The sequence below is a fragment of the Microbacterium sp. M1A1_1b genome, assembly GCF_053345565.1.
This window is the reverse complement of sequence record NZ_JBKFAJ010000002.1, coordinates 339,530-396,919: the sequence shown is the minus strand read 5'-3', so window position 1 is coordinate 396,919 and position 57,390 is coordinate 339,530. Positions and strand designations below refer to the sequence as shown.

At 70.7% G+C, this 57,390-nt stretch carries 50 protein-coding genes (2 of these 50 only partly in view); 29 read left to right on the top strand and 21 right to left on the bottom strand.

The features are described 5' to 3' along the window. A protein-coding gene (locus tag ACLBWP_RS06450) for an ROK family transcriptional regulator (protein ID WP_243563111.1) crosses the window boundary here: on the top strand, window positions 1–274 show its final stretch. The gene continues 896 nt to the left of window position 1, outside the view; 274 of the gene's 1,170 nt are visible here — the last part of the coding sequence; its start codon lies beyond the left edge, outside the window; the stop codon is at window positions 272–274. A gap of 80 nt (window positions 275–354) precedes the next feature. On the opposite strand, the gene ACLBWP_RS06445 is transcribed toward ACLBWP_RS06450, so the two are convergent. The 5 genes from ACLBWP_RS06445 to ACLBWP_RS06425 all read right to left on the bottom strand — a co-directional run bounded on the left by ACLBWP_RS06445 (window position 355) and on the right by ACLBWP_RS06425 (window position 7,203). Continuing rightward, a complete protein-coding gene (locus ACLBWP_RS06445; RefSeq protein WP_447654540.1) occupies window positions 355–1,728 on the bottom strand; it encodes an ABC transporter substrate-binding protein in 1,374 nt (457 codons plus the stop codon). Between the two features lie 14 nt (window positions 1,729–1,742). Continuing rightward, window positions 1,743–2,696, bottom strand: coding sequence for a carbohydrate ABC transporter permease (locus tag ACLBWP_RS06440; RefSeq protein ID WP_447654539.1), 954 nt, complete (start codon window positions 2,694–2,696; stop codon window positions 1,743–1,745). 25 nt (window positions 2,697–2,721) lie between these two features. Continuing rightward, window positions 2,722–3,690 carry a carbohydrate ABC transporter permease gene (locus ACLBWP_RS06435; protein ID WP_447654538.1) on the bottom strand — a complete coding sequence of 323 codons (969 nt, stop codon included), beginning with the start codon at window positions 3,688–3,690 and terminating at the stop codon, window positions 2,722–2,724. A 182-nt stretch (window positions 3,691–3,872) separates the two neighbouring features. Beyond that, window positions 3,873–6,104, bottom strand: a complete 2,232-nt coding sequence (locus ACLBWP_RS06430) for an alpha-galactosidase (protein WP_447654537.1) — start codon at window positions 6,102–6,104, stop codon at window positions 3,873–3,875. A 115-nt stretch (window positions 6,105–6,219) separates the two neighbouring features. Further along, complete coding sequence (locus ACLBWP_RS06425; RefSeq protein ID WP_243563106.1) at window positions 6,220–7,203, bottom strand: magnesium and cobalt transport protein CorA; 984 nt, start codon at window positions 7,201–7,203, stop codon at window positions 6,220–6,222. A gap of 118 nt (window positions 7,204–7,321) precedes the next feature. Here ACLBWP_RS06425 and ACLBWP_RS06420 point away from each other — a divergent pair, with 118 nt between their 5' ends. Continuing rightward, window positions 7,322–8,119 carry a tryptophan-rich sensory protein gene (locus ACLBWP_RS06420; protein ID WP_447654536.1) on the top strand — a complete coding sequence of 266 codons (798 nt, stop codon included), beginning with the start codon at window positions 7,322–7,324 and terminating at the stop codon, window positions 8,117–8,119. 199 nt (window positions 8,120–8,318) lie between these two features. Here the strand turns inward: ACLBWP_RS06420 and ald are convergent, their stop codons facing one another. The 3 genes from ald to ACLBWP_RS06405 all read right to left on the bottom strand — a co-directional run bounded on the left by ald (window position 8,319) and on the right by ACLBWP_RS06405 (window position 11,587). Continuing rightward, window positions 8,319–9,419 carry an alanine dehydrogenase gene (ald, locus tag ACLBWP_RS06415; RefSeq protein ID WP_447654535.1) on the bottom strand — a complete coding sequence of 367 codons (1,101 nt, stop codon included), beginning with the start codon at window positions 9,417–9,419 and terminating at the stop codon, window positions 8,319–8,321. Between the two features lie 135 nt (window positions 9,420–9,554). Next, entirely contained in the window at window positions 9,555–10,601 is a 1,047-nt protein-coding gene (locus ACLBWP_RS06410; RefSeq protein WP_243563103.1) for an AraC family transcriptional regulator, read from the bottom strand. Between the two features lie 44 nt (window positions 10,602–10,645). Further along, window positions 10,646–11,587, bottom strand: coding sequence for a sugar-binding transcriptional regulator (locus ACLBWP_RS06405; RefSeq protein WP_243563102.1), 942 nt, complete (start codon window positions 11,585–11,587; stop codon window positions 10,646–10,648). A gap of 237 nt (window positions 11,588–11,824) precedes the next feature. On the opposite strand from ACLBWP_RS06405, the gene ACLBWP_RS06400 reads away from it, so the two are divergent. Further along, the gene (locus ACLBWP_RS06400; RefSeq protein ID WP_447654534.1) at window positions 11,825–13,570 is read left to right on the top strand and encodes an FAD-dependent oxidoreductase; all 1,746 of its coding nucleotides are present in this window, start codon (window positions 11,825–11,827) and stop codon (window positions 13,568–13,570) included. Window positions 13,571–13,725: 155 nt separating this feature from the next. On the opposite strand, the gene ACLBWP_RS06395 is transcribed toward ACLBWP_RS06400, so the two are convergent. Both ACLBWP_RS06395 and ykgO read right to left on the bottom strand, forming a co-directional pair. Further along, window positions 13,726–14,382: a histidine phosphatase family protein gene (locus ACLBWP_RS06395; RefSeq protein ID WP_447654533.1), complete on the bottom strand. Its 657-nt coding sequence runs from the start codon at window positions 14,380–14,382 to the stop codon at window positions 13,726–13,728. Between the two features lie 24 nt (window positions 14,383–14,406). Continuing rightward, on the bottom strand, window positions 14,407–14,529 hold the full coding sequence (ykgO, locus tag ACLBWP_RS06390; protein WP_242088603.1) for a type B 50S ribosomal protein L36: 123 nt from the start codon (window positions 14,527–14,529) through the stop codon (window positions 14,407–14,409). 44 nt (window positions 14,530–14,573) lie between these two features. On the opposite strand from ykgO, the gene ACLBWP_RS06385 reads away from it, so the two are divergent. Then, window positions 14,574–15,608, top strand: a complete 1,035-nt coding sequence (locus ACLBWP_RS06385; protein WP_447654532.1) for a GTP-binding protein — start codon at window positions 14,574–14,576, stop codon at window positions 15,606–15,608. A 71-nt stretch (window positions 15,609–15,679) separates the two neighbouring features. Here the strand turns inward: ACLBWP_RS06385 and ACLBWP_RS06380 are convergent, their stop codons facing one another. Further along, window positions 15,680–17,209, bottom strand: coding sequence for an MFS transporter (locus tag ACLBWP_RS06380; protein ID WP_447654531.1), 1,530 nt, complete (start codon window positions 17,207–17,209; stop codon window positions 15,680–15,682). A 190-nt stretch (window positions 17,210–17,399) separates the two neighbouring features. Between ACLBWP_RS06380 and ACLBWP_RS06375 the strand changes: the two genes are divergently transcribed. Further along, window positions 17,400–17,936, top strand: a complete 537-nt coding sequence (locus ACLBWP_RS06375) for a DinB family protein (protein WP_243563097.1) — start codon at window positions 17,400–17,402, stop codon at window positions 17,934–17,936. Between the two features lie 73 nt (window positions 17,937–18,009). Here the strand turns inward: ACLBWP_RS06375 and ACLBWP_RS06370 are convergent, their stop codons facing one another. Together ACLBWP_RS06370 and ACLBWP_RS06365 are read right to left on the bottom strand one after the other, a co-directional pair. Continuing rightward, window positions 18,010–18,972 (bottom strand): sugar-binding transcriptional regulator, encoded by a 963-nt coding sequence (locus tag ACLBWP_RS06370; protein ID WP_243563096.1) that lies wholly within the window; start codon window positions 18,970–18,972, stop codon window positions 18,010–18,012. Window positions 18,973–18,997: 25 nt separating this feature from the next. Next, the gene (locus ACLBWP_RS06365) at window positions 18,998–19,855 is read right to left on the bottom strand and encodes a GolD/DthD family dehydrogenase (protein WP_447654530.1); all 858 of its coding nucleotides are present in this window, start codon (window positions 19,853–19,855) and stop codon (window positions 18,998–19,000) included. Window positions 19,856–19,943: 88 nt separating this feature from the next. Here ACLBWP_RS06365 and ACLBWP_RS06360 point away from each other — a divergent pair, with 88 nt between their 5' ends. From ACLBWP_RS06360 to ACLBWP_RS06340, 5 genes are all read left to right on the top strand, one after another. Continuing rightward, complete coding sequence (locus ACLBWP_RS06360) at window positions 19,944–21,068, top strand: zinc-binding dehydrogenase (RefSeq protein ID WP_308221892.1); 1,125 nt, start codon at window positions 19,944–19,946, stop codon at window positions 21,066–21,068. A 57-nt stretch (window positions 21,069–21,125) separates the two neighbouring features. Then, window positions 21,126–22,436, top strand: coding sequence for an MFS transporter (locus ACLBWP_RS06355; RefSeq protein WP_243563094.1), 1,311 nt, complete (start codon window positions 21,126–21,128; stop codon window positions 22,434–22,436). A gap of 69 nt (window positions 22,437–22,505) precedes the next feature. Further along, complete coding sequence (locus ACLBWP_RS06350) at window positions 22,506–24,248, top strand: dihydroxyacetone kinase family protein (RefSeq protein WP_447654529.1); 1,743 nt, start codon at window positions 22,506–22,508, stop codon at window positions 24,246–24,248. Further along, entirely contained in the window at window positions 24,245–24,724 is a 480-nt protein-coding gene (locus ACLBWP_RS06345) for a ribose-5-phosphate isomerase (RefSeq protein ID WP_447654528.1), read from the top strand. Before ACLBWP_RS06350 ends, ACLBWP_RS06345 begins: the two co-directional genes overlap by 4 nt. A 137-nt stretch (window positions 24,725–24,861) precedes the next feature. After that, entirely contained in the window at window positions 24,862–25,761 is a 900-nt protein-coding gene (locus ACLBWP_RS06340) for a hypothetical protein (RefSeq protein WP_447654527.1), read from the top strand. Window positions 25,762–25,766: 5 nt separating this feature from the next. Here ACLBWP_RS06340 and ACLBWP_RS06335 read toward each other — a convergent pair whose 3' ends face one another. After that, on the bottom strand, window positions 25,767–27,236 hold the full coding sequence (locus ACLBWP_RS06335) for an FGGY-family carbohydrate kinase (protein WP_447654526.1): 1,470 nt from the start codon (window positions 27,234–27,236) through the stop codon (window positions 25,767–25,769). 147 nt (window positions 27,237–27,383) lie between these two features. On the opposite strand from ACLBWP_RS06335, the gene ACLBWP_RS06330 reads away from it, so the two are divergent. From ACLBWP_RS06330 to ACLBWP_RS06320, 3 genes are read left to right on the top strand one after another with little or no spacing between them, the layout of a single operon-like run. Next, complete coding sequence (locus tag ACLBWP_RS06330) at window positions 27,384–28,463, top strand: LolA family protein (protein WP_447654525.1); 1,080 nt, start codon at window positions 27,384–27,386, stop codon at window positions 28,461–28,463. Between the two features lie 38 nt (window positions 28,464–28,501). Continuing rightward, window positions 28,502–29,446, top strand: a complete 945-nt coding sequence (locus tag ACLBWP_RS06325; RefSeq protein ID WP_243563089.1) for an ABC transporter ATP-binding protein — start codon at window positions 28,502–28,504, stop codon at window positions 29,444–29,446. After that, a complete protein-coding gene (locus tag ACLBWP_RS06320; protein ID WP_447654524.1) occupies window positions 29,433–30,383 on the top strand; it encodes an ABC transporter permease in 951 nt (316 codons plus the stop codon). The genes ACLBWP_RS06325 and ACLBWP_RS06320 overlap by 14 nt, the downstream gene beginning before the upstream one ends. Before the next feature lie 58 nt (window positions 30,384–30,441). On the opposite strand, the gene ACLBWP_RS06315 is transcribed toward ACLBWP_RS06320, so the two are convergent. The 4 genes from ACLBWP_RS06315 to ACLBWP_RS06300 form a co-directional block, all read right to left on the bottom strand. After that, complete coding sequence (locus ACLBWP_RS06315; protein WP_447654842.1) at window positions 30,442–31,458, bottom strand: NADP-dependent oxidoreductase; 1,017 nt, start codon at window positions 31,456–31,458, stop codon at window positions 30,442–30,444. A 170-nt stretch (window positions 31,459–31,628) separates the two neighbouring features. Continuing rightward, window positions 31,629–32,564: a metallophosphoesterase gene (locus ACLBWP_RS06310; protein WP_447654523.1), complete on the bottom strand. Its 936-nt coding sequence runs from the start codon at window positions 32,562–32,564 to the stop codon at window positions 31,629–31,631. An 86-nt stretch (window positions 32,565–32,650) separates the two neighbouring features. Then, window positions 32,651–33,013 carry an L-rhamnose mutarotase gene (locus tag ACLBWP_RS06305; RefSeq protein ID WP_447654522.1) on the bottom strand — a complete coding sequence of 121 codons (363 nt, stop codon included), beginning with the start codon at window positions 33,011–33,013 and terminating at the stop codon, window positions 32,651–32,653. After that, window positions 33,010–34,332: an MFS transporter gene (locus tag ACLBWP_RS06300; protein ID WP_447654521.1), complete on the bottom strand. Its 1,323-nt coding sequence runs from the start codon at window positions 34,330–34,332 to the stop codon at window positions 33,010–33,012. The genes ACLBWP_RS06305 and ACLBWP_RS06300 overlap by 4 nt, the downstream gene beginning before the upstream one ends. 357 nt (window positions 34,333–34,689) lie before the next feature. Here ACLBWP_RS06300 and ACLBWP_RS06295 point away from each other — a divergent pair, with 357 nt between their 5' ends. The 10 genes from ACLBWP_RS06295 (at window position 34,690) to ACLBWP_RS06250 (ending at window position 49,081) form a co-directional block, all read left to right on the top strand. Continuing rightward, window positions 34,690–35,700 (top strand): LacI family DNA-binding transcriptional regulator, encoded by a 1,011-nt coding sequence (locus ACLBWP_RS06295; protein WP_243563084.1) that lies wholly within the window; start codon window positions 34,690–34,692, stop codon window positions 35,698–35,700. A gap of 45 nt (window positions 35,701–35,745) precedes the next feature. After that, the gene (locus ACLBWP_RS06290; protein WP_243563083.1) at window positions 35,746–36,846 is read left to right on the top strand and encodes a LacI family DNA-binding transcriptional regulator; all 1,101 of its coding nucleotides are present in this window, start codon (window positions 35,746–35,748) and stop codon (window positions 36,844–36,846) included. Between the two features lie 480 nt (window positions 36,847–37,326). Then, on the top strand, window positions 37,327–38,652 hold the full coding sequence (locus ACLBWP_RS06285; RefSeq protein ID WP_447654520.1) for an ABC transporter substrate-binding protein: 1,326 nt from the start codon (window positions 37,327–37,329) through the stop codon (window positions 38,650–38,652). A gap of 80 nt (window positions 38,653–38,732) precedes the next feature. Continuing rightward, window positions 38,733–39,587 carry a carbohydrate ABC transporter permease gene (locus tag ACLBWP_RS06280; protein ID WP_243563191.1) on the top strand — a complete coding sequence of 285 codons (855 nt, stop codon included), beginning with the start codon at window positions 38,733–38,735 and terminating at the stop codon, window positions 39,585–39,587. A gap of 71 nt (window positions 39,588–39,658) precedes the next feature. Beyond that, the gene (locus ACLBWP_RS06275) at window positions 39,659–40,462 is read left to right on the top strand and encodes a carbohydrate ABC transporter permease (RefSeq protein WP_447654841.1); all 804 of its coding nucleotides are present in this window, start codon (window positions 39,659–39,661) and stop codon (window positions 40,460–40,462) included. A 13-nt stretch (window positions 40,463–40,475) separates the two neighbouring features. Continuing rightward, window positions 40,476–42,788: a family 78 glycoside hydrolase catalytic domain gene (locus tag ACLBWP_RS06270; RefSeq protein ID WP_447654519.1), complete on the top strand. Its 2,313-nt coding sequence runs from the start codon at window positions 40,476–40,478 to the stop codon at window positions 42,786–42,788. 203 nt (window positions 42,789–42,991) lie between these two features. Next, entirely contained in the window at window positions 42,992–44,164 is a 1,173-nt protein-coding gene (rhaI, locus tag ACLBWP_RS06265; protein ID WP_447654518.1) for an L-rhamnose isomerase, read from the top strand. A gap of 35 nt (window positions 44,165–44,199) precedes the next feature. After that, on the top strand, window positions 44,200–46,287 hold the full coding sequence (locus tag ACLBWP_RS06260) for a bifunctional aldolase/short-chain dehydrogenase (protein WP_447654517.1): 2,088 nt from the start codon (window positions 44,200–44,202) through the stop codon (window positions 46,285–46,287). A 5-nt stretch (window positions 46,288–46,292) separates the two neighbouring features. Then, entirely contained in the window at window positions 46,293–47,759 is a 1,467-nt protein-coding gene (locus ACLBWP_RS06255) for a rhamnulokinase (RefSeq protein WP_447654516.1), read from the top strand. 86 nt (window positions 47,760–47,845) lie between these two features. Continuing rightward, entirely contained in the window at window positions 47,846–49,081 is a 1,236-nt protein-coding gene (locus tag ACLBWP_RS06250) for an alpha-hydroxy acid oxidase (protein WP_447654840.1), read from the top strand. A 135-nt stretch (window positions 49,082–49,216) separates the two neighbouring features. Here the strand turns inward: ACLBWP_RS06250 and ACLBWP_RS06245 are convergent, their stop codons facing one another. Further along, window positions 49,217–49,870, bottom strand: a complete 654-nt coding sequence (locus ACLBWP_RS06245) for a hypothetical protein (protein ID WP_447654515.1) — start codon at window positions 49,868–49,870, stop codon at window positions 49,217–49,219. 106 nt (window positions 49,871–49,976) lie between these two features. On the opposite strand from ACLBWP_RS06245, the gene ACLBWP_RS06240 reads away from it, so the two are divergent. Beyond that, window positions 49,977–50,924 (top strand): ABC transporter ATP-binding protein, encoded by a 948-nt coding sequence (locus ACLBWP_RS06240; protein WP_243563076.1) that lies wholly within the window; start codon window positions 49,977–49,979, stop codon window positions 50,922–50,924. Beyond that, entirely contained in the window at window positions 50,921–52,138 is a 1,218-nt protein-coding gene (locus tag ACLBWP_RS06235) for an ABC transporter permease (protein ID WP_447654514.1), read from the top strand. The genes ACLBWP_RS06240 and ACLBWP_RS06235 overlap by 4 nt, the downstream gene beginning before the upstream one ends. Here ACLBWP_RS06235 and ACLBWP_RS06230 read toward each other — a convergent pair. Both ACLBWP_RS06230 and ACLBWP_RS06225 read right to left on the bottom strand, forming a co-directional pair. Continuing rightward, window positions 52,135–52,908, bottom strand: a complete 774-nt coding sequence (locus ACLBWP_RS06230; protein WP_447654513.1) for an ROK family protein — start codon at window positions 52,906–52,908, stop codon at window positions 52,135–52,137. The two genes, ACLBWP_RS06235 and ACLBWP_RS06230, sit on opposite strands and share 4 nt — an antisense overlap. Before the next feature lie 87 nt (window positions 52,909–52,995). Further along, window positions 52,996–53,397, bottom strand: coding sequence for a hypothetical protein (locus tag ACLBWP_RS06225; protein ID WP_447654512.1), 402 nt, complete (start codon window positions 53,395–53,397; stop codon window positions 52,996–52,998). A gap of 133 nt (window positions 53,398–53,530) precedes the next feature. On the opposite strand from ACLBWP_RS06225, the gene ACLBWP_RS06220 reads away from it, so the two are divergent. The 4 genes in view from ACLBWP_RS06220 to ACLBWP_RS06205 are tightly spaced (at most 44 nt apart) and all read left to right on the top strand, a layout consistent with a single transcriptional unit that may run on beyond the window. Continuing rightward, window positions 53,531–54,826, top strand: coding sequence for an ABC transporter substrate-binding protein (locus tag ACLBWP_RS06220; RefSeq protein ID WP_243563073.1), 1,296 nt, complete (start codon window positions 53,531–53,533; stop codon window positions 54,824–54,826). 30 nt (window positions 54,827–54,856) lie between these two features. Further along, window positions 54,857–55,843 carry a carbohydrate ABC transporter permease gene (locus ACLBWP_RS06215; RefSeq protein ID WP_243563072.1) on the top strand — a complete coding sequence of 329 codons (987 nt, stop codon included), beginning with the start codon at window positions 54,857–54,859 and terminating at the stop codon, window positions 55,841–55,843. A gap of 44 nt (window positions 55,844–55,887) precedes the next feature. Next, window positions 55,888–56,751, top strand: a complete 864-nt coding sequence (locus ACLBWP_RS06210) for a carbohydrate ABC transporter permease (RefSeq protein ID WP_243563188.1) — start codon at window positions 55,888–55,890, stop codon at window positions 56,749–56,751. Window positions 56,752–56,777: 26 nt separating this feature from the next. Continuing rightward, window positions 56,778–57,390, top strand: the start of a protein-coding gene (locus tag ACLBWP_RS06205) for a glycoside hydrolase family 13 protein (RefSeq protein WP_447654511.1). 1,043 nt of this gene lie beyond the right edge of the window; only the first 613 of its 1,656 coding nucleotides appear in the window; the start codon lies at window positions 56,778–56,780; the stop codon falls past the right edge of the window.

Genomic DNA, 57,390 nt, shown 5'->3' with positions numbered 1-57,390 from the left:
CCCCCGGGCCCGCACCGTCGTCGACACCGCCGCCGAGGCGCTCGGCCTGCTCGTCGCCGACGTCGTCAACGTCGTGGATCCCGAGGTCGTGCTGCTGTCCGGCGAGCTGGTCGGGATCGCCGAGGTCGGCCGCGATGCCCTCGACCGCTCCGTCGAGGCGGCTCGACACTGGTCCACCCCGGCCCCCACGCTGATCGCACAGCCGTTCCGGTTCAACGAGTGGGCCCGCGGCGCGGCCGCGGTCGCGATCCAGATGCACGCGCTGGGCGCCTGACACCGCACCCCACACCGGACGGGAGGCCCGGTGCCAGCTGGCACCGGGCCTCCCGTCCGGTCGTGGTCCGGACCACCCGCCTAGGTGAGCGCGAGCAGCGTGTTCACCTGCTCGTTCACCGCGGTGAGCGACGAGATCGGCTTGCCGTTGGCGTAGATGTCGTCGAACGCCGGCTGCACCAGCGCCTGCACGTCGGCCGGGTTGCGGGTGACCGGGAACAGGAACGTCGTCTTGTCGTCGACCTGCTCGGTGAACGCCGCGACGTCGAGCCCGCGCTTGGCGAACGCGGCCACCGCGGCGTCCGTGCCGGCCCGGCGTGCCGGGAACACGATGCCGGCACGACCGACGATCCGCTGCGCGGCGTCGCTGCCCAGGTACGCGACCCACTTCGCCGCGGCCTCGGGGTGCTTCGCCTGCTTGGTGATCGAGTCGCCCAGGCCGTTGAACATCGACGCACGATGCCCGACCGGACCCGACGGCGTCGGTGCGATGCCGACCGTGATGCCGGGCAGGTTGGCGTACGTGCCGATCATCCACGAGCCGTTGAACGACAGCGCGACCTTCTTCGACCCGAGCTGCACGTCCGGGCCGGTCGTGGTCGAGAAGACGCCGTACTTGGGCATGTAGCCCTTCTCGGCCAGCCCGAAGTACCACGAGATCGTCTTCTGGAACCCGGCGTCGTCGTAGCGGAACTTGTTCCCCCACGGGTTGCTGTTCGTGTAGTACCAGTCCGTCGACCCGGTGAACGGCGACCACTGCGTCTGCCCGAAGCCGTCACCGCCGCTGCCGTTCGCACTCATCCCGTAGACGGCGACGTCGTTCCTGTCGAAGCCGGGCTCGTCCCCGCGGCGGCCCTTGCCGTCGATGGTCAGGTGGGCGACGGCCTGCTCGAACGTGCCGCCGTCGTCGGGGTTCCACTGCAGGGCGGCCAGGTCCGCGGCGGAGTAGCCCGCCTTGGCGATGACCTTCTGGTCGTAGAACATCGCGATGGTGTCCCAGTCCTTGGGCGAGCCGTAGCGGTGGCCGTCCTTGCCCTTCCAGAGCTGTGCGAGCCCGGACTGGTAGTCGTCGTCGCGGATGGACGACGTCGCCTCGAGCTCGTCCAGCTTGTACAGCACGTCGAGGTCGGCGAACTGCGGGAACTTCGACAGGTGGTCGGTGAACACGTCGGGGGCGGTGCCGGCGATGAAGCCCGCGGTGAGCTTCGTCCAGTAGTCGGCCCAGCCGAGTTGGGTGATCTTGATCGTGATGTCCGGGTTCTCCTGCTCGAAGGCCTTCGCGACGGCCTGGTACGCGGGGAGCTGGTTCGCGTCCCACAGCCAGTACGACACGGTGCCGGTCGCGCCGCTCTTCGGGTTGACGGCACCGGGCGACGAGCACGCGGCGAGCGCACCGAGGGCCAGCGCCGAGGCGCCGCCGGCGAACAGCGAGCGACGGGTGATGGAGTTCGTCATGGTCGTGGGGTTCCCTACTTGATGCCGGAGAAGCCGATGGAGTTGACGATGCGCTTGGCGAAGACGCCGAACAGCACGATCATCGGGAGCGCGGCCACCAGGGTCGCCGCCATCAGGCCCGCCCAGTCGGTGCCGGACTGCGGGGACTGCGACTTGAAGACGCCCAGCGCCACCGTAAGCACGCGGGAGCTGTCCGTGTACGACACCATCAGCGGCCAGAAGTAGTCGTTCCAGGCGGTGATGTACGTCAGCACCGCCAGCGTCGCGATCGGGGCGGACGCCATCGGCAGGATGAGGCGGAAGAACACCCGGATCTTGCCCGCACCGTCGATGAGTGCGGCTTCTTCGACCTCGCGCGAGATCCCGAGGAAGAACTGCCGCAGGAAGAACACCGCGAACGGGGTCATGAGCATCGACGGCAACGAGATCCCGAGCAGCGTGTCGACCAGCCCGAGCGACTTGATCAGGGTGAAGTTCGGCAGGAGCGTGAAGATCGTCGGGACCATCAGCCCGGCCAGGAACACGCCGAACACCTGGTCGCGTCCGGGCCAGCGCAGGCGGGCGAAGGCGTAGGCCGCCGCGGCCGAGAAGAACACCTGGCCGACGGTGATCATCGTCGCGGTGATGACCGAGTTCAGCAGGTACTGCCAGAAGTTGATCGCCGCGCCGGAGCCGCCCTGTGCGAGCGCCTCCTTCGTGGACTGCAGGCCGAACACCCGCTCGAAGCCACCCAGGCTGAACCCGGTCGGCAACAGCGAGGTGGGGTCGGCGGAGATCGCGCCGTTCGAGGACAGCGCGGTGCGCAGGATCCAGTAGAACGGGAACAGGGTCACGGCGATCACGGCGATCATCGCGATCCAGGCGACCACGCGGCCGACGCTCGGCTTCGGACGCGGGGCCTTGGCGCCACGGGTGGTGACGGCGCGGGTGGTCGTGGGTTCGACCACCGGGGGCAGGGTGCTGGTCATCGTCGACTCGCTTCCGTGGTCCGGGTCAGTCCAGGTCGCTCTCGCTGGAGCGCGAGAGTCGGTACTGGACGACGGTGATGATGCTCAGGACGACCAGCAGTGCCACCGAGACCGCAGACGCGTACCCGAACTGGAACCGGCCGAACGCCAGGTTGTAGATGTAGTTCTGCACGACGTTCGTGGCGTTCGCCGGTCCGCCCTGCGTGGTGATGGCGACGGTGTCGAACACCTGGAACGACCCGATGACCGTGATGATGAGCACGAGCGACAGGATCGGGCGCAGCAGCGGCACCGTGATCCCCCAGAACATCTTCCACTCGCTGGCACCGTCGATGCGGCCGGCCTCGTAGACCTGCTCGGGCAGTGCCTGCAGGCCGGCGAAGATGAGCAGCGCGGTGTAGCCGACGTTCCGCCAGACGTTGATGAACGCGATGGTCGGGATGCCCCACACGTCGCTCTGCAGGAACGGGATCCGCCCGACGCCGATCGCGTTGAGGACCTCGTTGCCGATGCCGAGCTGCGTGTCGAGGATCCACAGCCAGATGAGCGCCGCGACCACGTTCGACACCAGGTACGGCGCCAGGACGATGCCGCGGACGAACGTCGACTTGGTCAGCCGGTGCATCATCACCGCGATGAACAGCGCCAGCACGGTCTGGAACCCGATGTTCAGCAGGACGTACTCGACCGTCACCGCCATCGAGTGCCAGAAGATCGAGTCCTGCAGCAGGCGCTCGTAGTTCTGCAGGCCGGTGAACACCGGCGGCGTGAGCAGGTTGTAGCTCGTGAAGCTCAGGTAGATGCCGCGCAGGGTCGGCCAGAGCAGGAACAGGGCGAACCCGACCGAGGCCGGGGCGATGAAGACCAACGCCAGCCACAGGTCGTTCCGACGGCGGCGCTTGGGGTTCGACACCCCCGCGCCGTTCTGCGTGACCGGTCGGCTTCGCCGGGCACTCGTCGTCAGGGTTGACGACAACGGTGTTTCGGTGGCCATCGTGACTCCTTCGTCAACGCGGTTTCCTCGGGGGCGTCGGCCTCCGGATGCCCTTAGTGTTGCCGCGCAATAAAGGCTTGTCAAGACATTTCCGGCACCGAGACGGACAGGAGGCCCGTGGTGACGTCACCACGGGCCTCCCGTCCTGCAGGTGGGTCCCTGCTCCCGCCGGTGGGCGGCCGTCAGACCGCCGTCACCCGGAACGGCACGACGCGCTCGGCGGACAGCGCCGGGGCCTCGAGGCCGACCTCGGTCAGCACGCGGCCGGAGAAGACGCGGTCGCCGGACCACCAGACCGGCGCCCGGACGCCGTCCGCACCCGTGCCGATCAGCAGCGGGTCCACGCGGTAGCGCGTGTCCGGGTCGAGGTCGCGGAAGGTGATGCGGCCGCGCAGGCTCACCTCGGAGCTGCCCAGGGAGGCCAGGAAGAACAGTGCATCGCGGCGGTCCGGGGCGACCACGCCGTAGACGTTCTGCGTCGCGTCGACCTGGTCGACACGCACCAGGTCGCCCCCGTGCAGCAGTGGACGGACCTGCTTGTACAGGGCGATCCACTCGGCCAGGTCACGTTCCTCGGCCTCGGTCGCCGTCGACAGGTCCCACTCGATGCCGAGGTGCCCGAAGATCGCGGTGCCGGCACGGAAGGACAGGTCGTGCCAACGCCCGGTCGTGTGGTTCACCCCACTGGCGATGTGCGACCCGAGCAGCTCCGCCGGCAACAGCTGCATCGTCCAGCGGTTCATCTGCTGCCGCTCGAGCGGGTCGATGCAGTCGGACACCCACACCCGGTCGGTGTGTTCGATCACGCCGAGGTCGACGCGGGCACCACCGGACGAGCACGACTCGATCTCGAAGCCCGGGAACCGGTCCTTGAGCGCTGCCATCAGCCGGTAGGCCGCCAGGGTCTGCTCGTGCACCGCGGCACCACCGCCCGGGCGTCCGGCCTCGACCAGGTCGCGGTTGTGGTCCCACTTGACGTAGTCGATGCGGTACTCGTCGATGATCGACGTCATCCGGTCGAGCACGTACTCGTACGCCTCGGGGATCGCCAGGTTCAACACCTGCTGGTGGCGCGAGCGGATCGGCAGGCGGCCGTCGGCCTGCATGATCCACTCCGGGTGCGCGCGTGCCAGGTCGCTGTCCTCGTTGACCATCTCCGGCTCGAACCACAGGCCGAACTGCATCCCCGCCGCGCGGACGTGCTCGACGAGCGGGGTCAGCCCGTCCGGCCACACCCCCTCGTCGACGAACCAGTCGCCCAGGCCGGCGAAGTCGTTGCGGCGGTGCCGGAACCAGCCGTCGTCCAACACGAACCGCTCGACGCCGAGCCGGGCGGACCGGTCGGCCAGGTCGCGCAGGCGGGCCAGGTCGTGGTCGAAGTAGACCGCCTCCCACACGTTGATCGTCATCGGACGGTCGGAGCGCGGGTGCTGCGGGCGGCTGCGCAGGTGGGTGTGGAAGCGCCGTGCCTGGGCGTCGAGCCCGTCGGCGTAGGCACCGTAGACCCACGGTCCTGCGTACGTCTTCCCCGTGCCGAGGCGGACCTCGCCGGGCAGCAGCAGCTCACCGCCGCCGACGACCTGCTTGCCGTTGAACAGGCGCTCGGCGTGGTGGCGGTGGTTGCCGCTCCACGCGGTGTGCACGCCCCAGACCTCACCACGGGCGAAGCCGAACCCGGGCACCCCGACGCTCAGCACCGTGGCGGCGTCGGCTCCGGTGCGGCCCTTGCGTCCTTCACGCTCGTGGATGCCGACCACCAGCTCGCTGCGCTGCGGCGTGCGCTCCTTGCCCCAGCGGCCGGCGAAGTCGAGCACCTCGCGCGCCCGGGTCGGGACCGGCAGGGCGACCGTGACGTCGTCGACCGTGTACGTGCCCTGGCCGGTGTTCGTGACGGCGGCCCGGGTGCGGACCAGGCCGGCGGGCAGCAGTTCGATCTCCAGCCGGACGGCCAGGCCCGCGGTGGGGTCGGTGGCCTCGACGATGACCGTGGCGGGGCCGGCGTCGATGCGGGCAGGGATCTGGCGCTCGTGGGCGTCGTCCTGCCGCTCGGCTCCTGGTTCCGTCTGGTGCGCTTCACCGTGCACGTCGAGGCTCGTCGTCGTGAACTTCGGCGACCAGTCGTGGCCGTCGCGGTGGCCGCTGATGCCGGGCTTGCCGGACCACCCGGCGTGCGGCTCGGGCAGGACGGCCAGGCGGATCGGCTCGTCGACCGCGTTCGACACGACGGGTTCCCGGCCGGACTCCACCAGGTTCGTCAGGTCGTCGGTCGACATGACCCCGAGAGCGGCACCCCAGTGCACGATCGCGGGCAGCTGGCCGGCCGTGCAGTCGAGCACGAGCGACACCCCGGCAGCGGTCAGGTGGACGAGGGCATCGGGGCGGTCGTGGTGCGTCGGCTGCGCGTGCTGCGTCATCGGAGCTCTTTCTTTTGTTTCGCAACTATGTGCGCTCAGTATGTCAGAACCGCCGCGTCACCTTGGGTCAGAACCGGCGCTTCGCCTTGGGTCAGAACCAGCGCTGCACCTTGGGTCAGAACCAGCGCTTCACCTTGAAGACCACGAACAGGGCCGCGGCGAAGACGACCATCGCCAGGACGGCCAGCGGGTACCCCCACGTCCAGGTCAGCTCGGGCATGTGCGTGAAGTTCATGCCGTAGATCGCCGCGATCAGGGTCGGTGCGAACAGGATCGCCGCCCAGCCGGAGATCTTCTTGGTGTCGTCGTTCTGCTTCTGCGCCGCCAGGGTGGCATCGACCGTCAGGGCGTTCTGCAGCAGCTGCCGGAACGTGTCGAGCCGCTCCGCCGTGCGGATCGCGTGGTCGAGCACGTCGCGGAAGCGTCGCTGCATCTCGACCGGCAGGTGGTACTTCTCGGCCCCGCGGTGCAGGTTCTCGATCATGTAGACCAGCGGGCGGGCGGCACGCTGGAAGTCGACGACCTCGCCGAACAGCTCGTAGATGCGCTTCGACACGCCGGGCACCCCGGCGAACAGCTGGTCCTCGATCTGGTTGATGTCCTCTTCGAGCCCGTCGATCACCGGCATGTAGTCGTCGACGATCGAGTCCATCAGCGCCCAGAGCTGCGCCTGCGGGCCGGCCGTGACCAGTCCGGGCTTGCCGCTCATGCGCTGCAGGGCCCGCGGGACGACCTGCTGTCCGCGCGGGTCGGCCTGCACGACGGCCAGGAAGAAGTCGTCCCCGACGAACGCGTGCACCTCGCCGAACGCCACCTCTTCGAGCCGGTCGTTGTACAGCGCCGGTTTGAGGACCGCGAACAGCGTCGACCCGTACCGCTCGAGCTTCGGTCGCTGGTGCCCCTCGGCCGAGTCCTCCACCGCGAGCTCGTGCAGTCCGAGCGCGACGGCGACGTCCCCGAGCTCCTCGGCGTCCGGGCGGTACAGGACGATGCAGGTACTGGCGTCCTGGTCGGCCATCAGCCGGAAGGACTCGTCGAGCGAGGGGCTCGCCATCGGGGCGATGCGGTCGACGTACACGGTGTTCAGCTCGACGGTCACGTGCCCAGGCTACGCACGTCCCCCGCGGCCTGAGCACTCCCTGCGAGGGCCAGCAGGTCCGGGCATAGCGTGGGGTCTTCAGCATGCTGACGACGGCGTGCCGACGAGAGGAGTGACCATGCGATGGTTCCGGAAGATCGCGATCGCGGCGAGCGCCGTCATCGCCCTGGTGGGCTCGTTCATCGGGTCGGGCGCCGCGGGTGGCACGCCGATCCAGGACGCCGCCGGAGGGGCACTGTCGGCATCGTCGACGGCGATCGCCCCCGGTGGCCCCGCCTTCGGCATCTGGAGCGTCATCTACACCGGGCTCATCGCGTTCGCGATCTGGCAGTTCCTGCCGCGTCACGCCGACCAGGAGCGTCACGACCGTTTGGCCGTGCCCGCGGTGCTGTCGCTGTTGCTCAACGCCGCATGGATCCTGTCCGTGCAGTTCGGGTTCCTGTGGGCGAGCGAGCCGATCATCGTCGCGCTGCTCGCGGTGCTGGTGTGGGCGTTCGTCATCCTGCGGCGCACACGACCGTCGGGCATCGTCGAGGCGATCGTCACCGACGGCACGTTCGGGCTGTACCTCGGGTGGCTCTGCGTCGCGACGGCCGCCAACACCGCCGCGGTGCTGACCGCCGCCGGCTTCCGCGGCTTCGGGCTCGGGCAGGACGTGTGGGGCGTCGTCGTGGCGCTCGTCGCCGGGGTCGTCGGGGTGCTGGTGGCACTCGGCGGTCAGGGACGGTTGTCCCCGGTCGTCTCGCTCGCCTGGGGTCTGGCGTGGGTCGCGGTCGCGCGGCTCGACGGACCCCTGGTGTCGGTGCCCACCGCGGTCGCGGCCATCGTCGCCGCTGCCGTCGCGGTCGTCGTCACCCTCGTGGTGCGGGCCCGCGCGGGGTTCCGCGCCCCGGCCCCGCGCCTGACGGTCCGCTAGCCCGGGCCTGCGCGCGGCGCCGCGCGCGATCCGCCCGAGACCGCGACATTGCGCCGCTACCCGGCCCCAACCCCAACCCCCACGCGAAAGCGACAGTTCGCCGCGGATGTTCCGCGGCGAACTGTCGCTTTCGCGATGAACCGGGAGTGAGCTCCGGCGCGGGCCGCGTCGGCGCGCGGGCCGGGCCGGGCCGGGCGCGTCAGCGCGCGGCGGCGACCAGGCCGTGGGCAGCGGCGACGGCCTCGTTCGTGACCTGACCGGCGTGCACGTTGAGGCCGCGAGCCAGGGCAGCGTCGGCCTCGAGTGCCTGCTCCCACCCCTGGTCGGCGATCGCCAGCGCGTACGGCAGCGTCGCGTTCGTCAGCGAGATCGTCGACGTGCGCGGGACCGCTCCGGGCATGTTCGCCACGCAGTAGTACACGGCGTCGTGCACGCGGAAGGTCGGGTCGTCGTGCGTGGTCGGCCGCGAGCCCTCGAAGCAGCCACCCTGGTCGATGGCGATGTCGACGAGCACCGACCCCGGGCGCATGTCGGCGACCATGGCGTCGGTGACGAGCTTGGGCGCGGAAGCACCGGGGATCAGCACCGACCCGATCACCAGGTCGGCGTCGCGCAGGGCCGACGCGATCGCGTGCGTCGAGGACCGCAGCGTCGTGATCCGTCCGTCGAACCGGGCGTCGAGCGCACGCAGGCGGGGCAGGCTGATGTCGAAGACCGTGACGTCGGCGCCCAGGCCGAGCGCCATCGCCGCGGCGTGCTCCCCCGCGACACCGCCACCGATGACGACCACGCGACCCTTCGGCGTGCCGGGGACACCACCGAGCAACAGGCCACGTCCGCCGTGGGCGCGCATCAGGTGGTTCGCACCGACCTGGGTCGACAGCCGTCCGGCGATCTCGGACATCGGGGACAGCAGCGGCAGCGACCGGTCGGGCAGCTGGACCGTCTCGTAGGCGATCGCCGTCGCGCCCGATGCGATCAGCGCGTCGGTCAGGGGACGGTCGGCCGCCAGGTGCAGGTAGGTGAACAGGACCTGCCCGGGTCGGATCGACGCGTACTCGGACGCGACGGGCTCCTTGACCTTGAGCACGAGCTCGGCCTGTTCCCAGACCTGGGACGCGGACGGCACGATCGTCGCGCCCGCGACCTGGTACTCGGCGTCCGGGAAGGACGAGCCGTCGCCGGCCCCGGCCTGCACGAGCACCTGGTGGCCGTGCATCGTCAGCTCGGCGACACCCGCCGGCGTGGCGGCGACGCGGAACTCGTTGTTCTTGATCTCGGTGGGGACGCCGATGCGCATGGCGGACTCCTTCGTGGGCTGCGGTGCGGCCGGGCCGCGGTGACACCCACCATCCAGCCACTCGTGCGTTTCACGCAGGTTGCGGCCGAACATCCGGATGACGATCTCCGGATCCGTGCGATCAGATTCGGTGGATCAGCTCCGGCTGCGGAGCGACTCGCTCGGCAGTTCGCCGAACCGGGCCCGGTAGGCAGCCGAGAACCGTCCCAGATGTCCGAAGCCCCAGGCCCGGGCGATGTCCGCCACCGAGGTCTCGTCGCGGTCAGCCCGACGCAGGTCGGTGTGCGCGCCGTCGAGTCGGACACCGCGCAGCAGGTCACCGGGCGTCTGGTCGAGGTGGCGACGCAGCGACTGCTGCAGGCCGCGTGGGCTGAGCCCTGCGGCCGAGGCGATCTCGGGGGTACCGATCGCCTCGCTGGCGTGGGCGTGCACGAACTCGAGCGCACGGCGGAGGCGGTCGTGCTCGGGACCCGTGCCGGGGACCGATGCACGCCAGGTCGTGCGCTGCGGGAAGGCCCGGAGTGCGGCACTGGCGAACGCGTCGGCGACCGCACGGCGCGCGGTGTCACCGAGCGTGTGACCCATGTCGAGCCATGTCGCCGAGTGCGCACGAACGGCCTGCTGCCAGACGTGCGCGCCCTCGGCCGTCGGACGCTGCAACGGCTCGAACGCGAAGTCGGCGTCGCCCGCGAGCTCGGCCACGAACGAACGGTCCAGCTGCACGAGGTTGAGCGCGATGTCACGGTGGTGCAGCTGGTAGGCACCGTCGCTCGGCAGCACGACGGGGATGCCCGGCTGCAGGTCGATGCTGTGTCCGGCGTACGAGATCCTGCTGGTGCCCGAACGCAGCCACACGACGATGAACTCGTCCTCGACCAGGGACTCGCTGCGCAGGTCGACCTGGAACCGGGAGCTGCGCAGGGACATCCGCTCGTCACCGACGCCGGCGAAGCTCCAGCTGGCGGCGGTCGATGTCCGGCGGACGGCAGGCGTCCGCAGGTCGTAGTCGGCCGAGAAGAACGCGAGGGCCTGGTCGACGTCCGAACCGGCGAGTCGCTTCGACCAGCGGCCGTCGGCGGTCCCGCGGCGGTCCGGGACGCTCGTCACGCACCGCTCGGCACCGGGCACGGCAACGGCCGTGCGCAGCGCCTTCGGCGAGGTGGTTTCGGTGGATGGCACCATGCACCCGAACGTACGACGAGCCACCGACAAACGCGTGGCGCCCGTCAGTTCTGCAGGATCGCCTGCCCGATGCTCTCGTCGAGGATCAGGTCGGTGATCAGCCCGGCGGCCAGGGCACCGCGCAGGGACGCCGCCTTGCCACGACCGGCGACGACGCAGATCCGCCGTGGCGCACGTTTGATCGTGTCGAGGTCCGGGCCGCCGGCGCGCGCATTGACACCGATGTCCCGCCACGACCCGTCCGCGCGGTAGAACACGGTGGACACGTCACCCACGACCTTGGCCTTCGCCAGCTCCTCGCGGTCGGCGGGGTCGAGGTACCCGCCGGAGTACACGTGCGAGGGCACCGGGGCCTGCGGCGCACCGACGCCGAACACCACCACGTCCATCCGCTCGTGCAGGTCGAGCACGCGGCGGATGGAACGTTCGCGGAACAGGGCCTCCTTCGTGGCGGGGTCGTCGAAGAACGCCGGCACCGGGAACTGCTGCACGAGCGCGCCGTACGCCTCGCCGAACCGCCGCAGGATCTCCGAGGCGTAGACGATGCCCGTCGTCCGGGTGTTGGCCGCGCCGTTCACCTGCACGACGGTCGATCCGTGCGTGGTCTTCGGCACGAGGTACCGGCTGACGGCACTCACCGTCGAGCCCCACGACAACCCGATCACCATGTTCGACTCGATGTACTGCGTCAGGATCCGCGCGGCGGACAGCGCGACCCGTTCGAGCCGGTCGACGTCGCTGGTGTGGTCAGGGACCGGGACGACGTGCGCGTGCACCCCGAAGCGGGCCCGGATGCTCCGACTGAGCGCCGCGGCCTGGTCGAGCGGCGACCGGATCTGGATGTCGACCAGGCCGGTGTCCCTGGCGTGCTTGAGCAGCCGCGAGACCGAGGACCGCGACGTCCCGAGTTCGTCCGCGATGGCGTCCATCGTCAGGTCTTGCAGGTAGTACAGGTGTGCGGCGCGCAGCGCCTGCTGCGTGCGCATCGGCTGGGCCGCGTCAGACAACCGGATCACCGGCACTCGAGGACATGGAGCAACCATGCACGGACGTGCACGGCCTCTGCAAGCCCGACCGAGCCTCCAGTGCCTGATCGGAGCCGCCACCGGGCGTGCCGACACCGGTGCTGCACGTTCGTGCACGCAGGTTGCCCGGACTTCTCGACAGGCGCACGATCGGATGCAAGACCACAGAACCGACCCCAGAAAGCGATGCGTACGCACATGTCGAAGACGACGCAGCCCCGACGCACGGTGACCGCCCTCACCGAGCGCCCCAACGCACAGGTCCTGGTGGTGGGTGGCGGCATCAACGGCATCGCCACCTTCCGCGACCTCGCCCTGCAGGGTGTCGACGTCGCGCTCGTCGAGCGCGGCGACTACGCCTCCGGCGCCTCCGCGGCGTCCAGCCACATGATCCACGGCGGCATCCGCTACCTGGAGAACGGCGAGTTCCGCCTGGTGCGTGAGAGCGTGCAGGAGCGCAACGGCCTGATCCGGATCGCCCCGCACTACGTCAAGCCGCTGCAGACGACGATGCCGATCTTCTCGACGTTCTCCGGCATCATGAACGCCCCCTTGCGCATGCTCACGCACAAGCAGCGCTCCACCAAGGAGCGCGGCGCGATGCTGATCAAGATCGGCATGACGATCTACGACTCGTTCTCGCGCGACGGCGGCTCGGTCCCCAAGCACGTCTTCCGCACCAAGAAGGCGGCGCTGTCGGACATGCCGGCGCTCAACAAGGACCTGAAGTACACGGGCACCTACTACGACGCCAGCGTGCACGAGCCGGAGCGCCTGGCGCTCGACGTGCTCAAGGACGGCCTGGCCGCCGGCACCGGGACCGGCTCCGCCGCGACCGCCCGTGCGACCAACTACGTCGAGGCCGCCGGCACCCGCGACGGTGGCGTGCTGCTGCGTGACCTGGAGACCGGCGAGGAGTTCGCCTTCCAGGCCGACGTCGTGATCAACGCATCCGGCCCGTGGACCGACCTGACGAACCAGGCGTTCGGCGGCGAGACGAAGTACATGGGCGGCACGAAGGGCTCCCACATCGTCGTGCAGAACGACGAGCTGCTCGAGGCGACCAAGGGCCGCGAGCTGTTCTTCGAGAACGACGACGGCCGCATCGTGCTGATCTACCCGCTCAAGGGCCGCGTGCTCATCGGCACGACCGACATCGACGCCGACCCGTCGAAGCCCGTCACGACCACCGACGAGGAGATCGACTACTTCTTCGGCCTGGTCAAGCACGTGTTCCCGCAGATCGAGGTCACCCGCGACCACATCGTCTACAGCTACTCGGGCATCCGGCCGCTCCCCCGCCACGAGGACACCGCCCCCGGCTTCGTGTCCCGCGACTACCGGATCGTCGACACCCAGATCCCCGGGCTCGGTGACACCACCGTGCTGTCGCTCGTCGGCGGCAAGTGGACGACGTTCCGTGCCCTCGCCGCGCACCTGTCGACCGAGGCCACGCAGAAGCTCGGCGTCGCCCGCAAGGTCGACACGACCGGGATGGCCATCGGCGGCGGCAAGGACTTCCCGACCACGGACGCCCAGCGCGCCCTGTGGATCAAGTCGCACCGTGACGGGCTCGACGAGTCCCTGGTCGAGGGGCTGCTCGAGCGCTACGGCACCCGTGCGGCCGAGGTCGTCGACGTGCTGACCGACGGTCCGGTCGAGCCGCTCGAGTCCGACCCGGCGCTGACCCGCGCCGAGGTCGCGTACTTCGCCGAGCACGAGCAGGCCGTCCACCTGATCGACGTGGTGCTGCGTCGCACGAACCTGGCGTTCGTCGGCGGGGTCACGATCGACCTGCTCGACGAGCTGGCGGACGTGCTGGCCGGTGCCCTCGGCTGGAGCACCGAGGAGCGTGCGGACGAGATCCAGCACACCCTCGACGTGCTGCGCGAGGCGCACGGCGTGATCGTGCCGCTCACCGCCACGGCGGCCCACGCGTCGTAGACCCGCACCAAGACGGACGGGAGGCCCGGTGCCAGCTGGCACCGGGCCTCCCGTCCGTCTGTGGCGGGGTCACACCCCGCGAAAGCGACAGATCGTGCCGGAACGTCGGCGGCAGACTGTCGCTTTCGCGACAGGGTTGCGACCCACCGCTCTCGCTAGAACCGCTCGCCGGTCGGGTCCTGCGCGGTCCGGTCGATCAGGTCGTCGCCGCCGATCGGCTCACCCTCCCAGTCGACCAGGCGCCAGCCCTCGGCCGTCGAACCCTCGAGCTCGACGACACCGGTGTTCTCGAGGTGCCGGTCGGCCCCCAGGTCGTTCGGGGTGTTCTGCGCGGTCGTCGCGGCCCAGATCCGGATGGCAGCGCCGTGGCTGAACGCCGCGGCGACCTGTACGCCGGTGTCCTCGATCTGCCGGACCGCATCGTCGTACCGGTCGAAGAAGTCCTCACCGGTCTCGGCGCCGGGCATCCGGGCCTCGCGCTCCCCCGACGCCCACGCGTAGCAGGCGGCCAGGTAGCGCTGCACCGAGGTCTGGTCGCGCTTGCCCTGCAGGTCCCCCGCCTCGATCTCGCGGAGCCCGGGGAGCACGACCGGCTCGAGCCCGAGCGCGGTGGCGAGCGGCGCGGCCGTCAGCTGCGTGCGGAGCATGGACGACACGAACAGGCGCTCGATCCCCCGCTCGGCCAGGGCCGCCGGCAACGCCTGGGCCTGCTGCTCACCGAGCTCGGTGAGCCCGGGACCGGGGACCTCGGCGTCCAGGATGCCGGAGACGTTGGCGGGGGTCTGGCCGTGACGGATCAGGAGCAGTCGCATGCTGCCACCCTACGGAAGACGCGATCAGCCCTGACGCGTGTTCCACCGTGGGTTCTGCTTGTTGATCACATACACCCGGCCGCGCCGGCGCACCACCTGCGATCCGGGGATCTTCTTCAGTGCCTTGAGCGAGTTGCGGACCTGCACGGCATCCTCCTTGTTGATAACGGTTTTCATGTAGCGTAGTCCGCATGCGCCCCGCCGTCATCACCCTCGTCTCCGCTCTGCACCAGGCCGACGCCGATCGTGTCGCCGTCCTGCTGGCCCGCCGAGGCACCCGCGGGAGCACCGACCACCGGATGCACGTCGCCGGCAGTGCGTTCACCGCCGCTCGTGCGATCTCCGCCCGCACGGACCAGCTCGACCGGGCGTGCGGACCGGAGGCCGACCACGGACTCGTCGTGACCCTGGCGCCCGGAGCGGACACCCGCGCCGTCGGCATGCTCCTGGCGAACGCCGCCCGCGCCGAGCACGGGCACGACCGGGTCCTCCGCCACGCGGTGACGGTCCTGCGCGCCGACGACGTCGCCCACCTGCTCTGGTCCGACGTCGACGACGCCTTCGTCGCCGCCGACCGCATCGCGTCGCTGGCGGAGTACGCCACGGTGATCGCCCTCGACCGGCTCGGGCCGCTGTCCGGTCGACGCCGGCGGGCACTCGTCGCGCTGCTGCACCGGATGGCGCCGTACGCGTCGATCATGGCCCTGGACCACCTGCGCGGCCCCGACGACCTGCCCGCGTCGAACGGCGGTGCCGCACGGTTGCTGGCGACCGGCGCCGGGTGGATGGTGGCGCTGTCGAGTGGCGCCGACCTGGGGCGGGACGTCGACGACGAGCTGGTCACGATGCGCTACCGCGAGCCGCTGCCGTTCCACCCGGGGCGCCTGGCCACCGTGATCGCCGAGGACCTGGCCGCCGGGGTCAGCGGCCGGGTGCTGCGCTCGCGGGGGTTCTTCCGGCTGGCGTCGCGGCCGGACCACGTCGGTTCGTGGTCGAGCTTCGGCGCGATGCTCGCACTCGACCCGACCGCCAACCCGTCCTGGGACGAGGACGCCCCGATCGGCCAGGCGCTGTGGTTCGTCGGCGAACGGCTCGACGTGCGCGGGATCGAGCGTGCCCTCGACTCGGCGCTCCTGACCCCGGCCGAACTGCTCGCCGGGCCGGACGTCTGGCGCTCGTGGGCCGATCCGTTCCCGGTCTGGCCGGCGCTGCACGACCACGGGTGAGAGAGGCCGGAGGGCTTCCGACGCGGAACGACATCGCCGCCGTCGTCCGACAGCGGCGATGTCGTTCTGCGTCAGCGGCCGGCGCGCGCCCCGGTGACCGGCTCGGCAGCAGCCTCCGCGGCGTCCTGCGCGGCGAACGGCAGGTCCCCCAGGTCCAGGTGCGGGTTCGTGTCCTGCGTCAGGACGAGCTCGCGGGCCTCGGCGGCGGTCTCCACCGCGGGCATCGATCCCGGCAGCGGCCGCTGGGACGACTCCTTCATGCAGAACACCCCGATCGCACCGAGGACGCTCATCGCCATCAGGAAGTACGCGGGGGCGAGCTCGTCGCCCGTCGCCGTCAGCAGTGCCTGCACGATGAGCGGCGTCGTCCCACCGAACACCGCGATCGCGATGTTGTACGCGAAGCCCATGCCGCCGTACCGCGTCGACGTGGGGAACAGCGCGGGCAGGGACGCCGCCTGGTTCGAGACCCACAGCGCGGTCATCAGCGCCAGCAGCGCCAGTCCGGACAGGGTCGACCACTGCTCGCCGTGGCCGATGAGCAGGAACGCGGGCACGACCAGCACGACGGTGGTGGCGGCGCCGATCCACATCACGACGCGTCGGCCGAGCCGGTCCGAGAGCTTGCCGGTCAGGGGCAGCATCACGGCGAGCAGCACGAGCACGGGGATCGTCAGGAGCGTGCCGTCGATCGCGGAGTACCCGAGCGAGTCGGTCAGGTAGGTCGGCATGTAGCTGGTCAGGGCGTAGCCGACGGTGTTCGACGCGGCGACGAGCATCACGGCGATGACGATCGGACGCCAGTGCTCGCGGACCATCGCGACGACACTCGTGGGGCGCTGCCCAGAGGCGTCGGCGCGGGCCTCGCTCGCTGCCTCTTGCGCCGCCTGGGTGGCCTGGAACGCGGGCGACTCCTCGATGCGCAGCCGGAACCAGATGGCCACGGCACCGATGACACCGGCGGCCAGGAACGGCAGGCGCCAGCCCCACGCGGTCATGGTCTCCTCGCCCAGGGTGATCTGCAGCACCGAGACGACCGTCGCACCGAGCGCGAAGCCCATGTAGCTGCCGAAGTCGAGGATGCTCGCGAAGAACCCGCGGCGGCGGTCGGGGGCGTACTCCGTCACGAACGTGGTGGCCCCGGCGTACTCACCGCCCGTCGAGAACCCCTGCAGCAGCTTGAGCACCACGAGCACGATCGGCGCGAGCACCCCGATCGTGGCGTACGCGGGCAGCACCCCGATCAGGAACGTCGACGCCGCCATCATGATGAGCGTCGTCGCCAGCACCTTCTGCCGGCCGATCCGGTCACCCAGACGGCCGAAGACGATCCCACCGAGCGGGCGGGCGATGTACGTCGCCGCGAAGACCCCGAGGCTGAACAGGATCTGCACCGCGGGTTCGGCGGTCGGCAGGAACACGCGGCCCATCGTGACGGCCAGGTAGCCGTACACGCCGACGTCGTACCACTCCATGGTGTTGCCGACGACCATGCCGCTGACGGCCTTGCGCATCATGCTCTTGTCGACGACGGTGACGTCGCTCTCGCGGAGCCGACGGACTGGCCGTCGGCGCTCGGTACTGCTGGGATCGGAACCCATGTCTCTCCTCGATCGGGTGTACTGCCGACCCTCCGGTCGGACGAACAGCCGACGACGTTACCGAGCAACTGGAATGTCATTGACCGGTGATTCCCAGGGACCGGGCGTGTCATCCACCCGGCGGAGCCCGCCCGATCCGCACGGTTCCGCGGAAGCGCCGGGGCCTGCCACGATCTCGTACGATCGGGCCATGGCGATCGAACCGGACACCAAGAACTGGACATGGGTCATCGGGACACCGTGCCCGGACTGCGGCTACGACGGCAGCACGACGACGATCCGCGACGTGCCCGGCATCGTCGAAGCGAACGCCACCGGCTGGCCGACCGCGCTCGCCCGGTCCGACGTCCGTGACCGACCGGACGATGCGACGTGGTCGACGCTGGAGTACGCCGCGCACGTGCGCGACGTCCACCGGAAGATGACCGAGCGGCTGACGCTGATGCTGACCGAGGACACCCCGACGTTCGCGAACTGGGACCAGGACGCCACGGCGATCGAGGACGCCTACGACCAGCAGGACCCCGCGACGGTCGAGCGGGAGCTCGGCGAGGCGGCACACCGGGCAGCGCGCGCGTTCGACGACGTCCGCGACGACCAGCTCGAGCGCACCGGGCTGCGCTCCGACGGCAGCGCGTTCACGGTCGCCTCGCTGGCGGTCTACTACGCGCACGACCCGGTGCACCACCTGTGGGACGTGCGGCGCAGCCACCAGGGCCGGCTGTAGTCGGACGGGAGGCGCGTGGCGGGCCCGCCCCGGGCCTCCCGTCCGGTGCCGGGTCGCGCCCACGGCGCGGCGGTCAGGCGAGCGCGTCGAGCAGTGCGCGTGCCGTGGCCGCGTCCGACACCAGCTCGTTGACCAGCCCGCCACGGACCGCGCCGATGATGCTCGGGACCTTCGCCTCGCCGACGGCCACACCGACGGCGTGCGGCACGGCGGCCAGCACCTGACGTGACGTGCGCACCATCCGGTCGCTGCCGGGGAACTCGATCGCCGAGCCGTCGGGCGCGTAGAAGTTCAGGCAGACGTCGCCGGCGGCGCGGTCGAACGCCTGGTCCTCGACCGGGACGCCCCGTGCAAGGGCGTCGCGGGTGGGTGTCGGGGCGCCGACCCCCAGGATCGCGCCCTTCGCCCGACCCCACAGGCCGATGACGTGCTGGAAGGCGGGGTCCTCGTCGAGGGTCGCGCGCATCGCCTGGGACGGCAGGGCCTGGGCGAACAGGAACGCCGGGATCGCACCGGAGTGCTCGGCGGCGGTGCGGGTGATCTCGTTCGTCTGGAACCAGGGCATCGGGTCCGCCTGACCGCCGACGGTCGGGACGAGCTGCACGCCCGGCAGCTGCGGCATGCCCGCGTGGGCGACGTCGTACACGGTGCGCCCCGACGACATCAGGACCGCGTCGCCGGGCTGCAGCCCCATCCCCTCGACCGCACTGGCGAGCGGTCCCGCCAGGTCGGCGCCGAGTGTGGCGGTGTGCGTGACCGCTGCCAGGTGCACCGCGTGCAGGCCGAGCTTCACCTGCAGGCGTTCGGCGAGCGCCACCGTCTCGTCCTGGAACGGGTCGACGACCTCGATGCGGACGAGTCCGGCGCGGCGAGCCTCGGCGACCAGCCGCGACACCGTCGGGCGCGAGACCCCCAGTCGCGAGGCGATCTCGACCTGGGTGGCGTCCTCGAGGTAGTACATCCGCGCCGCCTGGTACACGGTGTCGAGCGGGAAACGGGGGCGGGCTCCGTCCGGGGTGGGGGTCTCGGCGGACATGGGGCGATCGTAGCCGCGCCGGGTCTCAGCGGATCGTGAACCCGCCGTCCACACGGAGGTCCGCGCCGTTCACCATGGCGCTCGACGCCGACGCCAGGAACAGCACCGCCGCCGCGATCTCGTCCGGGGTGGCGAACCGGCCGGTCGGGATCTCGTCCTGGTGCCGGAGGCCCTTCTCGTTCGCCCAGGCGCCACGGCCCAGGTCGGTCAGCACGACGGTGGGCGACACGGTGTTCACGGTGACCCCGCGGCGGCCCCACTCGAGCGCGAGCACGTGGCTCAGCCCGATCACGCCGGCCTTCGACGCGCAGTAGGCCGCGTGGCCGTCGATGCCGACGTGCGCCGCCTGCGAGGCGATGGTCACGACGCGGCCGTAGCCGGCGGCGAGCATGTGGCGGCCGACGGCCTGGGTGACGCGGTGGGTGCCGGTCAGGTTCACCGCGATCGTGGTGTCCCACGCGGCGGCGTCCAGGTCCTCTGCCGGGGCGAGGATCGCGACGCCTGCGCAGTTGACGAGGACGTCGATGCGGCCGAAGTGCTCGGCCACCGCGGTGACGGTGGCGTCGACCCCGGCCTGGTCGGTGACGTCGCAGCCGAAGCCGGCGTGCGACGCACCGGCACCCGCAGCCGCAGCCGCACCAGTCTCGGCACCGGACCCGTCGGGCGGGTTGGGCAGGGCGGCCGCGGCCTCGACGGCGCCCTCGGCGCGGACGTCGACGATCGCGACGCGCGCTCCCCGCGCCGCCAGTGCGACGGCGATGGCGTTCCCGATGCCGGACGCACCGCCGGTGACGATCGCGGTGCGCCCGGAGAAGTCGTTGGTCAGGTCGACGGTGTCGGGACCCGGACGGAGTGCGTCGGTGAACTCGGTGCTGTCGGTCATGGTCGGACCGTACCAGAAATTGTGTTCTGGACAAACGTTCTGCAAGGTGTACAGTCGTCCGCGAAGCCACCCGATGAAGGAGCAGCTCATGTCGATGACGACGAACACCACCACCCAGACCACCTCGGCGATCCCCACGACGATGCGTGCCGTCGTCGTCCACGGCCCCGAGGACTACCGGCTCGAAGAGCGCCCCGTCCCGGTCCCCGGTCCGGGCGAACTGCTGCTCCGCACCGACGCGGTCGGCATCTGCGCGAGCGACCTGAAGTGCTACCACGGTGCCGCCAAGTTCTGGGGCGACGAGAACCGCGCCGCCTGGGCCGAGACCGACCGCATCCCCGGGCACGAGTTCGTCGGCACGATCGTCGCAGGCGACGACGACGCCCTGGCCAAGCGCAAGGTCGCCCTCGGGGACCGCATCGCCTGCGAGCAGATCGTCCCCTGCTGGGAGTGCCGCTACTGCCTCGAGGGCGCGTACTGGATGTGCAACGTCCACGACATGTTCGGCTTCAAGGGCTACGACGGCGCGATGGCCGAGTACGTCCTGGTGCCGGCGAAGGCCCTGACGCACCCCGTGTCGAGCGCACTGCCCGGCCAGGTCGCAGCGTTCGCCGAGCCCCTGTCGTGCGCCTTCCACGCCGTCGAGCGCGGGGACATCAAGTTCGGCGACACCGTGGTGATCGCCGGCGCCGGCCCGATCGGCCTGTCCGCCATCGCCGGTGCCCGGCAGAAGAACCCGCTCCGGATCATCGCGCTCGACGTCGTCGACGCCAAGCTCGACCTGGCGGAGAAGGTCGGCGCGGACATGACGATCAACATCGCCGAACACGACGCGGTGTCGATCATCAAGGAGCTGACCGACGGCTACGGCGCCGACGTCTACATCGAGGCGACCGGCCACCCCTCGGCGGTCCCCCAGGGCCTGAACCTGCTGCGCAAGCTCGGCACCTTCGTCGAGTACTCGGTCTTCAAGGACGCCGTGTCGGTCGACTGGTCGATCATCTCGGACGACAAGGAGCTCGACGTCCGCGGCGCCCACCTCGGCCCGCACACCTGGCCCGCCGCGATCAAGCTGCTCGAGGCCGAGACGCTGCCGATGGACGAGATCTGCACGCACCAGTTCCCGCTCGAGCGCTTCCAGGACGCCCTCGACCTGGTCGGCGACTCCGCCGGCGCCAGCGTCAAGGTGTCGATCATCCCCTCGATGTCCTGAGCCGACCTGACCCACCCGACCCGACCCGACCACCCGGAACAGTCCAGGAGACTCTCGATGTCGACGACGACACAGCGCAGCGCTGCGCCCACAACACCCCGCCCCGAGGGCCGCCTCGACCGGATGGGCATCCCCCGTCCGCTCGCACTCGGGTTCCTCGCCGTCCTGGTCTTCATGACCGGCAACGGCGTCGAGTCGAACTTCATCACGCCGCACATGGTCGCCGTGCTCGGGTCCCCCGAGGCCACGGTGGCGACGATCGTGACGTTCTACAGCCTGGCCGCCCTGATCGGCAGTTACGTGTCGGGCGCCCTGTCCGACCTGATCGGCCCGCGCCGGGTGATGATCATCGGCTTCGCCGTCTGGGTCGTGTTCGAGGTGCTCTTCCTCATCGCGCTCGGTGTCGGCAGCGTGCCGTTCGCCGCGACCGCCTATGCCATCCGCGGCTTCGGCTACCCGCTCTTCGCGTTCGCGTTCCTGGTGTGGGTGAACATCACGACGCCCGTCGAGCGCAACGGTTCGGCCGTCGGGTGGTTCTACGTGGCCTTCACCGGTGGCCTGCCGACGCTGGGCTCACTGTTCGCCATCGGGGCGATCCCGGTGTTCGGCGGGGGCACGGTGGGTGAGACCGGCGCGATGGTCGCCTCGATCGGCCTGGTCGTGATCGGGTTCCTCATCCTGCTGTTCGGCGTGCGGCTGCCCAACGGGTTCCGTCGGATCGCCCCCGAGGGAGAGAGCGCCTGGCGGGTCCTGACCAGCGGCATCCGGCTGACGGCCACACGCCCGAAGGTCCTGATGGGCTTCCTGGTCCGCCTGATCAACACCGCGCCCGAGTTCGGCATGTTCGTCGTGCTGCCCGCCGTGATCGCGAACGACCGCGGGTGGGGCCAGAGCCGGTGGCTGCTGATGACCGTGTGCGTCTACGCGACGAACATCCTGGTCAACGCGCTGTTCGGCTGGGTCGGCGACAAGATCGGCTGGCAGCGCACCGTCAAGTGGTTCGGGATCATGGGCTCGGCGATCGGGCTCGTCGCCTGGTGGTACGTCCCGCAGCTCGTCCCGGCCGGCTCGACCTGGGGCTACGTGCTCTCCGTGATCGCCGGCTGCGTGTTCGGTTGCCTGCTCGCCGGCTTCGTCCCGATGGGCGCGATCATGCCGGCGCTCGCACCCGACCACAAGGGCGCGGCGATGGCGATGTACACGACGGCTGCCGGTGGGGCGGCGTTCCTCGGCACGGGTGTCGTCGCGGCGGTCTTCGCCCTGGGCGGCGGCGGCCAGGCGGTGACCTGGACCTTCGTCGGCCTGTACGCCTGCGCCTTCGTGATGATCCACTTCCTCAAGGTGCCGCAGGGCGAGCGCACGCACTGACCGACCCCGCCTGACCGTCGGCCCACCGGGCAGGCGCACACTGAACCCCGACACGACAGGACCCCGCACATGACCACGATCCACGACGACCCCGACGAGTTCGCCGAGGACCAGCTCGCCGGCTGGCTCGCGCTGTACGCCGACCGGGTGCGCGGTGTCCACGGCGGCGTCGTGGCCCTGCCGACCGAGCACGCCGAACCGCAGGTCGCGGTCGTCGTCGGCGGTGGCTCCGGCCACTACCCCGCGTTCTGCGGCGTCGTGGGCCCGGGCTTCGCCACGGGCGCGGTGGTGGGCAACGTCTTCACCTCGCCCTCGACGGCCCAGGTGTACGCGGTCGCCAAGGCCGCCGACCAGGGCCGGGGCGTCGTGCTGTCGTTCGGCAACTACGCCGGGGACACGATGAACTTCGGGCTGGCGGCCGAGCGGCTGAACGCCGAGGGCATCGACACCCGGATCGTGATAGTCACCGACGACGTCGCCAGCGCGGACGACGTGTCGAAGCGCCGTGGGATCGCCGGGGACTTCTCGGTGTTCAAGGCGATGGGTGCGGCAGCGGCCACAGGTGCGGACCTCGACCAGGTCGAACGCGTCGGCACGGCGGCGAACGCGGCGACCCGCACGATCGGGGTCGCGTTCTCGGGCTGCACGATGCCCGGGGCCACCGAGCCGCTGTTCACCGTTCCCGACGGTCACCTGGGCCTGGGGCTCGGCATCCACGGCGAGCCCGGCATCGAGGACGTCCCCCTGCTCCGCGCGACGGACCTGGCGGCGCTGCTCGTCGAGCGGCTGCTGGCCGAGCGTCCCGCGGGCGCGGGCACCCGTGTCGCGCCGATCCTGAACGGGCTGGGCGACACGAAGTACGAAGAACTCTTCCTGCTCTGGGGCCGAGTGCTCCCCCTGCTGCAGGAAGCCGGGCTCGAGGTCGTGGACCCCGAGGTCGGCGAGCTCGTCACCAGTCTGGACATGGGCGGCTGCTCGCTCACCCTCCAGTGGCTCGACGACGAGCTCGAGACCCTGTGGCGCGCCGACGCGTACACGCCCGCCTACCGCAAGGTGGCGGCGCCGGTCGCGGCGCTCGTGCCGGCCGAGGCAGTGGCCGATGCCGAGACCGAGGCACTGGTCGCGCCGGACGCGACCGAGGCCTCCCGTCGGGCCGCGCAGACCGCGCGCGCCGCGATCGAGGCGATCGACGCCCTGCTGCGCGAGCACGAGGACGAGCTGGGCCGCATCGACGCGGTCGCGGGCGACGGCGACCACGGTCGCGGCATGGTCAAGGGGATCGGTGCCGCCCGCAAGGCGGTCGACCAGGTCGCCCAAGAGGCCGGGGTCGCCTTCGTCCTGGGCCGCGCCGGTGACGCGTGGGCCGAGTTCGCGGGCGGCACCTCCGGGGTGCTGTGGGGTGCGGCGCTCGAGGCCTTCGGCCGCTCGCTCGGCGACGACCGCGCCGCGATCGCGGCGAGCGACGTCGTCGATGCCGCCCAGGCCTTCGCGGACTCGATCGTGCACCTGGGCGGCGCCTCGCGCGGGGACAAGACGCTGCTCGACGCCCTGCTGCCGTTCGTCGATGCGCTGGACTCCTCGGTCAAGGCCGGTCAGTCGCTCGCTCCCGCATGGCAGGCTGCCGCGGAAGTGGCTCGTGACGAGGCCCTGAAGACCGCCGACCTCACGCCGAAGGTGGGGCGTGCGCGACCGCTGGCCGAGAAGAGCCTGGGGACGCCCGACGCGGGTGCCACCTCGATGGGGATGATCCTCACGCGCGTCGGCGAGGTCCTCGCCGACCGTGCAGCAGACAAGGAAGGAACGCACGCATGACGTACCGTCTCGTGATCGGCTCGGACGACGCCGGGTTCGACTACAAGGAGATCATCAAGCAGGACCTGGAGCGCGACGACCGGGTGGCGTCCGTGGTGGACGTCGGGGTCGACGCGGACGGGCACACCGCCTACCCGCACGTCGCCGTCGACGCTGCCCGCATGGTGGCGAACGGCGAGGCCGACCGGGCGATCCTGATCTGCGGGACCGGGCTCGGCGTCGCGATCAGCGCGAACAAGGTCCCCGGCATCCGGGCCGTCACCGCGCACGACTCGTACAGCGTCGAGCGCTCCGTGCTGTCCAACGACGCGCAGGTGCTCTGCATGGGGCAGCGCGTGATCGGCGTCGAGCTGGCCAGGCGCCTGGCGAAGGAGTGGCTCGGCTACGAGTTCGACACCTCGTCGGCGAGCGCCGAGAAGGTCGCCGCCATCTGCGAGTACGACGGCAGCGCCCCGGCCGGCGTCGACGCGCAGTAGCGCGGCCCGCGGCCGCGGCCGCGGCCGCGGCCGGCCAGGGCAGTTCGCACAACGAAAAGCAGTCCGCGCCACGCATCCGTGCGGCGCGGACTGCTTCTCGTTGTGCAGCGTCAACCCGCGCCACCTACGCTCGGGTCATGCACGTCATCACGGCAGTCGAGCGCGGATCGTGGCTGGTCGACCGGGTCGGGGCCTGGGGGCGGGTCGGCGGCGTCACGGGCACCGGCTTCGCGGCGTCGGCCAGGATCTTGCACCCCGTCCCTGCACATCGGGAGGACCTCCGGGTCACGGATGCCTGGGGCGGGCACCCCGTCGTCGAGTCAGCCACCTGGCGCTGGGCGGACGTCGCTCGTCGCACCGGTCGGACCATGCACCCACTCGTCCAGTGGCACCGGCTGACGGACCAGGAGTCGATCATGTCGTTCGACGACGGTTGGTGGATCGGACAGGTGGAGGACGGCCGACTCGAGCCCACCCTGCTCGCCTCCCTGACCGAGCACCTGGCGCAGGCGACGGCCACCCCGCAGGACGTCGTGGCCGCAGTCTGGAACGGATGGGGAGATCCCCACACCTCCAGCAGCGTGTACGTCGGGCACGCGGACGGGTCAGAGCTCTCGGACACCGAGATCGCCGCCATGCAGGAGACGGCCGTCGCGAGGATGCGGGAGGCGGCCGTCGCGGCGATGTACGCCGAGCCCCGCGCCACCACTGCGTTGACGACGCTGGACTGGCCGGGTCGCGAGTTCGTCCTGCTGCAGACCACACTCGACGACCTGGCCGACCCCGGCTGGGCCGACCGAGCGCCGTCCGACCTCCCCGTCGACGTGTCCAGGGGACCGCAGTTGCTCTGGCCGGAGGGCCACGAGTGGGTCGTCGCGTCGGAGATCGACTGGGACTCGACCATCGTTGCCGGCTCACGTGCGCTCGTCGACGCGGTGCTGGCCGACGACCGGTTCGAGGCCCACGAGGTCGACGAGCACAGCGACCTCACCTGGGACGGCGACCACGTCAACCCGCGTCACACCCCCGGCGACTGACCGCGTCAGCCCCGCGCCGCCAGCCGGTGCACCACGGCCTTCGTCGCCTCGTACAGCTCGCGGTAGTCGCGGTACCCGTCCTCGTACGCCGCGTGCGCGACGGGGTCCGGCTCGATGCGCTCGGCGGGCGGGTTCCACGCGGCGATGTCGACCTTCGCGACGAGCGCCGCGGCCAGGAACGCCGACCCGTACGCGGCGCCCACGGTCACCGTCGGGATCGTCTGCGGCAGCCCCGTCACGTCCGACACGATCCGCGGCCACAACCGCCCGAGCAGCCCGCCGCCCGCACCGACCAGCTCGTCGACGGCCACCCCCGCACCGCGCAGCACCTCGACGTTGTGCCGCACGGCGAACGCGGTCGCCTCGAGCGTCGCCCGGTACAGGTCGCCCCGCGTGTGGCGCACGGTCAGTCCGGCGATGACCCCGCGCGCGTCCGGGTCCGCGATCGGCGTCCGCTCGCCCGCGAAGTACGGCAGCATCAGCAGCCCGCGCGCGCCGATCCCGGACGCGTCCGCCTCGTCGAGCATCGATCGCCAGTCGCCGTCGACCAGCCGCCGGAGCCACTCGGTGATCGCCCCCGAGGTCGCCATCCCACCGGACACGCTCGGCTGCTCAGGGTGGGTGCCGACGGTGGTCCACATCCCCGGCACGGGGGTCGGCTCGGGGGTCGGCACGATCATGAACATCGTGGTGCCGTACTGCAGGAACATCCGCCCCGGCACGGACTCCCCCACGCTCACCCCTTCCGCCCAGGCGTCGATGGTGCCGGCGGTCACCGGGATGCCGGCCGGGAGGCCCGTGGCCGCGGCCGCCGCGTCGGTCACCGTCCCCGCCTGGTCGCCGGACCAGAGCAGACGCGGCATGGGCAGGCCGGGCGCCAGTCGGTCGCACCACTCCGGGATCCACGCGTTGGTGCGGACGTCGTACAGCGGGGTCGTCTGGCTGGCGGAGTGGTGGTCGAGGACGTACTCCCCCGTCAGCAGCTCGACCACGCGCGACGACAGCATCGTGAACCGTGCCGCTCGCCGCCACACCGCGGGCTCGTTGCGTGCGACCCACGCGAGCTTGGCGCCGGCGGCCTGGGTGCTCAGGGCCGAACCGCAGCGCTGCCGGATCGTGTCCTCGCCACCGAGCTCGGCGGTCAGGTCGTCGAGCATCGCCGACGTGCGGGTGTCGATGCCGTACAGCACGGCCGGGCGCAGCGGTTCGCCGGCGTCGTCGGTCAGCAGCACGCAGGGGCCGATGCCACTGACGCCCACCGACGCCACCTCGACGTCGGGTGCGATGGCCAGCAGTTCGCGCGTCAACGCGCCGAACTCGTCCCACCAGACGGCACCGTCCATCTCGACCAGGCCCTGCTCGGGGCGGTCGACCTCGTGGTGCCGGACGACCTCGGCAATGACGTGTCCGTCGAACCGCACCAGCAGCGCCTTCGTGCTCGACGTCCCGATGTCCAGACCGAGCACTGCCCGCATGCCGTCTCCTTCGCCGCCATCCGACCCGACTCGGCCGCACACCCGAGTCTACGAAGGTCCACGGACCGCGTCGGACCCGGTCGGAGCACAGCGGACTGTCGGTTGCCGGACCTACTGTGCTCTCGACTCGAAGCAAGGGGATCCCTGATGAAGAAGTCCGCATGGCTGCCCGCCGTCATCGCACCCGTGGTCGTCGCCGGTGTGATCGCCGCTCCGGCCCTGGCCAACGCCGCCAGCACGCCGCTCGCCGGTGCGAACCCCACCGCGGCCGACGTGATCGCCAGCGTCGCGAAGTCGTCCGACGCGCAGTACTCCGGCAAGCTCGCGCAGACGAGTGACCTCGGGCTCCCCGAACTGCCGACCGGCTCGGGCGGGTCCTCGCTCGAGGGCAACGCCTCCGACGCGCTGAGCATGCTCACCCAGTCGCACACCGCCCGCGTGTACGTCGACGGCGCGTCCAAGCAGCGGATCCAGGTCACGCAGCAGCTCGCCGAACAGGACCTCGTCCGCAACGGCAGCGACGTCTGGACCTGGGACTCGAAGCAGCGCGAAGCCACGCACGTCACCCTGCCGAAGGACACCGCCAAGTCGCTGCAGAACGGCACGACCACCCCGGCCGACATCGCGAAGCAGGCCATCGACGCGATCACGCCCAGCACCACCGTCTCCAAGCCGATCAGCACCACGGTCGCCGGACAGCGCGCGTGGCAGATCACGCTGACGCCCAAGTCCTCCGACACCCTGGTCGGCCGCGTCCAGCTCGCCGTCGACCAGCAGACCGGTCTCCCGCTGCGCGCGACCGTCCTGGCGACGGGCCAGTCCGACCCCGCGTTCCAGGTCGGGTACACCAGCCTGTCGTACGGCGCTCCGGCCTCGCGCCTGTTCGACTTCACCCCGCCGTCGAACGCGAAGGTCACCACGAAGGACCTCTCCGGCGAAGCCGACCACGCGAAGCACCACGACGGCGCGAAGGGCCACGCGGGCGACCGCAGTGGCGCACCGACCACCACGGGCACCGGGTGGGCCACGATCGCCGAGCTCCCGGCCGGCAGTGCGGACACCAGCAGCCTCGACGCCGACGGCACCTCGCTGCTGAACCAGGTGACCCGAGCCGTCGACGGCGGCCGCGCGATCCAGACCTCGCTGGTGTCGGTGTACCTGACCGATGACGGTCGTGTCCTGGCGGGTGCCGTGCCGGTGTCGTCCCTGGTCGCCGCCGCCAAGTGAGCACGACGGCACCGACCCGACCGGACCGGTCAGTTCCCGTGACGGAGACGGACCTGGCGATCCGCACGACGGGCCTGGCGAAGGTCTTCCGGAAGCAGCGCGCGGTCGACGGCATCGACCTCGCGGTGCCCCGGGGGTCCGTCTACGGGTTCCTCGGGCCGAACGGCTCCGGCAAGACCACCACCATCCGGATGCTGCTCGGACTGTCGTCCGCCACGGGTGGCTCGATCCAGGTGCTCGGGGAGTCGATGCCGAAGGCACTGCACTCGGTGCTGCCGAAGGTGGGCGCGCTGGTCGAGGGGCCGGCGTTCTACCCGTACCTGTCCGGCCGGGCCAACCTGTCACGCTTCGACGCCGCCGACCCCACCTCGGACGCCCGCACGCGCAAGGAGCGGGTCGCCCGGGCGCTCGACCGGGTCGGGCTGACCCACGCGGCCGACAAGAAGGCGCACGCCTACTCCCTCGGCATGAAGCAACGGCTGGGTCTGGCGAACGCACTCCTGACACCGCGCGAGCTGCTCGTGCTCGACGAGCCGACGAACGGCCTCGACCCGCAGGGCACGCGCGAGGTCCGGAACCTCATCCGTTCCCTGGCCGACGACGGCACCACGGTGTTCGTCTCGAGCCACCTGCTGGCCGAGATCGAGCAGGTCTGCACCCACGCCGGGGTGATGCGCACGGGCAAGCTCGTCGCGCAGGGCACACTCGACGACCTGCGCTCGGCCGGTGCCCGCACGGTGACCGTCCGCACGCCCGACCTCGGGCAGGCCGGCTCCGTCCTGATGCGGCTCGGCCTGACCCCGCGGCACGACGGCGGCGCGGATGCACTGGTCGCCGACCTGCCGGCGACGCTGCTGACCGAGACCATCGTCACCGAACTGGTGCAGGCCGACGTCCGGGTGCGCGGGATCGCGGTCGGCGGCGGCACCCTCGAGGACCTGTTCGTGGCCCTGACCGGGGAGGGCTTCGATGTCGCTGCCTGACCCGACCAACGCGACCACGGCCTCCAGTCCGGACGGCGACGCGACGGCGCAGTCGGCCGCGCAGCAGTCGGCCGCGCAGCCGCAGCAGCAGGACGCGCCGCGAACGTCGCCGTCCCGAACCCGCACGCGCACCTTCGCCCTGCTCGGCTCCGAGCTCGCCCTCGTGTTCCGCCGCCGCCGCACGTGGGCGATGCTCGGTGCGCTGGCGCTCGTACCGGTCCTGATCGCAGTCGCGGTCCGGATCACCACGGGCGGCGACTCGGGCGGCCCCGCCTTCCTCGGCGACATCACCAACAACGGCCTGTTCGTGTCGTTCACCGCGCTGACGGTGTCGATCCCGCTGTTCCTGCCGCTCACGGTGGGGGTCGTCGCGGGCGACACCGTCGCGGGCGAGGCCAGTCACGGCACGCTCCGCTACCTGCTCGTCGCACCGACCGGGCGCCTGCGCTTCATCCTGGTCAAGTACGTCGGCGCGGTGGCGTTCTGCCTGGCGGCCACGCTCGTCATCGTGCTCGTCGGTGCCGCCATCGGGGCACTGCTGTTCCCGATCGGCCCGGTCACCCTGCTGTCGGGCACCCAGGTCGACGGGTGGTCCTACGCCGGCCGTGCACTGCTGCTCGCGCTCTACGTCACGCTGTCGATGCTCGGGCTGTCCGCCATCGGGCTGTTCGCGTCGTCGCTGACGAACGTGCCCGTCGGCGCGATGGCGGCCACGGTCGTCCTCGCCGGGGCGTCCCAGGTGCTCGACCAGCTGCCGCAGCTCGACTGGCTGCACCCGTTCCTGTTCTCGCACCAGTGGCTCGGCTTCGGTGATCTGCTGCGCGACCCGATCGCCTTCGACTCGTTCGGCAGCAACGCCGTGCTGCAGCTCTGCTACGTCGCGGTGTTCGGCACCCTGGCGTACGGCCGGTTCGCCTCGAAGGACATCCTGAGCTGAAGCGGTGTCACGACAACGGGCCCCGGTGAACCACCGGGGCCCGTCGTCGTGTGTGGCGCTACTCGGCCGCGGGCCGGGCGGGCGCGCCGCTCGACACGGGGTCGCGCAGGTCGCGGGACTTCTCCGACTTGTACCAGTGCAGGCGCGCACCGGTCTCGACAGGCTGCATGCCGACCACGACCTTGCCGCGCGAGTGCATCTCGGCCAGGTCCTCGTAGGCGTCGACGATGTACTCGAAGGGGTAGTACCCGGAGATGATGAACTGCACCTTGTGCCGCTGCACCAGGTCGCCGAGCGTGGTCAGCATCTCCATGGCCTCGTGGTCGTCGCCGGGAGCGCGCAGGAACCGGACCTCGAGCTCGCCCCGCTCCTGGCTCGTGACGAAGCGCTTGTCGTCGATCCCCAGGCGACGGGCGAGCTCGTTGTTCTCGCCGTGCTCGCGGTTGTCGATGAAGGCCGTGATGGGGCGACCGTCGGCGATCTCGCGGATCCGGTCCTCTTCCCCTTCGCCGTAGGCCACGGGCAGCACGCCGATCTGCCGGAGCGCGTCGTGGTTGCGGGGGCTGCAGAGGCCGATGACCGTCGCGCCCGCCTCCTTGGCGAGCTGGCACTCGATGTGCCCGACGCCGCCGGCCGCCGCGCTGATCACGACGGTGTCCTGCGGGCCGAGCCGCAGCGAGCGCACGACACTGAGCGCGGTGCATCCCGCCAGGTACAGGCTGCCGGCGACCTCGAAGCTCATCGTCGACGGCTTCTTGACGGCGGCGCTGCGGGGCACGGTCACCCACGTCGCGTGCGAGCCACCGTGCGGTGCGTGCCCCATGACCTCGTCGCCGACCTTGAGGTCGCGGACGTCGGACCCGCGTGCGGCGACGACGCCGGCGAAGTCGACGCCCTGTCGCGCCGGGAACTCGAGCTGGATGGAGTCCTGCAGGCGCCCTTCACGCAGGAACCGCTCGATGTGGTTGAGGCCCGCGACGGAGACCTCGACGACGATCTCGTCCGGGCCGGGCTTCGGTCGCTCCTGGGGGACGACCTCGACGACGTCGAACCCGCCGTAGCGGGCGTACTGCACTGCGTTGCCGGTTCGCATGGCTCACTCCTGTCAGACCTTGTTGCACCCTGATACTCGCGCCGCCGGGCGACCGCCCGCGCGTCCCGGGGACTTCCCAGAGGGTCGCGACGTGCCCGTGGTCGCCACGTCCGTCCTGGAGGCCCGGTGCCCGCCCGCCACGCACGTCGCGGTCAGCGCGGGCCCACCGCCTGGATGATGCGTGCGACGGCCTGGGCGTCGTGGTGCACCGCGACCGTTCCGTCCGCCGGGGTGCGGACGTGCACGGGGGTCGACCACACCGTGCCGTCCTCGGCCAGGTCGACCACCAGCGCCCCCGTGCCGACGTGGGCGGTCTCGGTGCCGTAGGGGCCGGTGAGGTCGGTGTCGTTCGCGACCCCCGGCGCGACGAGCACCGGCACGCCACCGATGCTGCCCGCGAAGGGGTGGTGGTAGTGGCCGGCCAGGACGACCCGCACGTCGGAGCCCCGGATGGCATCGGCCAGGTCCTCGGGGTCCTGCAGCCGGAGCGCCTCGTGCAGTGCCGTCGGGGCGGGCAGCGGGGGGTGGTGCAGGACGACGACGGTGCCACGGGCGGCACCGGCCTCGCCCGCGTCGTTCGCGTCGCTCGCCAGGGCCGTCCGCAGCCGGTCGAGCGACTCGTCCGTGAGCAGTCCGTAGCCGGCGCCGGGCACGCTGGTGTCGAGCGTCACGATGCGCCGACCGGCGACGAGTGACTGCCCCCACACCGGCACCGTCGGCGGGTGGTGCTCCATCGTGTGCATCAGCGGGCGGCCGCCCTCGCCCAGGACGTGCCCGTTCGCCAGCACCTGTCGGAAGCCCGCGCGCTGGTCGTGGTTGCCCGGCACGGTGACGAGCGCGGCACCGTGCCGGGTCGCCCATCCCCCGACGCGGTCGAGCAGGGCCGTGTACGAGTCGGGCGAGCCGTCCTCGGACAGGTCGCCGGACACGACGACCAGCCCGATGCCCGGCACCTCGTCGAGTCGTGCGAGCAGGGCGTCGAGCGCGGCCGTGGTGTCGACCGTGCCCTGGTGCAGCGCTCCGTCCCCCGTCAGGTGGGTGTCGGACAGGTGCAGGATGCGGAGCGTGCCGGGCTGAGGTGTCTGCATGCGGCCCACGGTAGCCAGCAGCCCGATCAGCCGGCTGAACCGTCGACCGGGTCGTCAGCCGACCGGGCCGTCCTTCGACCGCGCCGTCAGTCCGCTGCCGCTGCGAGCTGGTCCTCGAGGTGGAACACCTCGGGCAGCACCCGCGCGGTCTGGTCTGCCCGGCCGGTGGCACCGTCGAACAGGTCCTGCATGTGCTCCTCCCACGCCGTCGCGACCTCGCTGGCAGCCAGCGACGCATCGGCGTCGGCGACCGAGTCGGTCTCGTAGTACCCGATCAGCAGGCCGTCCTCGTCGAGGAACAGCGAGTAGTTGCGTCGGCCCGCCGCCGCGATGGCCCGGAGCATCGCGGGCCAGACCGCAGCGTGCCGCTCGCGGTACGCGTCCATGTGTTCCGCGGCCACCTGCAGCCGGAAGCAGACGCGCGTGACGTGATCCGGGCCTCCCGTCATGACCGGGTCGCCGGCTCGTCCACGGTCCGGACGGTCCCGGACCTGCTCGTCACCGTGCCGTACCGCTCGGCCTCGATGTCGTCGAGGGAACGGCCACGGGTCGACGGCGCCCAGATCGTGCCGACCAGGAACGACAGCGCGAGCAGGCCCAGGATGAGTCCGCCGAGCGCCTGCAGACCGATGCCGTTCAGCAGCAGCGGGAACCAGATGCTCAGGAGACCGACCATGACCCGCGCTGCCAGGAACAGGACGCCCTGCGCGCTGGCCCGGTACCGCGTGGCGAAGAGCTCGCTCGTCCAGAGGCCGTAGAACGCCTGCGCGCCGATGCCCGACGAGATCCCCCACGCGATCGCGAAGAACAGCAGGGTGCCGAGGTTGGCGGGCGCGTAGATCAGGACGGCCCACGCGACGATCGCCAGCGCGGCCCCGATGGCGTAGAGCACGCGGCGGCTCATCCGGTCGGCGAAGCGCATGAACCCGAAGTACGTCGCGGCGACGGTGCAGCCCCACACCAGGATCTGCAGTCCGTACTGCTCGGTGGTGCTCGTGACGCCCGTGGCCGAGTACACGCGCGGCTGGAAGATGCCGGCCTGTCCGGCGACGGTGTTCCAGAGCGCGTAGACGCCGAACAGGAACAGCATCGCGGTCAGGTTGACCTTGCGGCTGAACAGCTGCGTGATGCCGTGGAAGAAGTTCGCGGTGCCGGTCGCCGCTCGCTCGTCCTTCCAGATCGTGGACTCGGGCAGGCCGCGACGGAGCCACCACACGATCGCCGCGACCACGAACAGGTGGGCGAAGATCAGCCGGCTGCCGAGCAGGCCGAGGGGCGCGGCGGCGATCGCCAGCGCGAACCCGACCATCGGGCCGATCGACCACGCCAGCTGCGCCGTACCGACGTGGGCGGCGCGCTTGTCGGCAGGCGCCTGCTCGGCGATGTACGTCCAGCTCGCGGGCACCCCTGCTCCGACGGCGATGCCGGTCAGGATGAACCCGACGAGCAGCATGCCGTAGCTGCCGGCGAAGACCGCCAGCAGGATGCCGAGCATGTAGAGCAGCAGGTCGTACGTGTAGATGAACTTCCGGCCGTAGCGATCGCAGAGCGGACCGCCGACGATCGCACCCGCTGCCGCGCCGAAGGCGTTGGCCGACAGGCTCGCGAGCAGCCCGACCTGCAGGTCCCCGATGTGGAACTGCGCCTGCCACAGGCTCAGACTCGTGGCGATCGCGATGATCGACCCGGACTCGATGTAGTTCGACATCGCCACCGAGACGGTGGCCTTCCAGCCGGTGGTGTTGCTGGCTCCGATACGGACCGCCATTGGTCCTCCGTTCGTGCGTGTTCGTCAGTGAATCGTTTCAACGGTGCTGCGAGGACGATACGCGCCCGCCGCGCGCGTCGCAAGCGGCGGTCCCGTGCGCCCGCCCGGGTGGTGCGAGGTTGCGCGGCCCGTGCCGGGCAACAACCGCGCACCGGGCCACCAGTCGCGCACGGACGAGCAAGCTCGCACGGTGCTCAGCTCGTCGACCCCGCACCGGGGCGGCACCCTCGCACGGTGCTCGAGCCGGGGACCCCGCGCGGCGCCGTCGACCCCGCACGGTGCGCGATGGCGGGGCCCACGCCGCGCCGGGACCCACCCCACGACCGCGGAACCACGTCGGGATGTCAGGATGACGGCATGACGGTGAGCGTTCGGGAGGTCGCAGCACTCGCCGGCGTGTCCCTCGGAACCGTGTCGAACGTGCTGAACCGCCCCGAGAAGGTGGCTCCTGCGACGGTCGAGCGCGTGCAGAGCGCCATCGCCGAACTCGGGTTCGTCCGCAACGACTCCGCTCGCCAGCTCCGCGCCGGACGCAGCTCGACCGTGGGGCTCATCGTGCTCGACGGCGGCAACCCGTTCTTCACCGACGTCGCGCGGGGGGCCGAGGACGCCGCGATGTCCAAGGGTCTGGCGGTGCTCATCGGGAACTCGGACGAGTCCACCGACCGCGAACGCATGTACGTCGACCTGTTCGAGGAGCGCCGGGTCGCCGGGCTGCTGATCTCCCCCGCCGGCGACGACCTCGCCCGACTCGCCCGACTGCGCGACCAGGGGACCGCCGTCGTGCTGGTCGACCGGCGCGCGGACGACGAACACTTCTCGTCGGTGTCGGTCGACGACGTCGCCGGGGGACGGATCGCCGTCGAACACCTGCTCGCCATCGGCCGACGCCGGATCGCCTACGTCGGCGGCCCGTTCGGCATCCGGCAGGTCGTCGACCGTCACGCCGGGGCACTCGCCGCCGCGATGGCCGCGGGGGCCACGCTCGAGGTGCTCACGACGACCTCGCTGTCGGTGCTCGAGGGCCGACGCGTCGGCGAAGCACTGCAGCGTCGTCCGGCGTCCGAGCGTCCCGACGCCGTGTTCGCCGCGAACGACCTGCTCGCCGTGGGGCTGGAACAGGCGTTCATCATGCGCGGCTCCGTCGCTGTACCGGACGAGATCGCCATCGTCGGGTACGACGACATCGCGTTCGCCGAGGCCGCCGTCGTGCCGCTCACGAGCGTGCGGCAGCCGGCGCAGGACCTCGGGCGGCAGGCGATCGAGCTGCTCGTGCGCCAGGTCGAACACGGCCAGGACGTCGAGCTGGAGCGCGTCGAGTTCACGCCGGAGCTGGTCGTGCGCCAGTCCACCGTCCGCGACCGCTGAGACCGGGCGACCGGACCGGGTCGACGGTCCATCTACGATCGAGGCATGGTGCAGCCCCCTCGTCGTGACGGGCCGCCGAGCGTGCACCACGTCGCTGCGCAGGCGGGCGTCTCCCTGGCCACCGTGTCGAACGTCCTGAACCACCCCGAACGTGTGCGCGAGGCCACCGCCGCCCGGGTCCACGCCGCCATCGCCGCCCTCGGCTACACCCCGAACCGGAACGCCAGGGCCCTGGTCTCCGGCAGCACACGGTCGATCGGCCTGGTGGTCTCCTCGTTGCAGAACTCCCTGTTCAGCGACCTGTTGAACGGAGCGCAGCTCGCTGCCCGCGCACGGGACTTCACGCTGCTCATCGCCAGCAGCGAGAACGACCTGCAGGCCCAGGGCGACCACCTGGCCTACCTCGAGAGCACCCGCACCTCGGGCGTCCTGCTGGCGACGATGCAGGAGTCCCGTGACCAGGTCGAACGCACCCGCCGCCACGGCCACCCGGTGGTCTACGTCAACTACGAGCCGACCGAGGTCGACGCCTGCTCGGTGGTCGTCGACAACGAGCAGGCCGGGTACATCGCCACCGAGCACCTCATCGAGCGCGGCTCGCGGCGCGTCGGCTTCGTCAGCGCCCGACCCGACCTGCAGCCCGTGTCCCGTCGACGGGCCGGGGTCCTGCGGGCGATCGCCGCGCATCCCGGAGTCACCCTGGTCGACGTCGATGCCGGCGAGATCGACCCACCGGGCGGCACCGACGCCGGCGCTCGGATCGCCCGGATGCCCGCGGACGAGCGCCCGGACGGGGTGCTGGGCGTGACGGACCTGCTCGCGATGGCCGTCGTCACCGAGCTGCGCGCCGCCGGCATCCGTGTCCCCGAGGACATCCCGGTCTCCGGCTGCGACCACAACTCCATCGCGTGGGGCGGGGCCGTCCCGCTGACGTCGGTGACGATGCACGGCGCGGACATGGGCCGGGTCGCGGTCGACCTGCTGCTGGCCGAGCTGACGGATCCGCCCGGGGAGCACGTGCACCGCACGGTCGTCCTCGGCAGCGAGCTCGTGCCGCGCGAGAGCACCCTCGGACGCCAGGCAGCGGCGGCGCACCGTGCTCGGCTGGCCGCGACTCCGACGGATCCCCGGCGTTCCGAGCCCTGACGTCAGACCGGTGACCGCGCCGGGTCACAGCACAAGCTCGCACCGTGCGCACTGCGGCGCTCCGTGTGCCGCTCGCACCGTGCGCGGTTGGCGCCCGGTGCGAGGTTCGCGGGGTGGTGCGAAGTTGTTCCCCCGCACGGGGCCGCCAACCTCGCACCAGCGGCGGACCTCGCACCGGCGGCAGACCTCGCACCGTGCGCACGCGCACCAGCGGCAGACCTCGCACCGTGCGCGCGCGCACCAGCGCGCCACCCACCGGACGGGAGGCTCGTGGTGGCCTGGCACCGAGCCTCCCGTCCGGTGGAGCGCGCGTCGCGCGCCGTCTGCAACGAATCGGACTCGGTGATTGACACGCTTCAATCCGCATGGTTCCATTCCGATTGAAACGTTCTAAACAGCATGACCGGCCACCACGACGACGCGGTGACCGGGTCCGTTTCCACCCGGGTCCCCATCCCCGGGCCTTACGAGGAGGTAAGGATGTCAGCACGTTCCCTGACCACGCGGCTGCTCGCCATCGGCGGCGCCACGGTCCTGATCGGCGGCCTGGCCGCGTGTTCGTCGGGCGGCTCCGCCGACACCGGCAGCAGCGGCGGCAAGGTCCAGATCACCTACCAGGCGGACAACTCGCCGGCCACCGCGGCCACCGCGAAGCCACTCATCGCGGCCTTCGAGAAGGCCAACCCGAACGTCACCGTCAAGTTCGACACCCGTCCGCAGGGCACCGAGGGCGACAACCTGGTGAAGACCCAGCTGTCGACCGGCGAGATGGCCGACGTGTTCAACTACAACTCGGGCTCACTGATGCAGGCGCTCAACCCGGACAACACGCTCGTCGACCTGTCCGACCAGAGCTGGGCGAAGGACGTCGACAAGCAGTTCACGAAGGTCGTCAGCACCGACAAGGGCGTGTACGGCGCCCCGTTCGGCACGAGCTTCGGTGGCGGCGTGATGTACAACAAGAAGGTCTACGCCGACCTGGGCCTGAGCATCCCGACCACGTGGGACGAGTTCATCGCCAACAGCGAGAAGATCAAGGACGCCGGCAAGGTCGCACCGATCGTGCAGACCTACGGCGACACCTGGACCAGCCAGCTGTTCGTGCTCGGTGACTTCGCGAACATCTCCGCGCAGCAGGCCGACTGGGCGACGAAGTACACCGCCCACAAGGAGTCCTACGCGAAGGACCCGGCGTTCGCCGGCTTCGAGCACCTGGCCGAGGTCAAGGACAAGGACCTGGTCAACGAGGACGACGCGTCGGCGACCCAGGCGAACGGCCTGAAGATGCTGGCCGACGGCACCGGGGCGCAGTACCCGATGCTGACGAACGCGATCTCGACGCTGCAGCAGGACAGCCCGGACGCGGTGAACGACATCGGGGTGTTCCCGCTGCCGGCCGACACCGCCTCGGACACCCGGCTGACGATCTGGGAGCCGAACGGCCTGTACATCCCGAAGACCTCGACGGGTGACAAGCTGGCGGCGGCGAAGAAGTTCATCGCGTTCGCCAACTCGTCGGACGGCTGCAAGGTGCAGAACGACACCGGCGCCCCCGCCGGCCCGTACGTCATCAGCTCGTGCAAACTGCCCTCCTCGGTCCCCACGATCGCGACCGACGTGCAGCAGTACCTGACCGACGGCAAGGCCACGCCGGCGCTCGAGTTCCTGTCGCCCATCAAGGGACCGAACCTCGAGAAGATCTGCGTGCAGGTCGGCTCCGGGATCACCACCGCAGCGGTCGGTGCCAAGCAGTACGACCAGGACGTCGTGCAGCAGGCCCAGCAGCTCGGCATCAAGGGCTGGTGACGGCGGTGACCGCGACGCTCACGACGGCGGTGGCCCCGCCGCAGACGACGAAGTCCGGGCCGGGTCCGGCTCGCGGGAAGATGCGTTCGTTCTACCCCGCGTGGTTCTTCATCCCCGCGATCGCGCTGTACGTCGTGTTCTTCGCGGTCCCGACCTTCGCCGGGTTCTACTTCTCGCTCACACGCTGGACGCTGTTCGACCAGACCTTCATCGGCTTCGACAACTTCGCCCGGTTCTTCCAGGACCCGCAACTCGTCTCTGGGTTCATCCACACGTTCGAGTACGGGTTCGTGACGAGCGCGGCGAAGGTGGTCCTCGGACTCGCCCTCGCCCTGCTCCTCACGTCCCCGGTGCTCGGCCGCGGGTACCTGCGCGCGGTCGTGTTCTTCCCGGTGCTGGTGTCGACCATCGGCATCGGCATCACGTTCAAGGCGCTGCTCGACCCCTTCCACGGGATCGTGAACGGCCTGCTGGGATCGGTCGGCCTGCCCACCCCGGGCTGGTTGACCGACCCCGCCCTGGCACTCTGGAGCGTCGCCGCGGTCGACATCTGGAAGGGCGTCGGCATCGCGACGCTCATCTTCATCGCCGGCATCGTCGCCATCCCGCAGGAGTACTTCGAAGCGGCCCGGGTCGACGGCGCAAGCGCGTGGACGATCTTCCGGAACATCACGCTGCCGCTGTCCCGCCCCGCGATGGGCACCGTCATCATCCTGTCGCTCATCGGCGGCCTGCGGTCGTTCGACCTGATCTGGGCGATGACCGGCGGCGGACCGGGGTTCACGAGCGACGTCATCGCGAGTGTGATCTACAAGCAGTACCAGGCGGGCTTCTACGGCCTGTCGACCGCCGGCAACGTGGTCCTGTTCGTCGTCGTGACGGCGATCATGGTCCCGGTGTCGTGGCTGCTGAACCGGAAGGAGCCGGAACTGTGACCGCTGTCAGCACCCCGCGTCGGACGGCCACACCGCGCCGGCGACGCCCCGACACGACCCGCAAGTGGGTCATCGGCATCATCGCCATCGTCGTCAGCTTCGTGGTGTTCCTGGTCCCCTTCGTGTTCGTCCTGCTGCAGGCGGCGAAGTCCCCGGCCGAGGCGAACCAGCTCGGCTTCACGCTGCCGACGAAGTGGCAGCTGTGGCAGAACCTGCAGGCGGTGTTCCAGAGCGGCGAGTCCGGCATCGTCCGGGCGTTCCTGAACAGCGCCGTGCTGACCGTCGGCAGCGTCGTGATCATGGTCGTGTTCTCGGCGATGGTCGGGTACGTGCTGCAGCGACGACCGGGACGGTGGAACGGGGTCATCAACTTCTTCGTCCTGGCCGGCCTGATCGTGCCGCCCGCGATCGTCCCGACGATCTGGGTGCTGCAGGGACTCAACCTGTTCAAGACGATGGGCGGCATGATCCTGATCGAGGCCACCTTCGGGCTGTCGTTCTGCATCCTGCTGTTCCGCGCGTTCGTCGCGACCATCCCGAAGGAGCTCGACGAGGCCGCGGTCCTGGACGGCGCCGGCCCGATCCGGCTGTTCTTCGGGGTCGTCCTGCCGCTGCTCAAGCCGGTCATCATCACGGTCGTGCTGGTGCAGTCGGTCGCGGTGTTCAACGACTTCGCCAACCCGCTGTACTTCCTGCCGGGGTCCGAGAACGCCACCGTGCAGCAGACGCTGTACGCGTTCCAGAGCCAGTCGGTCAGCCAGCTCAACCTGCTGTTCACCGACGTGCTGCTCATCACGATCCCGCCGCTCGTGCTGTACATCTTCTTCCAACGCCAGATCGTCGCCGGCATGACCAGCGGCGCCGTCAAGGGCTGAAAGGCAACCACACATGACCACCTGGACCGCATCGTTCATCGCGGCGGACGACGACACCGACCGCGACTCCGCACCGATCCTGCGCCGCGAGTTCACCCTCGACGACGGCCACGGCGCCGTCACCCGGGCGACGCTCGACGTCAGCGCGCTCGGCGTCGTCGAGGCCTGGCTCGGGGGGCAGCGCGTCTCGGACCACCTGCTCGAACCGGGGTGGACGAGCTACGAGTGGCGCATCCGCGTCGCCTCGCACGACGTCCTGTCCCACCTCGGCAGCACGGCTCCCGGCGACGCAGCCGTCCTGGCGCTCGTGATCGGACGGGGCTGGGCAGCCGGACGTCTGGCCTGGGGCGGCGGTGGCGGCTGGTACACGGACGAGCGTGCCGGGTTCGCCGAGCTCCGCATCACGTTCGCGGACGGCCACCAGCAGGTCGTCGGCACCGACACCGACTGGCAGGCACTGTCGAGCGCCATCACCGCCGACCAGCTGTACGACGGGCAGGACATCGACGCCCGTCTGCGCGACGGGTCGTTCCTGCAGCCCGGGCCGGTCACGCTGCCGAGCGTCGACGGGCACCGGGGCCGCACCAGCGCCGTGCACACCGTCGACATCGGCGAGCGTGCGCTGGTCGCCGACACCGTGCCGCCCGTCCGACCGCTCGCCGAGATCACTCCGGTGGACGTCTGGACGAGCCCGTCCGGCGCCACCCTGGTCGACTTCGGCGTGAACCTGGTCGGGTGGCTCCGGGTGGTCGCATCCGGCCTCGCGGGCACGGTCCTGACGATCACGCACGCCGAGGTGCTCGAGCACGACGAGCTCGGCACCCGCCCGCTGCGCACCGCGAAGGCCACGGACCGCTTCACCCTGAGCGGCGGAGCAGACACCTTCGAGCCGCGCTTCACGTTCCACGGGTTCCGGTACGCGTCGGTCGACGGCTGGCCCGGCACGCTCGACGAACTGCAGACGGCACTGACCGCGGTGCAGGTCGGCAGCGACCTGACCCGGACGGGCACGTTCGAGTCCAGCCACGACCTGCTCAACACCTTCCACGACAACGTCGTGCGGGGCATGCAGGGTAACTTCCTCAGCGTGCCGACCGACTGCCCGCAGCGCGACGAACGCCTGGGGTGGACGGGCGACATCGCCGCCTTCGCCCCGACCGCGTCGTACCTGTTCGACACGCGGGCGTTCCTGGGCGACTGGCTGCGCGACCTGTCCCTCGAGCAGCAGCACAACCACGGGATCATCCCCTTCGTGGTGCCGGACGTGCTGAAGTACTCCCCCGCCGAGGACTTCGGCACCCCGGACGCCACCGCGATCTGGTCGGACGCCGGGGTCTGGGTGCCGTGGACGCTGTACCAGGCGTACGGCGACACCGCGGTGCTCGAGGAGCAGCTCGACTCGATGGTCGCGCACCTGCGTCGGGTCCGCGATCACCTGTCCCCCGAGGGGCTGTGGGACACGGTGTTCCAGTTCGGCGACTGGCTCGACCCGGACGCCCCGCCCGAGGACGCCGCCAAGGCCAAGGCCGACCCGGGCGTCGTCGCGACGGCGTGCGCGTACCGCAGCGCGACCCTGGTGGCCGAGGCGGCCCGTCTGACCGGCCACCCGGCCGAGGCGAGCGAGGCCGACGAGCTGGCCACGGGCCTCCAGGCCGCGTTCCGGCAGCACTACGTGACGGACGGTCGCATCCGTTCCGACTGCACCACCGTCTACGCCCTGGCGATCGTGTTCGGGATCCTGTCCGAGGACGACGAGCGCCGGGCCGGCGACCGCCTGGCGGAGCTGGCGGCGGCATCCGGGTACCGGATCTCGACCGGCTTCGCGGGCACGCCCTTCATCACCGATGCGCTGACGCAGACCGGGCACCTCGACGACGCGTACCAGCTGCTGCTGCAGACGGAGTGCCCCTCGTGGCTGTACCCGGTGACGATGGGCGCGACGACGGTCTGGGAGCGCTGGGACTCGATGCTGCCCGACGGCACCATCAACCCCGGCGAGATGACCTCGTTCAACCACTACGCACTCGGTGCCGTGGCGGACTGGATGCACCGTGTGGTGGGCGGCCTCGCCCCGTTGACGCCCGGGTACGAGTCGGTGCTCATCGCGCCGCAGCCCGGTGGTGGCCTGACGTGGGCGTCGACCTCGCTGGACAGCGTGCACGGGCGGATCGCGGTCCGGTGGGAGCTCGTCGACGGCGAACTCGTCGTGCAGACGACCGTGCCCGACGGCGTGACCGCCGTGGTGCGGCTGCCCGGCCTGGACGAGCAGCGCCTGTCGGGAGGCTCGCACGAGGTGCGCGCGCCGGCTGCGGTCCCCGCGGGGTAGCGCGGCGCCGCGCGCCGGTGGCCGCCGGCCGGCCCGCGGCGCGTTCGCACTACGGAAATCACCTCGCGCCACGGAACGACGTGGTTCGGCGTGACTTCGGTTGTGCGAACGCAGTCGGCACCACGGGACAGCACCGCCGCGCTTGCGAGCAGCTCCACCACGGACTACCGTATGAAACGATTCAATCACGAGGAAGTGACACGATGACATCAACCCCGAGCTTCGCCGGCATCGCCGAGCAGTTGGCCGCGCAACGGATCGAGCTGCCGAGCTGGGCCTTCGGCAACTCCGGCACCCGCTTCAAGGTGTTCAGCACGCCCGGCACCCCGCGCGACCCCTACGAGAAGATCGCCGACGCCGCGCAGGTGCACCGGTACACCGGGCTCGCCCCGACCGTGGCACTGCACATCCCGTGGGACCTGGTGGACGACTTCGCCGACCTCAAGCGCCACGCCGAAGAGCACGGCGTGCAGCTCGGCACGGTCAACTCGAACACGTTCCAGGACGACGACTACAAGTTCGGCGCCCTGACCCACGTGGACGAGACGATCCGGCAGAAGGCCATCGACCACCACCTGCGCTGCATCGACGTGATGGACGCCACGGGCAGCCGCGACCTGAAGATCTGGCTGGCCGAGGGCTCGAACTACCCCGGGCAAGAGGACATGCGCAGCCGTCAGGACCGCCTGCACGACTCCCTCAGCACGATCTACGACCGCCTGGGCCCCCAGCAGCGTCTGGTGCTGGAGTACAAGTTCTTCGAGCCGTCGTTCTACCACACCGACGTCCCGGACTGGGGCACCAGCTACGTGCAGACGGCGGCCCTGGGCGACAAGGCGATGGTCTGCCTGGACACCGGCCACCACGCCCCCGGCACGAACATCGAGTTCATCGTCATGCAGCTGCTGCGCCTCGGCAAGCTCGGCTCGTTCGACTTCAACTCGCGCTTCTACGCCGACGACGACCTGATCGTGGGCGCGGCCGACCCGTTCCAGCTGTTCCGGATCCTGGTCGAGGTGGTCCGCGGCGGCGGCTACGACAACCCCGACGTCGCGTTCATGCTCGACCAGTGCCACAACATCGAGGACAAGATCCCCGGGCAGATCCGCTCCGTGCTCAACGTGCAGGAGATGACCGCCCGCGCACTGCTGCTCGACCGCGTCGCCCTGACCGCTGCACAGGAATCGCACGACGTCCTCGGCGCCAACGAGGTCTTCATGGACGCGTACCAGACCGACGTCCGCGCGGACCTCGCCGCCTGGCGCGAGTCCCGCGGGCTCCCCGCGAACCCGATGCGCGCGTACCAGGAGTCCGGGTACCAGCGGCAGATCGCCGAGGACCGTGTCGGCGGCGTGCAGGCCGGCTGGGGCGCCTGACCGGCGCACGGAACGACGAAGGAACGCACAGCACCATGACCGACACCAGCCAGGAGGCCCGGGTGGACCCCGCACCGCAGCCCACGTCAGCACACGCCACCGTCAGTGCGCTCATCGCGCGCTCGAACGCGCTCGGCTCGGATCCGCGGATCACGAACTACGCCGGCGGCAACACCTCGGCGAAGGGCGCCGACACCGACCCGGTCACCGGCGAACCGGTGGAGCTGCTGTGGGTGAAGGGCTCCGGGGGCGACCTCGGCACGCTGACCCCGGCGGGCCTGGCGGTGCTGCGACTCGACCGGGTCCGAGCGCTCCGTGGCGTGTACGCGGGGGTCGAGCACGAGGACGACATGGTCGCCGCGTTCGACCACTGCCTGTTCGGTCGCGGTGGGGCTGCTCCGAGCATCGACACCGCGATGCACGCCCTGGTCGATGCCGCACACGTCGACCACCTGCACCCGGACGCCGGCATCGCGATCGCGACGGCAGCGGACGGACCGGCGCTGACGGAACGCATCTTCGGCGCGAAGGTCGTGTGGGTCCCCTGGCGCCGGCCGGGGTTCCAGCTGGGGCTCGACATCGCCGCCATCCAGCAGCAGCACCCCGAGGCGATCGGCACCATCCTGGGTGGCCACGGCATCACCGCGTGGGGTGACACGAGCGAGCAGGCCGAGGCGAACTCGCGCTGGATCATCGACACCGCCGAGGCGTACATCGCCCAGCACGGCACGGACCAGCCGTTCGGTCCCCCGCGCGCCGGCTTCGGTGCTCTGCCGACCGACGAACGACGTGCACGGGCGGCGGCCCTGGCACCGACGATCCGCGGCATCGCCGGCCACGACAAGCCCGTCGTCGGGCACTTCACGGACAGCGACGTCGTGCTCGACTTCCTGGCGAGCGAGAAGGCGCCCCAGCTGGCGGCCCTCGGCACGAGCTGCCCGGACCACTTCCTGCGCACGAAGGTGAAGCCCCTGCTGCTCGACCTGCCGACGACGGCCTCCGTCGAGGACCAGATCGCCCGGCTGCACGAGCTCCACCAGCAGTACCGCGAGGACTACCAGGCGTACTACGAGCGCCACGCGACGCCGGAGTCCCCCGCGATCCGCGGCGCCGACCCGCTCGTCGTGCTGGTCCCCGGCGTCGGCATGTTCTCGTACGGCAAGGATGCCCAGACCGCCCGCGTCGCCGGCGAGTTCTACGGCAACGCGGTCAACGTCATGCGCGGCGCCGAGTCGCTGAGCACCTACGCCCCCATCGACGAGGCCGAGAAGTTCCGCATCGAGTACTGGGCGCTCGAAGAGGCCAAGCTCCAGCGGATGCCCGTCCCGAAGCAGCTGGCCACGCGCATCGCGCTGGTGACGGGCGCTGCGAGCGGCATCGGCAAGGCGATCGCGAAGCGCCTGGCAGCCGAGGGTGCGGCGGTCGTCATCGCGGACCTCGACCTGCAGAAGGCGCAGGACGCGGCGGCCGAGATCGGCGGTCCGGACCAGGCGATCGGCGTCGCGGCGAACGTCACGAGCGCCGACGACATCGCCCGGGCGGTCCAAGAGACCCTGCTGCACTTCGGCGGGCTCGACCTGGTCGTCAACAACGCCGGGCTCTCACTCTCCAAGAGCCTGCTCGAGACCACCGAGCAGGACTGGGACCTGCAGCACGACGTCATGGCGAAGGGCTCGTTCCTGGTGTCGAAGGCCGCCGCGAAGGTCCTCATCGAGCAGGGCCTGGGCGGCGACATCGTGTACATCTCGAGCAAGAACTCCGTCTTCGCGGGCCCGAACAACATCGCCTACTCCGCCACCAAGGCCGACCAGGCCCACCAGGTGCGACTGCTGGCGGCCGAGCTCGGCGAACACGGCATCCGGGTCAACGGCATCAACCCCGACGGTGTCGTGCGCGGCTCGGGCATCTTCGCGTCCGGGTGGGGTGCGAACCGCGCGAAGACCTACGGCATCGACGAACAGGACCTCGGCGCGTTCTACGCCCAGCGCACGATCCTCAAGCGCGAGGTCGTGCCCGAGAACGTCGCCAACGCCGTGTACGCGATCTGCACGTCGGACTTCTCCCACACCACCGGGTTGCACGTGCCGGTCGACGCGGGCGTCGCGGCCGCGTTCCTGCGGTAGTCGCCGTGACGACCAGCGGCAGCGTGGCAGCGGTCGACCTCGGTGCCACGAGCGGCCGGGTCATCGTCGGGCACGTCGACAGCGACGGCGTGCGGACGGACCACGTCGCACGGTTCCCGAACGGCCCCGTGGCCCTGCACGAGCACGACCGTCAAGCCCTGCACTGGGACGTCGTCGAGCTGTACCGACAGGTGGTCGACGGCCTGCGCACGGCGTTCGGCCAGCACCACGACGTCGCCAGCATCGGCATCGACTCGTGGGCCGTCGACTACGGGCTGCTACGCGAGGGACGGCTGCTGGGCCTGCCATACCACTACCGCGACGAGCGGCACCAGCAGGGGGTCGCACCCGTGCACGCCGCGATCGACGCCGCCGCGCTGTACGCCCGCAACGGCCTGCAGCACCTGCCGTTCAACACGCTGTTCCAGTTCGCTGCCGACCCGCTGCTCCCCCTGGCCGACCGCGCACTGCTGGTCCCCGACCTGCTCGGGTACTGGCTGACCGGAGTCCAGGCTGCCGAGCGCACCAACGCGTCGACCACGGGGCTGTTGCACGCGACCACGCGTGGATGGGACCCGACGCTGCGGGCTGCGGCGGGCCTCCCGTCCGGTCTGCTGCCGGCGCTGCGTGACCCGGGCGACCAGCTCGGCCCCCTGCTCCCCGGCCTGCTCGAGACGTCGGCGCCGGTGACCCTGGTCGGCTCCCACGACACGGCGAGTGCCGTGGTCGCCGTGCCGGCGACCGAGCCGGACTTCGCCTACATCTCGTCCGGCACGTGGTCGCTCGTCGGTGTCGAGCTCGACGCGCCGGTGCTCACCGACGCGGCACGGCTGGCGAACTGCACGAACGAGGGCGGCGTCGACGGCCGCGTCCGGTTCCTGAAGAACGTGTCCGGACTGTGGCTGCTCTCCGAGAGCGTCCGCACCTGGGAGCGCGACGGCGACCGCGTCGACCTGGAGGCCCTGCTCGCCTCCGCCGCGGCCGTCACCGCGCCCGTGCCGGTGTTCGACGTCGCCGACGACTCCTTCACGCCCCCCGGGGACATGCCGACCCGGATCGCCGCGTGGTGCGACGCGCACGGCCTGAGTGCGCCCGCGACACCGGCGGAGTTCGTGCGGTCGATCCTCGAGTCGCTTGCCGCTGCCTACGCCGACACCGTGTCGACGATCGCGAGCGTCACGGGCAAGGACATCCGACAGGTGCACATCGTCGGCGGAGGGTCGCAGAACCGGCTGCTCTGCCAGCTGACGGCGGACCGGACCGGACTGCCGGTGCTCGCCGGTCCCGTCGAGGCCACCGCACTCGGCAACATCCTGGTGCAGGCTCGGGCTGCCGGGCTGGCCGGACTCGGCGGCGCCTCGCTCGAAGCGCTCCGCGCCGTGGTCGCGCGCACGGTCGAGCCGGTCCGCTACACCCCGACCACGACACGAACCGCCCACCGATCCACCCCGAGACGTAGGATGTCTGTATGACCTCGACCGACGACCAGCACCGCGTCGACCCCGCCACCGGGGCCCCGGCAGCGACCCCGGGGACACCGTCGACCCGGCGGACCCCCATGAAGCGGCAGCTGCCGACGGTGCACGACCTGGCGCCGCTCATGCAGTTCAAGAAGCCGGACCTGAACGCCCGGCGCCGTCGACTCGAGTCCGCGCTGACGATCTGGGACCTGCGGGACATCGCGGCCCGGCGCACACCCCGGGCCGCGTTCGACTACACCGAGGGTGCTGCCGAGGCCGAGATCTCGCTGGCCCGCGCACGCCAGGCGTTCGAGGACATCGAGTTCACGCCGGCGATCCTGCGTGACGTGTCGCAGGTGTCGACCTCACGAGACGTCCTCGGCGCGCCCGTGGCGTACCCGTTCGGCATCGCGCCGACCGGGTTCACGCGGATGATGCAGACCGAGGGCGAGCGTGCCGGAGCCCGGGCCGCGGGTCGCGCGGGCATCCCGTTCTCGCTGTCCACGATGGGCACCACCGCGATCGAGGACGTCCGCGACGCCAACCCCCACGGCCGCAACTGGTTCCAGCTGTACATGTGGAAGGACCGCGAGAAGTCGATGGCACTGGTCTCCCGCGCCGAGGCCGCCGGCTTCGACACGCTGCTGGTCACGGTCGACGTCCCCGTCGCCGGAGCCCGTCTCCGCGACAAGCGCAACGGGTTCTCGATCCCGCCCCAGCTGGGCGTGAAGACCATCGTGAACGCGATCCCCCGCCCGTGGTGGTGGTTCGACTTCCTGACCACCGAGCCCCTGGCGTTCGCCTCGCTCGACCGCTGGTCCGGCACCGTCGGCGAGCTCCTCGACCACATGTTCGACCCGACGGTCACGTACGAGGACCTGGCCTGGATCCGGTCGCAGTGGAAGGGCAAGGTCGTCGTCAAGGGCGTGCAGTCCCTGGCCGACGCCAAGCGCCTGACCGACATGGGCGTCGACGGCATCACCCTGTCGAACCACGGCGGACGGCAGCTCGACCGCGCGCCCGTCCCGTTCCACCTGCTGCCGTCGGTGGTCAAGGAGGTGGGCGCGGACACCGAGGTCCACCTGGACACGGGCATCATGTCCGGCGCCGACATCGTCGCCGCGGTGGCCCTCGGAGCGAAGTTCACCATGGTCGGGCGGGCGTACCTGTACGGGCTGATGGCGGGCGGCGAAGCCGGGGTCGACCGGATGATCCAGATCCTGTCCGAGCAGATCGAGCGCACGATGCGGCTGCTCGGGGTCGCGTCCCTCGACGAACTCGAGCCCGGCCACGTCACCCAGCTCGCGCGCCTGGCCCCGATCCCGCGTCCCTAGGCCGGGTGCCCGGCCGGTGCTCCGGCTCCCGGTGCTCCGGTTCCCGGTCCCCGGCCGCGGCGCGGCGGTCCTCGTCCGGGGCCGTGGCCGTGGCCGATCCGGTCGACGAACACCGCTGTTCGTGAACCGGATCGGTCAGCGGCGCTCGGCGGTGTCCGCTTCGGAACCGGTGGTCGTGCCGGTGGCCGAGGACGGGTCCGCGGTCATCGTCTGCTCTGGCAGGCTCCACCGAGCACCGGGTGTCGTTCGCGGCACGGCGTTCGGGGCCGTCGGCGACAGGGGCCGGCCGCGCAGCTCTGCGAGCATCACCGGAAGGGTCCGGAGGGCTCGTCGGGTCTCGAACGTCGTCCAGGCGAAGAAGCCGACGAACGCGACCACGAACAACCACCACACGGGCCCGCTCGTGACGGCAAGCCAGACGGCGAGCACCGTTGCCGAGCCGAACACGAGCGGACCGAGCCACCGGTTCCTGCGGGACTGCCGCTGCAGGCGTTCGAGCGACGGCACCCAGTTCGTGGGGTCGGCATCCGGCGGCACCGACCCGGTCTTCACCGAGCGCTGGATCCTGCTGAGTTCGGCGGCACCACCGGCGCGACGACGCAGCCGGGCGATCAACACGCCGAGGACTGCGGTCAGACCAGCGGCGTAGAACACCGCGCTCACGAGTCGTCCGACGAACCCCTCTCGCCCGCCAGTGGTGGCGAGGCCGATGACGAAGTACGCCCCTCCGGCGACCAGGAACATGACGGGCAGCAGCACGGGCAGTGGCAACCTGCGGAAACGGTCCATGAGACTCCCTCGATCTCCGCCATCGTGCCCGTCGAGGGTGCAGTGCTGCTGGGAGGCCGGGGCACAAGCGCACCCGGTATGTTCGGCGCGACGAGAAGGGGGCTCCATGGCCGGGGCGAGCATCGACGTGCAGGACTTCGTGATGCGGTTCGGGGACCGCACCGTCGTGGACGGATTGTCGTTCGACGTCGCCCCCGGGGAGACCTTCGGACTGCTCGGCAGCAACGGGTCGGGCAAGACGACGACGATCCGTGCACTGCTCGGCATCACCTCGCCCACGGCCGGCTCCCTGACGATCGACGGACGTCCCTACCGCCCGGCCACCGGCGGCATCGGGTACCTGCCGGAAGAACGCGGGCTGTACCGGAAGGAGTCGGTGATCGACGTGATGACGTACTTCGCGGCGCTGCGCGGCATGCCCCGGTCGGCCGCGACGGCCTGGTCGATGGACTACCTGGCCCGCGTCGGTCTGGGCGACAAGGCGAAGCTTCGCGTCGACAAGCTGTCGGGCGGACAGCAGCAGAAGGTGCAGCTCGGCATCACGATCATGGACCGCCCGCGGCTGCTCATCCTCGACGAACCGACGAAGGGCCTCGACCCGGTCAACCGTCGACTGCTGCTCGACCTGGTCGACGAGCGCAAGGCCGACGGTGCGACGGTCGTCCTGGTCACGCACCACATGGACGAGGTCGAGCGGTTGTGCGACCGGATCCTGCTGCTCAAGGACGGCACCGCTGCCGCGTACGGCACCATCCCGGACGTGCAGGACCGCTTCGGCGGCGCGGTGGCCAAGGTCGCTCTCGACGGTGCCGTCCCACGCTCCCCGCTCTACGAGCTCGCCCGACACGAGGGACACGTCGCGTACCTGGTGCCCTCGAGCACCGCTGCGGCGGACGGCTCCGACATCCTGGCGTCGCTCGTCGCCGACGGCGTGCACGTCACGGGCTTCGAGATGCGCCGGATCCCGCTCGACGAGATCTTCGTGCAGGTGTACGGCCACGACGCCGGCGCCGACGAGGCCGCACCCGTCCCCGCATCCGGGGGCGCCCGATGACCCGCCTGGGCACCGTCATCCGGTTCGAGTTCGTCCGCGCGGTCAAGAAGCCCGCGTTCTGGATCGGCACCCTCGCGCTGCCGATCGTCATCGTCGTCGTGTCCCTGTTGGTCGGCGTGGGACAGAGCGCCGGGGCCGACTCGGTCGTGTCGAGCGCGTCCGCGACGAAGACCCCGTTCCACTACGTCGACCGCTCCGGCCTGGTGTCGGAGTCCGTCGCGGCGCGGTGGGGCGGGACACCGTCGACGGACGAGTCCGGCGACCGGGCGGACGTCGTCGCCGGACGCCTCGACGCCCTGATCGTCTTCCCGGAGACCCCGTCGAGCAGCGCGATCCAGGTGACCGCGAAGGACCGCGGCCTGTTCGGCAACGGCGGCTACTCGTCGCTGGCAGAGCGCGTGCTCGAGCAGAGCGTCGCCGCCGACGTCGACGACCCGGAGTCGGTGAGCATCCTGCGATCACCACCGACCGCCGACGTGACCGCCTACGCCGACGGCCGGGTGGCCCCGGGGTGGCTGTCGATCATCCCGCCGCTGGTGTACGTCGCCGCGTTCTTCGGGCTGGTGCTCCTGCTCGCGGCCCGCATGGTGACCGTCGTGGTCGAGGAGAAGGAGAACCGGATCTCCGAGATGATCCTGACCACGGTGACCGCTGGTGACCTGATCCGCGGCAAGGTCGTCGCGATGCTGCTGGTCGGGCTCGTGCAGATCGGGGTGTTCCTGGTGCCCGGGCTGCTGTCGCTCGTGGTCGTCGTCCCACTGCTGGCCGGGCGCATCGGACACGTCGTGGTCGACCCGTGGCGGATGGTGGTCGGCGCACTGCTGCTGATCGGTGGAGTGCTGCTCGCCTCGGCCCTGTTCGTGGCCGTCGGCGCGGCGGTGCCGACGATCAAGGACGCCTCGACCCTGCAGTCGGCGGCGATCTTCGCGCTGATCATCCCGGTCTACGCGGCGTTCTTCGTGATGACCAGCCCGAGCAGCCCGGTGGCCGCGTTCTTCACGTACTTCCCCACGTTCACCCCGATCACCGCGATGGTCCGGAACGCGGTCGGGGCGCTGTCACCGCTCGAGTCCGTGATCTGCATCGTCGAGGTGTTCGCCGTGGCCGTCGTGCTGCTGTGGTTCGCGCAGTACCTGTTCCGGCACTCGGTCGCGCAGTACGGCTCGAAGGTCACCGTCCGTCAGGTGCTGTCCTGGCGCCGGGGGCGTTCCTAGACCGCAGCGGGGGTCTCGACGGGCACGGGCTGCTGGACCGCGTCGACGACGGGCTGCCGGTGCGACGACGCACGAGCCGCTGGCAGTGCGAGCGACAGCGGGTCGTCCTGCACGACGTCCAGCGCCAGGGCGATGGCACCGTGCACGACGACGTCCGCGCCGAGCGTCGAGGCGACGATCTCCGGCACGGGGTCCAGGCTCCACTTGTGCAGCAGTGTCTGCGCGTGGTCGATCACGGCTCCGGCCGGCTGTGCGATGGCACCGGCGACGACCACGCGGTCGATGTCGAGCAGGCTCGCGAGCACGACGCACACCCGCGCCAGCCGGTCGCCGAGCTGCTCCACGACGTCGAGCGCCACGGGGTCACCGCTGCGTGCGGCGGCGAACACGGCCGCAGCGTCGGTCCGGCCGGCGCGCACGGCAGCCGCGAGCGGCGTGCCGGGGGCGATCCGGTCCTGTTGTCCGGCGGCGTCCACCAGGTCCTTCGCCGCGCGACCCAGGCCGTCGGCCGACCCGACGCCCGTGACCATGCTGAGCACACGCATCTCGCCGGCCCCGCCGTGCGAGCCGCGCAGCAGGCGGCCGTCGACGACCAGACCGGTGCCGAGACGCTCGCCCGCCAGCAGCGCGGCGAACGACGCATCGCCACGCAGGTCGCGCTCGGCGACCGCGGCGAGGTTGGCGTCGTTCTCGACGACGACGAGTCCGTGGCCGGTGACGCCGTCGAACCCCGGGTTCATCGCGGCCCAGTAGCCGCCGTCGCCAGGCAACGAGGTGCCGTCGGCGGCGACCGGTGCGGGGACGCCGATCGTGGTGACGAGGACCCGTTCGGCGGCGACGCCGGCCGATGACAGTGCTCAGGCGATGGTGTCGGACACGGTCCCCAGGCGGACGTCCACGTCGAGGTCGTCCGCGCCCGGGGTCCCTTCGGCGCGGGCCAGGACGCTTCCGCGCAGGTCCGCGACGAACACGGTGACGCGGTGCTGCCCGGCGTCGACACCGACGACCACGCCCGCACGTTCGTCGAGCCCGTAGCGCTTCGCCGGACGCCCGATGCGGTACTGCCCGACGGCGCGTGCGTCGCGGAGTTCGCGGATCCAGGCGAGCCGGACGAGTTCGTCGCAGGCGGCCAGGACGGTCGAGCGCGTGAGCCCGGTGGCGTGCATGGCGTCGGTCGCCGTGAAGGCGCGCGCGGCGAAGGCGTGGTCGAGCACCGTCTCGGTGCTCGACCCACGGGCGGTGACGCGGGTGCCGGGCATGTCGCGAGGATATCGCGCCACGCATTCCTTGCGCTATTAGATTTTCTCGCTACATTTAGTCATGCGGACGGCATCGGAGCCGGACGCGGAACCAGGACGGCAAGGACGCCGGGCCCGGTCGAACGGAGACGACGTGCAAGCACACGCCACGACACGGAAGCCTGCCGGGTTCAGTCGACGCTCCTTCCTGCTCGGAGCCGGTGGCATCGCCAGCGGTTTCGCGCTCGCCGGATGCGCGCCGATGTCCTCGTCCTCGGGCGGCACCGAGACGATCACGTTCTACGTGTCGAAGCCCGAGGTCATCGGGTACTTCGACGACGTCATCGCGAAGTTCCACAAGAGCCAGTCGAAGATCCGGGTCGTCCGCGACTCGACGTCGTCGCTGCCGGCGGACTTCGTGCGGAGCTCGCCGCCGGACCTCGGGTGCCTGAACTACAACTACGCGATGGTCTCGTTCGTCGAGCACGGCGCGCTGACCGACCTGTCCGACATGGACGAGGCCAAGGCGATCAACCCGGACCTCTGGACGCTCATGGAGCAGACGGCGTCGTACCCGGGTGAGCGGAACGCGCTGCCCTACTCGGTGACCGCCGCATCGGTGATCTACAACAAGAAGATCTTCGCCGAGCAGGGCATCGAGATCCCGACGACCTGGAGCGAGCTGACCGCCGTGTGCGAGAAGCTGCTCGCGGCGGACGTCACGCCGTTCTACAACACCTACAAGGACACCTGGACCATCGCCCAGGGCATGTTCGACTACTCGATCGGCGGCATGCTCGACGTGAAGTCGACCTTCGCAGCCCTCGAGAAGGAGGGCACCAGCGTCGGCCCGTCGTCACCCGTCTCGTTCTCGAAGGACTTCGAGGCACCGATGGGCCGCGTCGAGCAGATCGCCAAGTGGTCGAACAAGAACGCCGCCAGCCGCGCGTACGGCGACGGCAACCTGGCGTTCGCCAAGGGTGAGTCGGCCATGTACCTGCAGGGGCCGTGGGCGCTCATCGAGATCGCCAAGACGTCCCCCGACATGGACCTCGGTACCTTCCCGCTGCCGGTGACCGACGACCCGAACGACCTGAAGGTGCGGGTCAACGTCGACCTGGCGCTCTGGATCCCCAAGGCGTCGAAGAAGCAGGACGCCGCGCGCGAGTTCCTGAAGTTCCTGATGTCGTCCGAGGTGGCGGACAAGTACAACGCCGACAACAACGGCTTCGGGACCCGCAAGGACTCGCCACCGGTCGCCAACCCGACCCTCAAGGGCATGCAGCAGTACTACGACGACGCCGCGTTCTACCTCGGCACGTCGCAGCTCGTCCCCGCCGAGATCCCGGTCGCCAACTACGCGCAGACGATCGCGCTCGGTGGCGCCCCCGCTCCGCAGCTCCGCACACTCGATGCCGACTGGGCGCGCGTCGCGCGTCGGAAGGCCTGACCCGGTCTGCGGACCGAGGAGACGATCACCATGGCCATCGCCACGACGTCATCCGGCGGCAACCGCCGGAACGAACCCCGCCCCGGCAGCCCGGACTCCACCCCGGACGGCCTCCCCACGGCGAGCGCACCAGCCACACGCGCCCGTCGACCCCACTCGCACCGCATCCAGCCGGTGTTCCTGGCCTTCCTGCTGCCGACGCTCGTGGTCTTCACGCTGGCGATCACCGTGCCGGCCGTGATGGGCATCGTCCTGAGCTTCACGGACTCGGTCGGGTTCGGCGAGTTCGGGTTCACCGGGCTGACGAACTACCTGGCGATCTTCTCGGACCCCGCGATCCTCAACGCCTACCTGTTCACGATGGGCTTCTCGCTCGTCACCGTGCTCGTGGTCAACGCCCTGGCGCTGCTGCTGGCGATCGCGCTGACCAGCCGGATCCGCGCGAAGGTCGCCCTGCGTGCGGTCTTCGTGCTGCCGATGGTGATCTCGGGCATCGTCATCGCCTACGTGTTCTCGTTCCTGTTCTCGAACAGCGTGCCGGCCCTGGCGACGTCGCTCGGGTTCGCGCCGCTGGAGACGAGCATCCTGGCGAACCCCGACCTGGCGTGGGTCGCGATCGTCATCGTCACCACGTGGCAGGCCATCCCCGGCACGCTCCTGATCTACATCGCGGGCGTCCTCGCGATCCCCGGTGAGGTGTACGAGGCAGCGGCCATCGACGGAGCCTCGTCGTGGCGGCAGCTGATCTCGATCACGATGCCGCTCACCGCGGGCTACATCGTGATCAACCTGATCCTCGGGTTCAAGAACTTCCTGAACGCGTACGACATCATCGTCGGTCTGACGGCCGGCGGACCGGGGACCTCGACGACGAGCGTCGCGATGTCGATCTTCAACGGCTTCAACAGCGGTGACTACTCCTACCAGATGGCGAACGCGACGATCTTCTTCGTCATCACCGTCGTCCTCGCGCTCGTGCAGCTGCGGCTCAGCCGCGGGAAGGCCCTGTTCTCATGACGCTCCAAGCACCCCTGCAGCCCGGCACCACCCAGACCGGCAGCATGCGGTCCGTCGACGCCGACGGCACGCGTGGTCGGCGGTCGAAGAACGGCGGCTGGAACTGGCCGCTGACGATCATCCTGGCGGTCTGCACGCTGACCGTGCTGGTCCCGCTGTACGTCACCGTCGTGATGGCGTTCAAGACGACCGGTCAGGCGCTCGACGGCAACGCATTCTCGCTGCCGGCTCCGTTCAGCGTCGACGGGTTCGTGCAGGCATGGAAACTGACCGACTTCCCCCGTGCGTTCGGGGTGTCGGTGTTCGTCGCCGCGATCTCGGTGTCGGGCACGATCCTGCTCGCCTCGTTCGCCGCGTACGCGATCTCGCACAACTGGCAGCACCGGCTGTTCCGCTGGTCGTTCTTCTACCTGCTGGCGGCGATGTTCCTGCCGTTCCCGGTGCTCGCGCTGTCGCAGGTGAAGCTGACGGGCATGGTCGGGCTCGACAACCCGCTCGGCGTCGCGATCCTGCACGTCATGTTCCAGCTGTCGTTCAGCGTGTTGCTGTTCACGGCGTTCCTGCGGTCGATCCCGGGTGAGCTCGAGGAGAGCGCCCGCATCGACGGTGCGAGTGTCGGCCAGGTCTTCTGGCGGCTGCTGTTCCCGCTGCTCGCGCCGATGAGCGCCACGGTCGGCATCTTCGCCTTCCTGGCGTCGTGGAACGACTACATGATGCCGGCGCTGATCACGGCGAACCCGGCGCTCCAGACCCTGCCGGTGCTGCAGCAGATCTTCCAGAGCCAGTTCAGCAACAACTACAACGTGTCTTTCGCTTCGTACCTGATGGCCATGGCCCCGTCGATCATCGTCTACGTGCTCACGCAGCGCTGGGTGATGTCCGGCGTGACCCAGGGCGCCATCAAGTGACGATCCGGACCGACGAGAGGACCCCCATGACGGACACCCTGACCTCCCCCGACCGCACCGGCATCGACGAGACCTGGTGGCGCCAGGCCAGCGTCTACCAGATCTACCCCCGGTCCTTCGCGGACGCGAACGGCGACGGCATCGGCGACCTGCCCGGGATCACCGAGCGGGTGCCGTACCTGGCGTCCCTCGGCATCGAGGCCGTCTGGCTCAGCCCGTTCTACCCGTCGGCACTGGCGGACGGCGGCTACGACGTCGACGACTACCGTGACGTCGACCCGAGGCTCGGCACCCTGGACGACTTCGACGCCATGGTGTCGGCGCTGCACGCTGCCGGCATCCGGGTGATCGTCGACATCGTGCCGAACCACACGAGCGACCGGCACGCCTGGTTCCGTCAGGCGCTCGCCAGCCCGGCGGGCTCCCCCGAGCGCGACCGCTACGTGTTCCGTGACGGCACCGGCGAGCACGGCGAGCAGGCACCCGCGGACTGGGTGTCGATCTTCGGCGGTCCGGCCTGGACCGCCGTGGGCGACGGCCAGTGGTACCTGCACAGCTTCGCGACGGAGCAGCCGGACCTGAACTGGGCGAACCGCCAGGTCCGCGACGACTTCCTGCACACGCTGCGGTTCTGGTCGG

Coding starts and splice junctions, on each gene's coding strand:
- ACLBWP_RS06365 (WP_447654530.1), bottom strand. CDS start 19,855: ATGACCGACAGCACCGAGTTCACCGACGCACTCCGTCCGGGTCCCGAC.
- ACLBWP_RS06435 (WP_447654538.1), bottom strand. CDS start 3,690: ATGGCCACCGAAACACCGTTGTCGTCAACCCTGACGACGAGTGCCCGG.
- ACLBWP_RS06300 (WP_447654521.1), bottom strand. CDS start 34,332: ATGGCGGTCCGTATCGGAGCCAGCAACACCACCGGCTGGAAGGCCACC.
- ACLBWP_RS06400 (WP_447654534.1), top strand. CDS start 11,825: ATGTCGAAGACGACGCAGCCCCGACGCACGGTGACCGCCCTCACCGAG.
- ACLBWP_RS06310 (WP_447654523.1), bottom strand. CDS start 32,564: ATGCAGACACCTCAGCCCGGCACGCTCCGCATCCTGCACCTGTCCGAC.
- ACLBWP_RS06285 (WP_447654520.1), top strand. CDS start 37,327: ATGTCAGCACGTTCCCTGACCACGCGGCTGCTCGCCATCGGCGGCGCC.
- ACLBWP_RS06240 (WP_243563076.1), top strand. CDS start 49,977: ATGGCCGGGGCGAGCATCGACGTGCAGGACTTCGTGATGCGGTTCGGG.
- ACLBWP_RS06295 (WP_243563084.1), top strand. CDS start 34,690: ATGACGGTGAGCGTTCGGGAGGTCGCAGCACTCGCCGGCGTGTCCCTC.
- ACLBWP_RS06405 (WP_243563102.1), bottom strand. CDS start 11,587: ATGCGCACGCAGCAGGCGCTGCGCGCCGCACACCTGTACTACCTGCAA.
- ACLBWP_RS06410 (WP_243563103.1), bottom strand. CDS start 10,601: ATGGTGCCATCCACCGAAACCACCTCGCCGAAGGCGCTGCGCACGGCC.
- ACLBWP_RS06385 (WP_447654532.1), top strand. CDS start 14,574: ATGCGCCCCGCCGTCATCACCCTCGTCTCCGCTCTGCACCAGGCCGAC.
- ACLBWP_RS06215 (WP_243563072.1), top strand. CDS start 54,857: ATGGCCATCGCCACGACGTCATCCGGCGGCAACCGCCGGAACGAACCC.
- ACLBWP_RS06305 (WP_447654522.1), bottom strand. CDS start 33,013: ATGACGGGAGGCCCGGATCACGTCACGCGCGTCTGCTTCCGGCTGCAG.
- ACLBWP_RS06395 (WP_447654533.1), bottom strand. CDS start 14,382: ATGCGACTGCTCCTGATCCGTCACGGCCAGACCCCCGCCAACGTCTCC.
- ACLBWP_RS06445 (WP_447654540.1), bottom strand. CDS start 1,728: ATGACGAACTCCATCACCCGTCGCTCGCTGTTCGCCGGCGGCGCCTCG.
- ACLBWP_RS06330 (WP_447654525.1), top strand. CDS start 27,384: ATGAAGAAGTCCGCATGGCTGCCCGCCGTCATCGCACCCGTGGTCGTC.
- ACLBWP_RS06430 (WP_447654537.1), bottom strand. CDS start 6,104: ATGACGCAGCACGCGCAGCCGACGCACCACGACCGCCCCGATGCCCTC.
- ACLBWP_RS06380 (WP_447654531.1), bottom strand. CDS start 17,209: ATGGGTTCCGATCCCAGCAGTACCGAGCGCCGACGGCCAGTCCGTCGG.
- ACLBWP_RS06260 (WP_447654517.1), top strand. CDS start 44,200: ATGACCGACACCAGCCAGGAGGCCCGGGTGGACCCCGCACCGCAGCCC.
- ACLBWP_RS06375 (WP_243563097.1), top strand. CDS start 17,400: ATGGCGATCGAACCGGACACCAAGAACTGGACATGGGTCATCGGGACA.
- ACLBWP_RS06250 (WP_447654840.1), top strand. CDS start 47,846: ATGAAGCGGCAGCTGCCGACGGTGCACGACCTGGCGCCGCTCATGCAG.
- ACLBWP_RS06350 (WP_447654529.1), top strand. CDS start 22,506: ATGACCACGATCCACGACGACCCCGACGAGTTCGCCGAGGACCAGCTC.
- ACLBWP_RS06440 (WP_447654539.1), bottom strand. CDS start 2,696: ATGACCAGCACCCTGCCCCCGGTGGTCGAACCCACGACCACCCGCGCC.
- ACLBWP_RS06245 (WP_447654515.1), bottom strand. CDS start 49,870: ATGGACCGTTTCCGCAGGTTGCCACTGCCCGTGCTGCTGCCCGTCATG.
- rhaI (WP_447654518.1), top strand. CDS start 42,992: ATGACATCAACCCCGAGCTTCGCCGGCATCGCCGAGCAGTTGGCCGCG.
- ACLBWP_RS06335 (WP_447654526.1), bottom strand. CDS start 27,236: ATGCGGGCAGTGCTCGGTCTGGACATCGGGACGTCGAGCACGAAGGCG.
- ACLBWP_RS06420 (WP_447654536.1), top strand. CDS start 7,322: ATGCGATGGTTCCGGAAGATCGCGATCGCGGCGAGCGCCGTCATCGCC.
- ACLBWP_RS06210 (WP_243563188.1), top strand. CDS start 55,888: ATGCGGTCCGTCGACGCCGACGGCACGCGTGGTCGGCGGTCGAAGAAC.
- ACLBWP_RS06290 (WP_243563083.1), top strand. CDS start 35,746: ATGGTGCAGCCCCCTCGTCGTGACGGGCCGCCGAGCGTGCACCACGTC.
- ACLBWP_RS06345 (WP_447654528.1), top strand. CDS start 24,245: ATGACGTACCGTCTCGTGATCGGCTCGGACGACGCCGGGTTCGACTAC.
- ACLBWP_RS06355 (WP_243563094.1), top strand. CDS start 21,126: ATGTCGACGACGACACAGCGCAGCGCTGCGCCCACAACACCCCGCCCC.
- ACLBWP_RS06320 (WP_447654524.1), top strand. CDS start 29,433: ATGTCGCTGCCTGACCCGACCAACGCGACCACGGCCTCCAGTCCGGAC.
- ACLBWP_RS06280 (WP_243563191.1), top strand. CDS start 38,733: ATGCGTTCGTTCTACCCCGCGTGGTTCTTCATCCCCGCGATCGCGCTG.
- ACLBWP_RS06235 (WP_447654514.1), top strand. CDS start 50,921: ATGACCCGCCTGGGCACCGTCATCCGGTTCGAGTTCGTCCGCGCGGTC.
- ACLBWP_RS06360 (WP_308221892.1), top strand. CDS start 19,944: ATGTCGATGACGACGAACACCACCACCCAGACCACCTCGGCGATCCCC.
- ACLBWP_RS06340 (WP_447654527.1), top strand. CDS start 24,862: ATGCACGTCATCACGGCAGTCGAGCGCGGATCGTGGCTGGTCGACCGG.
- ACLBWP_RS06270 (WP_447654519.1), top strand. CDS start 40,476: ATGACCACCTGGACCGCATCGTTCATCGCGGCGGACGACGACACCGAC.
- ald (WP_447654535.1), bottom strand. CDS start 9,419: ATGCGCATCGGCGTCCCCACCGAGATCAAGAACAACGAGTTCCGCGTC.
- ACLBWP_RS06370 (WP_243563096.1), bottom strand. CDS start 18,972: ATGTCCGCCGAGACCCCCACCCCGGACGGAGCCCGCCCCCGTTTCCCG.
- ACLBWP_RS06225 (WP_447654512.1), bottom strand. CDS start 53,397: ATGCCCGGCACCCGCGTCACCGCCCGTGGGTCGAGCACCGAGACGGTG.